46 protein-coding genes (2 of these 46 only partly in view) are annotated in these 57,671 nt (G+C 62.1%); 16 read left to right on the forward strand and 30 right to left on the reverse strand.

What is annotated here, in order from left to right; genetic code table 11:
* The 10 genes from G3N59_RS14685 to G3N59_RS14730 all read left to right on the forward strand — a co-directional run.
* Nucleotides 1–357, forward strand: the end of a protein-coding gene (locus tag G3N59_RS14685) for a PhoH family protein (protein WP_205983350.1). Its footprint begins 729 nt before the window's first position; the window shows 357 of its 1,086 coding nt (coding positions 730–1,086); its start codon lies off the left edge, out of view; it ends in the stop codon at nt 355–357.
* 25 nt (nt 358–382) lie between these two features.
* Nucleotides 383–844, forward strand: a complete 462-nt coding sequence (ybeY, locus tag G3N59_RS14690) for an rRNA maturation RNase YbeY (RefSeq protein WP_205983351.1) — start codon at nt 383–385, stop codon at nt 842–844.
* 107 nt (nt 845–951) lie between these two features.
* Nucleotides 952–1,605 (forward strand): gamma-glutamylcyclotransferase, encoded by a 654-nt coding sequence (locus G3N59_RS14695; RefSeq protein ID WP_241023459.1) that lies wholly within the window; start codon nt 952–954, stop codon nt 1,603–1,605.
* Nucleotides 1,606–1,801: 196 nt separating this feature from the next.
* On the forward strand, nt 1,802–2,695 hold the full coding sequence (locus G3N59_RS14700; RefSeq protein ID WP_205983353.1) for an HlyC/CorC family transporter: 894 nt from the start codon (nt 1,802–1,804) through the stop codon (nt 2,693–2,695).
* A gap of 217 nt (nt 2,696–2,912) precedes the next feature.
* Complete coding sequence (gene lnt, locus G3N59_RS14705; RefSeq protein ID WP_205983354.1) at nt 2,913–4,553, forward strand: apolipoprotein N-acyltransferase; 1,641 nt, start codon at nt 2,913–2,915, stop codon at nt 4,551–4,553.
* Between the two features lie 254 nt (nt 4,554–4,807).
* Entirely contained in the window at nt 4,808–5,815 is a 1,008-nt protein-coding gene (gene glyQ / locus G3N59_RS14710; RefSeq protein WP_167064970.1) for a glycine--tRNA ligase subunit alpha, read from the forward strand.
* A 17-nt stretch (nt 5,816–5,832) separates the two neighbouring features.
* Nucleotides 5,833–7,932, forward strand: coding sequence for a glycine--tRNA ligase subunit beta (glyS, locus tag G3N59_RS14715; protein ID WP_205983355.1), 2,100 nt, complete (start codon nt 5,833–5,835; stop codon nt 7,930–7,932).
* A gap of 35 nt (nt 7,933–7,967) precedes the next feature.
* Nucleotides 7,968–8,531 (forward strand): D-glycero-beta-D-manno-heptose 1,7-bisphosphate 7-phosphatase, encoded by a 564-nt coding sequence (gene gmhB, locus G3N59_RS14720; protein WP_205983356.1) that lies wholly within the window; start codon nt 7,968–7,970, stop codon nt 8,529–8,531.
* Between the two features lie 59 nt (nt 8,532–8,590).
* Entirely contained in the window at nt 8,591–9,352 is a 762-nt protein-coding gene (locus G3N59_RS14725) for a lysophospholipid acyltransferase family protein (RefSeq protein WP_205983357.1), read from the forward strand.
* A 118-nt stretch (nt 9,353–9,470) separates the two neighbouring features.
* On the forward strand, nt 9,471–10,400 hold the full coding sequence (locus G3N59_RS14730; RefSeq protein WP_205983358.1) for a SprT family zinc-dependent metalloprotease: 930 nt from the start codon (nt 9,471–9,473) through the stop codon (nt 10,398–10,400).
* A 294-nt stretch (nt 10,401–10,694) separates the two neighbouring features.
* Here the strand turns inward: G3N59_RS14730 and G3N59_RS14735 are convergent, their stop codons facing one another.
* From G3N59_RS14735 to gloA, 11 genes are all read right to left on the reverse strand, one after another.
* Nucleotides 10,695–11,669: a beta-xylosidase gene (locus tag G3N59_RS14735; RefSeq protein WP_205983359.1), complete on the reverse strand. Its 975-nt coding sequence runs from the start codon at nt 11,667–11,669 to the stop codon at nt 10,695–10,697.
* A 14-nt stretch (nt 11,670–11,683) separates the two neighbouring features.
* On the reverse strand, nt 11,684–12,724 hold the full coding sequence (locus tag G3N59_RS14740) for an acyltransferase (protein ID WP_205983360.1): 1,041 nt from the start codon (nt 12,722–12,724) through the stop codon (nt 11,684–11,686).
* A gap of 40 nt (nt 12,725–12,764) precedes the next feature.
* Complete coding sequence (locus G3N59_RS14745; RefSeq protein ID WP_205983361.1) at nt 12,765–13,865, reverse strand: hypothetical protein; 1,101 nt, start codon at nt 13,863–13,865, stop codon at nt 12,765–12,767.
* Nucleotides 13,855–15,147 (reverse strand): polysaccharide biosynthesis protein, encoded by a 1,293-nt coding sequence (locus G3N59_RS14750; RefSeq protein WP_205983362.1) that lies wholly within the window; start codon nt 15,145–15,147, stop codon nt 13,855–13,857. Before G3N59_RS14750 ends, G3N59_RS14745 begins: the two co-directional genes overlap by 11 nt.
* Nucleotides 15,138–16,307, reverse strand: a complete 1,170-nt coding sequence (locus G3N59_RS14755; RefSeq protein WP_205983363.1) for a polysaccharide pyruvyl transferase family protein — start codon at nt 16,305–16,307, stop codon at nt 15,138–15,140. The genes G3N59_RS14750 and G3N59_RS14755 overlap by 10 nt, the downstream gene beginning before the upstream one ends.
* The gene (locus tag G3N59_RS14760) at nt 16,307–17,542 is read right to left on the reverse strand and encodes a glycosyltransferase (RefSeq protein WP_205983364.1); all 1,236 of its coding nucleotides are present in this window, start codon (nt 17,540–17,542) and stop codon (nt 16,307–16,309) included. Before G3N59_RS14760 ends, G3N59_RS14755 begins: the two co-directional genes overlap by 1 nt.
* Nucleotides 17,542–19,800 carry a polysaccharide biosynthesis tyrosine autokinase gene (locus G3N59_RS14765; RefSeq protein WP_205983365.1) on the reverse strand — a complete coding sequence of 753 codons (2,259 nt, stop codon included), beginning with the start codon at nt 19,798–19,800 and terminating at the stop codon, nt 17,542–17,544. Before G3N59_RS14765 ends, G3N59_RS14760 begins: the two co-directional genes overlap by 1 nt.
* Before the next feature lie 87 nt (nt 19,801–19,887).
* Nucleotides 19,888–20,361 (reverse strand): low molecular weight phosphotyrosine protein phosphatase, encoded by a 474-nt coding sequence (locus G3N59_RS14770; RefSeq protein WP_241023449.1) that lies wholly within the window; start codon nt 20,359–20,361, stop codon nt 19,888–19,890.
* Nucleotides 20,358–21,569 carry a polysaccharide biosynthesis/export family protein gene (locus tag G3N59_RS14775; protein ID WP_346777885.1) on the reverse strand — a complete coding sequence of 404 codons (1,212 nt, stop codon included), beginning with the start codon at nt 21,567–21,569 and terminating at the stop codon, nt 20,358–20,360. Before G3N59_RS14775 ends, G3N59_RS14770 begins: the two co-directional genes overlap by 4 nt.
* Nucleotides 21,570–21,579: 10 nt before the next feature.
* On the reverse strand, nt 21,580–22,989 hold the full coding sequence (locus tag G3N59_RS14780) for an undecaprenyl-phosphate glucose phosphotransferase (protein WP_205983466.1): 1,410 nt from the start codon (nt 22,987–22,989) through the stop codon (nt 21,580–21,582).
* A gap of 720 nt (nt 22,990–23,709) precedes the next feature.
* Entirely contained in the window at nt 23,710–24,093 is a 384-nt protein-coding gene (gene gloA, locus G3N59_RS14785; protein WP_103707888.1) for a lactoylglutathione lyase, read from the reverse strand.
* Nucleotides 24,094–24,309: 216 nt separating this feature from the next.
* On the opposite strand from gloA, the gene panE reads away from it, so the two are divergent.
* Nucleotides 24,310–25,254 carry a 2-dehydropantoate 2-reductase gene (gene panE, locus G3N59_RS14790; RefSeq protein ID WP_205983366.1) on the forward strand — a complete coding sequence of 315 codons (945 nt, stop codon included), beginning with the start codon at nt 24,310–24,312 and terminating at the stop codon, nt 25,252–25,254.
* Nucleotides 25,255–25,276: 22 nt separating this feature from the next.
* Here panE and rsmA read toward each other — a convergent pair whose 3' ends face one another.
* From rsmA to G3N59_RS14810, 4 genes are all read right to left on the reverse strand, one after another.
* A complete protein-coding gene (gene rsmA, locus G3N59_RS14795) occupies nt 25,277–26,113 on the reverse strand; it encodes a 16S rRNA (adenine(1518)-N(6)/adenine(1519)-N(6))-dimethyltransferase RsmA (RefSeq protein ID WP_205983367.1) in 837 nt (278 codons plus the stop codon).
* 14 nt (nt 26,114–26,127) lie between these two features.
* A complete protein-coding gene (gene pdxA / locus G3N59_RS14800; RefSeq protein WP_205983368.1) occupies nt 26,128–27,150 on the reverse strand; it encodes a 4-hydroxythreonine-4-phosphate dehydrogenase PdxA in 1,023 nt (340 codons plus the stop codon).
* Between the two features lie 22 nt (nt 27,151–27,172).
* Nucleotides 27,173–28,543 (reverse strand): peptidylprolyl isomerase, encoded by a 1,371-nt coding sequence (locus G3N59_RS14805; protein WP_321816223.1) that lies wholly within the window; start codon nt 28,541–28,543, stop codon nt 27,173–27,175.
* 110 nt (nt 28,544–28,653) lie between these two features.
* Nucleotides 28,654–31,041, reverse strand: coding sequence for an LPS-assembly protein LptD (locus G3N59_RS14810; RefSeq protein WP_205983370.1), 2,388 nt, complete (start codon nt 31,039–31,041; stop codon nt 28,654–28,656).
* 259 nt (nt 31,042–31,300) lie between these two features.
* On the opposite strand from G3N59_RS14810, the gene G3N59_RS14815 reads away from it, so the two are divergent.
* The 3 genes from G3N59_RS14815 to G3N59_RS14825 all read left to right on the forward strand — a co-directional run bounded on the left by G3N59_RS14815 (nt 31,301) and on the right by G3N59_RS14825 (nt 34,362).
* Nucleotides 31,301–32,350, forward strand: coding sequence for a phosphotransferase (locus G3N59_RS14815; RefSeq protein ID WP_205983371.1), 1,050 nt, complete (start codon nt 31,301–31,303; stop codon nt 32,348–32,350).
* Between the two features lie 30 nt (nt 32,351–32,380).
* Entirely contained in the window at nt 32,381–33,130 is a 750-nt protein-coding gene (murU, locus tag G3N59_RS14820; protein WP_205983372.1) for an N-acetylmuramate alpha-1-phosphate uridylyltransferase MurU, read from the forward strand.
* 74 nt (nt 33,131–33,204) lie between these two features.
* Entirely contained in the window at nt 33,205–34,362 is a 1,158-nt protein-coding gene (locus G3N59_RS14825) for an AAA family ATPase (protein ID WP_205983373.1), read from the forward strand.
* A gap of 654 nt (nt 34,363–35,016) precedes the next feature.
* Here the strand turns inward: G3N59_RS14825 and G3N59_RS14835 are convergent.
* Nucleotides 35,017–36,888 carry an ABC transporter ATP-binding protein/permease gene (locus G3N59_RS14835; protein ID WP_205983375.1) on the reverse strand — a complete coding sequence of 624 codons (1,872 nt, stop codon included), beginning with the start codon at nt 36,886–36,888 and terminating at the stop codon, nt 35,017–35,019.
* A 259-nt stretch (nt 36,889–37,147) separates the two neighbouring features.
* On the opposite strand from G3N59_RS14835, the gene G3N59_RS14840 reads away from it, so the two are divergent.
* Nucleotides 37,148–37,543 (forward strand): acyl-CoA thioesterase, encoded by a 396-nt coding sequence (locus G3N59_RS14840; protein WP_205983376.1) that lies wholly within the window; start codon nt 37,148–37,150, stop codon nt 37,541–37,543.
* A 45-nt stretch (nt 37,544–37,588) separates the two neighbouring features.
* Here the strand turns inward: G3N59_RS14840 and G3N59_RS14845 are convergent, their stop codons facing one another.
* A complete protein-coding gene (locus G3N59_RS14845) occupies nt 37,589–41,287 on the reverse strand; it encodes an EAL domain-containing protein (protein ID WP_241023450.1) in 3,699 nt (1,232 codons plus the stop codon).
* A 244-nt stretch (nt 41,288–41,531) separates the two neighbouring features.
* A complete protein-coding gene (locus G3N59_RS14850; RefSeq protein WP_205983377.1) occupies nt 41,532–42,014 on the reverse strand; it encodes a nitrate reductase associated protein in 483 nt (160 codons plus the stop codon).
* A 175-nt stretch (nt 42,015–42,189) separates the two neighbouring features.
* On the opposite strand from G3N59_RS14850, the gene fdhD reads away from it, so the two are divergent.
* On the forward strand, nt 42,190–43,017 hold the full coding sequence (fdhD, locus tag G3N59_RS14855) for a formate dehydrogenase accessory sulfurtransferase FdhD (protein ID WP_241023460.1): 828 nt from the start codon (nt 42,190–42,192) through the stop codon (nt 43,015–43,017).
* Nucleotides 43,018–43,023: 6 nt separating this feature from the next.
* On the opposite strand, the gene G3N59_RS14860 is transcribed toward fdhD, so the two are convergent.
* From G3N59_RS14860 to ubiB, 12 genes are all read right to left on the reverse strand, one after another.
* Nucleotides 43,024–43,794, reverse strand: a complete 771-nt coding sequence (locus G3N59_RS14860; protein WP_205983379.1) for an enoyl-CoA hydratase — start codon at nt 43,792–43,794, stop codon at nt 43,024–43,026.
* A 114-nt stretch (nt 43,795–43,908) separates the two neighbouring features.
* Complete coding sequence (locus G3N59_RS14865) at nt 43,909–45,108, reverse strand: acetyl-CoA C-acyltransferase (protein WP_205983380.1); 1,200 nt, start codon at nt 45,106–45,108, stop codon at nt 43,909–43,911.
* Nucleotides 45,109–45,142: 34 nt separating this feature from the next.
* Nucleotides 45,143–47,584, reverse strand: a complete 2,442-nt coding sequence (locus tag G3N59_RS14870) for a 3-hydroxyacyl-CoA dehydrogenase/enoyl-CoA hydratase family protein (protein ID WP_205983381.1) — start codon at nt 47,582–47,584, stop codon at nt 45,143–45,145.
* 160 nt (nt 47,585–47,744) lie between these two features.
* Nucleotides 47,745–49,532 carry an acyl-CoA dehydrogenase C-terminal domain-containing protein gene (locus G3N59_RS14875; RefSeq protein ID WP_205983382.1) on the reverse strand — a complete coding sequence of 596 codons (1,788 nt, stop codon included), beginning with the start codon at nt 49,530–49,532 and terminating at the stop codon, nt 47,745–47,747.
* A 72-nt stretch (nt 49,533–49,604) separates the two neighbouring features.
* Complete coding sequence (locus G3N59_RS14880; RefSeq protein ID WP_205983383.1) at nt 49,605–50,204, reverse strand: TetR/AcrR family transcriptional regulator; 600 nt, start codon at nt 50,202–50,204, stop codon at nt 49,605–49,607.
* A 259-nt stretch (nt 50,205–50,463) separates the two neighbouring features.
* Nucleotides 50,464–51,831: a phospholipase D-like domain-containing protein gene (locus G3N59_RS14885; RefSeq protein ID WP_205983468.1), complete on the reverse strand. Its 1,368-nt coding sequence runs from the start codon at nt 51,829–51,831 to the stop codon at nt 50,464–50,466.
* 47 nt (nt 51,832–51,878) lie between these two features.
* On the reverse strand, nt 51,879–52,379 hold the full coding sequence (nudB, locus tag G3N59_RS14890; RefSeq protein ID WP_205983384.1) for a dihydroneopterin triphosphate diphosphatase: 501 nt from the start codon (nt 52,377–52,379) through the stop codon (nt 51,879–51,881).
* A 150-nt stretch (nt 52,380–52,529) separates the two neighbouring features.
* The gene (gene aspS, locus G3N59_RS14895; protein WP_205983385.1) at nt 52,530–54,335 is read right to left on the reverse strand and encodes an aspartate--tRNA ligase; all 1,806 of its coding nucleotides are present in this window, start codon (nt 54,333–54,335) and stop codon (nt 52,530–52,532) included.
* 77 nt (nt 54,336–54,412) lie between these two features.
* Nucleotides 54,413–55,042: a DUF502 domain-containing protein gene (locus G3N59_RS14900; RefSeq protein WP_205983386.1), complete on the reverse strand. Its 630-nt coding sequence runs from the start codon at nt 55,040–55,042 to the stop codon at nt 54,413–54,415.
* 80 nt (nt 55,043–55,122) lie between these two features.
* Nucleotides 55,123–55,488 (reverse strand): FmdB family zinc ribbon protein, encoded by a 366-nt coding sequence (locus G3N59_RS14905; RefSeq protein ID WP_205983387.1) that lies wholly within the window; start codon nt 55,486–55,488, stop codon nt 55,123–55,125.
* Between the two features lie 201 nt (nt 55,489–55,689).
* The gene (locus G3N59_RS14910) at nt 55,690–56,322 is read right to left on the reverse strand and encodes a methyltransferase domain-containing protein (protein WP_205983388.1); all 633 of its coding nucleotides are present in this window, start codon (nt 56,320–56,322) and stop codon (nt 55,690–55,692) included.
* A 66-nt stretch (nt 56,323–56,388) separates the two neighbouring features.
* On the reverse strand, nt 56,389–57,671 hold the 3' portion of the coding sequence (ubiB, locus tag G3N59_RS14915) for a ubiquinone biosynthesis regulatory protein kinase UbiB (RefSeq protein ID WP_205983389.1). Its footprint extends 301 nt past the window's final position; the window shows 1,283 of its 1,584 coding nt (coding positions 302–1,584); the start codon falls outside the window, past its right edge; it ends in the stop codon at nt 56,389–56,391.

The raw sequence follows: 57,671 nt of genomic DNA on the forward strand, positions 1-57,671 counted from the left end.
GAGCGCCAGATGATCGAAATCGCGCCGCTCGCCTACATGCGCGGGCGCACGCTCAATCACGCGTTCATCATTCTCGACGAGGCGCAGAACACCACGCCCGAGCAGATGAAGATGTTCCTCACGCGTATCGGCTTCGGTTCGAAGGCGGTCGTGACCGGCGACACCACGCAGATCGACCTGCCGCGCGGCCACAAGAGCGGCCTGATCGAGGCGCAACACGTGCTGAATAACGTGCGCGGCATCGCCGTCACGCATTTCACCAGCGCGGATGTGGTGCGTCACCCGCTGGTCGCGCGTATCGTCGAAGCCTACGACGCGCACGCGAAAAAGGACGAGAGCAACAGCGACGCGCGCTAAGGCGAACGTCAACGACACCACCACCATGGCACGCGCACCGAAACTCAAACTGAACGTGCAGTTCCCCGCCGCGAAGGCGTTCCCCGAGCACAAGGCCGCGCTGCCCCGCGCAACCGTGGCTGCGTGGATCAAGGCATCGCTGTTCGCGGACGCGGAACTGACCGTGCGCTTCGTCGACGCCGAAGAAGGCCGCACGCTCAACCGCACCTATCGCGGCAAGGACTACGCGACCAACGTGCTCACCTTCGCCTACGCGGAAAGCGAGGACGATCCCGTCACCGGCGATCTGATCCTCTGCTGTCCGGTGGTGGCGAAGGAAGCCGCCGAGCAGGGCAAGCCGCTGTCGGCGCACTACGCGCATCTGCTCGTGCACGGCACGCTGCACGCGCAGGGTTACGACCACGAAGACGATGCCGAAGCGGAAGAGATGGAAGGCATCGAAACCGAAGTGCTCGCCTCGCTCGGCTTTCCCGATCCGTATAAATAAGGCTCTCCACCCAGCCTCCCTCTGCTCTGCCCGATATGAACGACAAGCGCGCGAACGTTTCTGGTGAAGTGAACGACTCCGACAAGCAGACGCAGAAGGATGCGCGGTTGATCGCCGCTTCGACGGGCGACACGCCCTGCCCCGGCTATCCGCCGTCGCTGGGCGAATCGCGCCTGCTCACCGAAGACGAACTGCGCGTGTCGCTCGACTGCACGCTCCAGCAATGGGACGGCAAGAGCGATATCTGGCTGTTCGGCTATGGCTCGCTGATCTGGAACCCCGGCTTGCCGACCGTCGAAAGCGTGCGCTCGCGCGTGCACGGCTACCATCGCGGGCTGTATCTGTGGTCGCGCGTGAACCGCGGCACGCCCGAGCAGCCGGGCCTCGTGCTCGCGCTCGATCGCGGCGGCTCGTGCGCGGGCGTGGCATTTCGCCTCGCCGCCGAAGGCGTCATGCCGCATATGGAAGCGCTCTGGCGCCGCGAAATGCCGATGGGCTCGTACCGGCCCGCGTGGCTGCCCTGCGTGCTCGCCGACGGCCGGCGCGTCGCCGCGCTCGCCTTCGTCATGCGCCGCGAGGCCTCCACCTACACCGGCAAACTCGCCGAAGACACCGTGCGCACCGTATTCGGCTGCGCGAGCGGCCGCTACGGCACGACGCTCGACTACGTGCGCCGCACCGTGGAAGCGCTGCGCGAAAGCGGCATGCCGGACCGCGCGCTGGAGCGGCTGCTGGCCCGCTGCGCGGGCGAATCGCGCTGAATGACCGTCCGCCAGCGCCCGCCCGAGGCGATCCCGCCCCAGACCGCGCAATTTTGATCCGCGACGCGACCCGCACCCATCTGCGATAGGATTGATCTCATGTGACGTGACATACATGGCCGCGCCACACGCATGATGTATCCTTTCCCTTCCGCAACAGCGCGCCAGGCCACGAAGAGGCCAAGGGCGCACCACCATGAACGACTCCTATCCCAGTCGACGACAGACCGACAAACCGCAGGAAAAGCGCTCCCTTCTCGAGCGGCTGACCGACTTCATCTCGCCCGAGCCCGACTCGCGTAGCGAGCTTCTCGAAATCCTCCAGGACGCCCACGCGCGCAATCTGATCGACGCGGATTCGCTGTCGATGATCGAAGGCGTGTTCCAGGTCTCCGAGCTGTGCGCGCGCGACATCATGGTGCCGCGCGCCCAGATGGATGCGATCAACATCGCCGAGAATCCCGACGATTTCATCCCCTTCGTGCTGGAAAAGGCGCACTCGCGCTATCCGGTCTACGAGGGCAATCGCGACAACGTGATCGGCGTGCTGCTCGCGAAAGACCTGCTGCGTTATTACGCCGAAGAGGAATTCGACGTGCGCGGCATGCTGCGCCCCGCCGTTTTCATCCCCGAATCGAAGCGTCTGAACGTGCTGCTGCACGACTTCCGCCAGAACCGCAATCACATCGCCATCGTCGTGGACGAATACGGCGGCGTGGCGGGCCTGATCACGATCGAGGACGTGCTGGAGCAGATCGTCGGCGATATCGAAGACGAATACGACTTCGACGAGGAAAGCGGCAATATCATCGCTTCGCCGGATGGGCGCTTCCGCGTGCGCGCGCTCACCGAGCTCGAACAGTTTAACGAGGCGTTCGGCACCCATTATCCCGATGAGGAAGTCGATACGATCGGCGGCTTCGTGACGAATCATTTCGGGCACGTGCCGCATCGCGGCGAGAAAGTGCGTATCGACGATCTGATCTTCGAAGTGCTGCGCGCCGATGCCCGCCAGGTGCATATGCTGCTGGTGCGCCGCGATCCGTTGGCCGGTCAGCGCGAGGCCGTGCTGGCGCCGCCGGGCACCTGAGGCTTTCGAGCTTGACATGCTCGACCTGAAGAAACGCCGGCTTTCGCGCCGGCGTTTTTTATTCCAGCGATCGATCCCCACGACGATTCACCCGACGCAGCCCGTCGCCACGAATTCCTGTCGCGCGAAAATGCTATCGTTGCGCTCGCTGCGTGCATGGCTCGCGGCGACGAAGCACTGACCTCGCACTCACGAATCACTCCGCAATCCGCGCTCCATGGCCGAACCGATCGATTCCCGCACGCGCGATGGCGCGCGCGCCGCACTCCCCGCCAGCCGCAGCGTGCCGGCGTGGCATTACCTCGCCGCGCTCGCGCTGGGCGCGCTCAACACGCTCGCGTTCGCGCCCACGCCGCATGGCGGCTGGCTCGAAATCGCCATTTTCGCGGGATTTTATTTCTGGCTCACGCGCACCACGGGCTGGAAAAGCGCGCTCTTCACGGGCTGGGCGTTCGGCTTCGGCAATTTCGTCACGGGCGTCTGGTGGCTGTATGTGAGCATGCACTTCTATGGCGGCATGCCCGCGCCGCTCGCGGGCGCGGCGCTCGGGCTCTTCTCGCTTTATCTCGGCATCTACCCGGCGCTGGCCGCGCTGGTCTGGTCGTTCTGCGCCGGTCACGCGCGCAATAGCCGCCTGGGCGCCGATGCGCGGCCCTTCGCGCCCACCTGGCACGGCGCTTTCGCGTTCGCCAGCGCGTGGGCGCTCGGCGAATGGGCGCGCGGCTATATCTTCACCGGCTTTCCGTGGCTCTCGAGCGGCTACGCGCAGGTGGACGGGCCGCTCGCCGGCTTCGCGCCGATCGTCGGCGTGTATGGCGTGGGCTGGGTGCTGGCGCTGGTCGCGGCGCTGCTCGTGCAGACCATCATCAGCGTGCGGCTTGCGCGCGGTGGAGCGATCACCGCGGCCATCATCGCGCTGGGCACGATCGGCGCGGGCCTGCTGCTGCCGCGCGTGAACTGGACCCACCCGGAAAACGCCACGCTCAACGTGCGCCTGCTGCAAGGCAACGTGAAGCAGGACATGAAATTCTCCGAGTCCGGCACGCAGGACGCGCTCAACGAGTTCCAGAAGCTCATCACCGAAAAGCCCGCCGATCTCGTCGTCACGCCGGAAACCGCCGTGCCGGTGCTGGTGCAGCAGATCCCGGAGAAGTTCGGCCGCGATATCCGCGATTTCGCCGACACCACGCACACCGCCATCCTGTTCGGCGCGGTGGGCGGCACGATCACGCCGGAAGGCCGCGTCGTCGATTACACCAACAGCCTGTTTGGCGTGACGCCGGGGCAAAACGGCCTGTATCGCTACGACAAGCACCATCTCGTGCCCTTCGGCGAGTTCGTGCCCTGGGGCTTCCGCTGGTTCGTGAACCTGATGAACATTCCGCTCGGCGATTTCGCGCGCGGCGCGCCGGTGCAGCCGCCGTTCCTCGTGCACAACCAGCCGGTGGCCGTCGATATCTGCTACGAGGACATCTTCGGCGAGGAAATCGCCCGCACGGTGCGCGAGAACCCGGTTTCGCCGGGCATTCTGGTGAATTCGACCAATCTGGCCTGGTTCGGCGACACCATCGCGCTCGACCAGCATCTGCAGATCGCGCGCATGCGCTCGCTCGAAACCGGCCGGCCGATGCTGCGCGCGACCAACACGGGCGCCACCGCCGCCATCGACGCGCACGGCAACGTGATCGCGCGCCTGCCCACGTTCACGGCGGGCTCGCTCGACGTGCAGATCGCCGGTACGCAAGGCTTTACGCCCTACGTGACGAGCGGCAACAACACGGTAATCGCCATTTCCCTGCTGCTGCTCGCGGTGGGTTTTGCGTTCGGTCCGGGCCGCATCGGGCGCAAGAAAGCCTGATACATCAAGACGTTTCGACGATGGCGCGCAGCGGCTGATCGTGCGCGGCATCGTCGCCAGAAAGACGTCACCAAGTCCGCCACAAAGCGCCTGACGCGACGCGCCCAACCCGCCGCGGTCTCAAGGCCGCGCCAATCCGGTAAAATTCAGCGTTTTAGCACCTGGCCGCCACGCACCGGTCGCCGCGCGGGCCGCGCCTGCCGCCGCAACCCGCGTCTCCCGCCCCAAAGACACCGCAGACACTGCAGGCACACATGCTCACGTTTCAGCAAATCATCCTGACGCTCCAGTCCTACTGGGACAAGCAGGGCTGCGCGCTGCTCCAGCCGATCGACATGGAAGTCGGCGCGGGCACTTCGCACGTCCACACCTTCCTGCGCGCAATCGGCCCGGAGCCGTGGCGCGCCGCCTACGTCCAGCCGTCGCGCCGCCCGAAAGACGGCCGCTACGGCGAAAACCCGAACCGCCTCCAGCACTACTACCAGTACCAGGTCGTGCTCAAGCCGGCGCCGGAAAACATCCTCGATCTGTACCTCGGCTCGCTCGAAGCGCTCGGCTTCGACCTGAAGCAGAACGACGTGCGCTTCGTGGAAGACGACTGGGAAAACCCGACGCTCGGCGCGTGGGGTCTCGGCTGGGAAGTGTGGCTCAACGGCATGGAAGTGACGCAGTTCACCTACTTCCAGCAAGTGGGCGGCATCGACTGCAAGCCGGTGCTCGGCGAAATCACCTACGGTCTCGAACGTCTCGCGATGTATCTGCAGAAGGTCGAGAACGTCTATGACCTCGTCTGGACCGAGTGGGAAGAGCAAGGCCCGAACGGCCCCGAGATCCGCCGCCTGACTTACGGCGACGTCTACCACCAGAACGAAGTCGAGCAATCGACCTACAACTTCGAGCACGCGAACGTCGACCTGCTGTTCACGTTCTTCAACGCGTACGAAAGCGAAGCGAAGCGCATGATGGAGCAACAGCTCGCGCTGCCCGCCTACGAACTCGTGCTCAAGGCCGGCCACACCTTCAACCTGCTCGACGCACGCGGCGCGATCTCCGTGACGGAGCGCGCAGCCTACATCGGCCGCATCCGTACCCTCTCGCGCAGCGTGGCGCAGTCGTACTACGAATCGCGCGAGAAGCTCGGCTTCCCGATGCTCGGCAACCCGGTGCATGGCGTGCCGGGCCTGACCACCGACGAACAGGACGCCGCGATGCCCGCCTGGGCGCCGCCGCTGAAGGTCGAACGCAAGTTCGGCGAGGAATGACCGGATCTCCGACAACAATGACCCAAGCTCATCAAGCCACTCTCCTCGTCGAACTGCTGACCGAGGAACTGCCGCCGAAGGCCCTCGCGCGCCTGGGCGACGCTTTCGCCGAAGGCATTGCGCAGCGCCTCGCCGCGCGCGACCTGATCGAAGGCGATCTGTCGTTCGAACGCTTCGCCACGCCGCGCCGCCTGGCGGTGACGATCAAGAACGTGCGCAACGTCGCGCCTGAAAAGCAGGTGCGCGAAAAAGTGCTGCCGGTTTCGGTCGCGCTCGACGCCAACGGCCAGCCCACCGCCCCGCTCGCGAAGAAGCTCGCGGCGCTCGGCTTCCCCGACTTTCCGGTGGCCGATCTCGAACGCGCCGTGGACGGCAAGAACGAAGCGTTCTTCCTGCGCTACTCGGCGCCGGGCGCGACGCTCGCCGACGGACTGCAGGCCGTGCTCGACGAAGCGCTCGCCAAGCTGCCTATCCCCAAGGTCATGAAGTACCAGCGCCCGGACGGCAGCGACGTGCAGTTCGTGCGCCCGGTGCATCGCCTGACGGTGCTGCACGGCGAACAGATCGTGCCGGTGAGCGCATTCGGCGTCGATGCCGGCGACACCACGCGCGGCCATCGCTTCCTCTCGGAAGGCCTGATCGCCATCCAGCACGCCGATGACTACGCGCACACGCTGCAGCACAAGGGCCGCGTGATCGCGAGCTATAGCGAACGCCGCGACGCCATCCAGGCACAGCTGACCGAACAGGCGGGCGACGACAAGGTCGTGATGCCCGAATCGCTGCTCGACGAAGTGAATTCGCTGGTCGAATGGCCGGTCGTCTACGCCTGCAAGTTCGAGGACGAATTCCTGCAAGTGCCGCAGGAATGCCTGATCCTCACGATGCAGACGAACCAGAAGTACTTCGCGCTGACCGACGATCAAGGCCGCCTGCGCTCGCGCTTCCTGATCGTCTCGAACATCGAAACGGCGACGCCGGTCGAGATCGTCGAAGGCAACGAGCGCGTCGTGCGCCCGCGTCTGGCCGACGCCAAGTTCTTCTTCGAGCAGGACAAGAAGAAGACGCTGGCCGACCGCGTGCCGCTGCTCGCGAACGTCGTCTATCACAACAAGCTCGGCTCGACGCTGCAACGCGTGGAACGCCTCGAAGCGCTGGCCGGCGCGATCGCCGCCATGTGCGGCGCGGACGTCACGCTCGCGAAGCGCGGCGCCCGTCTGGCGAAGGCCGATCTGTTGACCGACATGGTCGGCGAATTCCCCGAGCTGCAAGGCACGATGGGCACCTACTACGCGCGCCACGACGGCGAAGCGGAAGAAGTGGCGATCGCCTGCTCCGAGCACTATCAGCCGCGCTTCTCCGGCGACGAACTGCCGGGCACGCCCACGGGCACCATCGTCGCGCTCGCGGACAAGCTCGAAACGCTGGTCGGCATCTGGGGCATCGGCCTTGCGCCCACCGGCGAGAAAGACCCGTTCGCGCTGCGCCGCCATTCGCTGGGCGTGCTGCGTATCCTCGTCGAAAAGCAGTTGCCGCTCGACCTCGTCGAACTGCTGCGCACGACCTACGCGCAATTCGCAGGCAACGCGGCCGTGGCCGAATCGACGCAGGCGATCTACGAATTCTGTATGGACCGTCTGCGCGGCCAGCTGCGCGAACGCGGCTACGCAGCGCAGGAAGTGGACGCCGTGCTGGCGCTGAACCCCACGCGCTTCGACGACGTGATCGCGCGTCTGGACGCCGTGCGCGAATTCGCGGCGCTCAACGAAGCGGCGGCGCTCGCTGCGGCCAACAAGCGTATTTCGAACATCCTCAAGAAGTCCGAGGGTACGGAAGACGCCGGCGTGCAGATCGCGCTGCTCGTGGAAAACGCCGAAAAGGCGCTCTACGCACAGCTCGAACAGGTCGCCCCGCGCGTGGAATCGCAACTGGCGGCGCGCGAGTACACGGGCGCGCTGACGGCGCTCGCGGCACTGCGCGAAACCGTCGACACGTTCTTCAACGACGTGATGGTCAATGCCGAAGATCCGGCGCTGCGGGCCAACCGCCTCGCGCTGCTCAAGGCACTGCATCGCCAGATGAACAGCGTGGCCGACATTTCGCGACTCGCGGCGTAACGGCCGTCGTGACACTCCAACACTGACGCGACACCATGCCGACCAGCTCCAGCCGCAAAATCGTGATCCTCGACCGCGACGGCGTGATCAACGTCGATTCCGACGCCTTCATCAAGTCGCCGGACGAATGGGTCGCGCTGCCGGGCAGCCTCGAAGCGATCGCCCGCCTGAACCAGGCGGGTTATCGCGTCGCCATCGCGACGAACCAGTCCGGCATCGGCCGTGGCCTGTTCGATACGACGGCGCTCAATGAGATGCACGCGAAGATGCACCGCCAGGCTGCGGCCGTGGGCGCGCGCATCGACGCGGTGTTTTTCTGCCCGCACACCTCGCAGGATCACTGCGACTGCCGCAAGCCCAAGCCCGGCATGCTGAAGATGATCGCCGACCGCTTCGAGATCGAGCCCGCCGACACGCCCGTGGTGGGCGATTCGCTGCGCGATCTGGAAGCGGGCGCCGCGCTCGGCTTCCGCACGCATCTGGTACTGACCGGCAAGGGCCAGAAAACGCTCGCCGCGGGCGGCCTGCCCGAAGGCACGCAGATCCACGACGACCTGCGCGCCTTCGCGCTGGACTTCCTCTCCAACGAACCGGCCTGAAGCGCGCTGTAGCGCGCTTTCGCTGCCCTGCTTTCCCGAACGGTCCACCGGTCTACCCAATGCGCTTCATCCGCTCCCTGCTGCTGTTCATTTACCTGATCGTCTACACGATGCCGTACGCCACGGCGTGCTTCATCGCGTTCCCGTTCTTGAACGCCACGCGGCGCTACTGGATGGCGGTGGGCTGGTGCCGCTCGACACTGTTCGTGTCGCGCTGGCTGGTGGGCATCAAGTACCGCATCGAGGGCATGGAGAACCTGCCCAACGGCCCGGCCGTACTGCTGTCCAAGCACCAGTCGGCATGGGAAACGCTGGCGTTTCCCGCGCTGATGCCGCGCCCGCTGTGCTACGTCTTCAAGCGCGAACTGATGTTCGTGCCGTTCTTCGGCTGGGCGCTGGGCATGCTGAAGATGGTTCACATCAACCGCAAGGAAGGCAAGAACGCGTTCGCTTCGGTGATCCGCCAGGGCAAGCTGCGCATGGCCGAAGGCGCATGGGTGATCATGTTCCCGGAAGGCACGCGCATTCCGGTGGGCAAGACGGGCAAGTACAAGACCGGCGGTCCGCGCTTCGCCATCGAAACGGGCGCGCCCGTGGTGCCGATCGCCCACAATGCGGGCCACGTCTGGCCCCGTAACTCGTTTATGAAATATGCGGGTATAGTCACGGTGTCGATTGGCAAGCCCATCGATACCAAGGGGCTTACGCCCGACGAAGTGAATACGCGCGTGGAAAACTGGATCGAGACCGAAATGCGCCGTATCGATCCGGACGCGTACCGCAAAACGGATGGCACGTCGGCCAATACCGCGAAAATCTGACGACTGCCGGGCTCGATGAGCTGGCTTTAACGGCGGGTTTTGCCGCCGGTCTGGTCGCCGGACTGGTCATTCATCCGCCGCGCGGGCCGCACACGCCCACCCCGCTCCAGGCCTGACGATGCAGAAGTCCCCCACGCCGCGCCATGCCGCGGCGCTCGATCATCAGCAACTCGATTTGCCGCTCTTTGCTGAGCCGGCTAGCGCCACTCCCGCTCCTTTGTCGGTTTCTTCCGGTTCGCCGGGTTCCGCGCCTGTCGTGCCCCCTGCTGGGTCTCCTGTTGCTCCGCTATCGCCGGGAAAAACCGGCAGGTCGCCGCTTGCGCCTGACGGCTCGCGGCTGCGTACGCTCGAACTCGGCGCGCGGACGCTGCAGTATCGGCTTAAGCGGTCGTCGCGCAAGTCGATTGGGTTCGCGATCGATTCGACTGGGCTCACGATTACAGCGCCACGCTGGGTAACGATTGCGGATATCGAGAACGCTATCGCCGAGAAGCAAAGGTGGATTTTTTCCAAGCTGATCGAGTGGCAAACGCGAGTCGAGCAACGTGCGCTGCCGAAGGTGGAATGGCGCGATGGCGCGGAACTGCCTTATCTCGGCAAGCCGATGCGGGTGACGCTGGGGGCGGGCTCGCTGGTTTTTGATGAGGCGACGCGGGTGCTTTCGTTGCCGCTGCCACCGCATGCGGACGCGCAGCAGATCAAGGATCGGGTTACCGGATGGTTGCAGGGTGAAGCGACGCGGATCTTCGGCGAACGGCTGAAGGTTTATGCTGCGCGGCTTGGGGTGACGTTTCGGTCGTATGCGCTTTCTTCGGCTATGACGCGGTGGGGAAGCTGTTCAAGCGAAGGACGGATTCGGTTGAACTGGCGGCTGATCCATTTTCCACTTTCGATTGTGGATTATGTGGTCGCGCATGAGCTTGCCCATCTGCGGGAGATGAATCACAGCCCGCGGTTCTGGCAGACCGTGGAGTCGATCTTTCCGGAATTCCGCGAGGCCAGGAAGCAGTTGAAGCAGCATCCGCCGGAGATGGTGCCGGGGATTTGAGGGATTGCGCGAGAAACACGGCAGTCGGCCGTCTTGATTTCGCGATTCTGGAATCGAGCGCCGTCTCTGGCGACGCTGAGCGGCCCAGCGCCAGGCACACTTGTCAGCCGTGGAATAGGCCCCGTCCATTACGAATGGTATACACCGTGAACGGACTAATCAGGCACATAAAGCGTCGTGCAGCGAATGGCCTCGCCCTGATGGTGGGCGAACTACTCGTCGGTTTGATGATCGTGTTCGCGCTCACCTGCACCCTGACCACCATACTTAATAAGCGAAAGCGATAAGCGCGCGTCACTTAGTAGCGCCAAATATGCGCCTTACAACCTCCAAAGCGGGCTTTTGTTCCCCCCGTGCGTCAACCAATCCAAATTGACGCTCCTTCTCGTTCTGCGCGGTAGCCGTGTCTTGCCATTCGTAAATCGAAATGAGCGGTGCCCCAAATGCGCTGCGTTTCGCCATAAATAAGCGGAAGGCCGAAGCCTGGCCCGATCCGCCGCCAGGCGTGCCCGCTGACGCCCCCCATTCCGTAATAACGGTCGGCAGACCGTATTGTGCGCGGACATATTCCGACGCTTGCCGTATCTCCGACACGCTCTTACCGTAGACGTGCCACGAGACCGCGTCCAGGCAATGAGGTACGGCGGCCTCGACACTCCTCAGCAAACGATCGGAAGTTGAGCCCGCGAGTGGCGCCGTTGCAAAACCGAAACCGATCAGGTTGATCGAAGAGCGAATAGGTGCGAGTTCTTTGCAAAGCGCGCTCATGTAAACCGGAAATGTAGAGTCGACATCGCCAGTTGGCCAGTACTTCTGCCATTCCGGCTCGTTCCACAGTTCTACTGCCAGAACATCATTCCCGTACGCGCCGACCAGCTTTTTCACGACCTGCGCCAACTCTACTCCGGCCATATGAAGTTGGCGGACTTGTGTATCGTGATCCGCAGCAAACTGCACAAGCGGAACTGTCGATCTCGTCGTCACGATGACGGGAAGACCTGCTGCATGCGCGGCTTCGAACGCTCTCGCTACTCGCTCTCGATATGCGACATTTTGCATAGCGTTGGACCAAACCCCCAAGCGCACAAAGGCAAACCCGGCCAACTTGATGCGCCTCGCGTCCTCTGAGGTGAAACGTTCAATTTTGACCTGCACCCCAATACGCGGATGTTCTCCGTTGCCATGAATCCAATCGCGAAACAACTGTGACTGAACAGCAAGAGGAAACATACAGCACAAGGTGAGCAAGGCTTTCAGGACTCTCGCCATCCCGAGTCGCCCGCTCATTCGGCCGCCACCCGTTGGCCGCGACCGGCAAAGTGGATGCGGTTCAATATCTTCAATAGCGGACGCTCAACAAATCGATGACAAATATCTCCGACAGCGCACACGAGAATCATCACTGCGAATACACCAACGATGCCGCTCCACGAATGCAAATCAGCGTGACTCGACAATGACTTCTTGAAAACACCGACAACGTAAGGATGAAGCAGGTAGATTGCATAGCTCGCCGCGCCGAGTCGGGCCACTAGACGACCGCGAGTCGCCCAACCCGCCTGCTCGACAGCAATCAGCGACGTGATGAATAAGAACGATGGCACGCCATAGGCGAGAGTGCGCACAAATTTATCTGGTGCCCCATATGAGTAGAAGAACATTGGCATGGCCAGAAGAGAAAGCGCCGCAATCGCGAGCCAAACGTTACGCGGAATACAAGTAACGATCCTGGATTGCACAATAAAATACGCGAGCACTCCGAGGCAAAATTCGAGCAGGAAAGGCTGGCCCAGGTAACGTATGACCAGATTCGACGGTTCAGCCAACGCAACCGTCACGCAGTACGCCACCAGTCCCAACGCCGCAGCAGTGGTCGCCCAACGCGGCCGGAATACGCACAATGCCCAACTGATTACCAAATAGAAGAACATCTCGTACTCAAGCGTCCAGCCGTTGAGGTTAAGCGGCCCCCAGTGGCCGTCCTGCTTCGTATAGGGAATGAAGAGCAACGATTTTGCAAGATATCCAAGGCCCGCAGTCGTGCTATTCAACCAATGCGGCTTGAGTATGGCGATGATGTATATGCCAATCGTCGATATCCAGTAAAGCGGAAGCACCCTCAACAGCCGCCTTGCGAAGAAACGCGATCCTTCACTTGGTGCGACGTAGGACATGATAAATCCACTAATTACAAAAAAAACATCCACACCACATTGCCCAAAAGGTAGCGCACCAAGGTGATATGCGACAACGGCAAGCGCCGCAATTGCTCGTGCTCCTTGGATATTGTGGAGAATCTCTCGTCTATCGGAATTTACTGTCATAGGTACCGAATCGCAATTGAATGAATTGATTTTTTATTCCCTACGCACTCTGGTTACGCGCAGCCTGCTTTATGGCGACCGCTCCAGCGCCATGGAAAGTGGGCTGCCGCACTCGCTCTGGGAACAATGTACTCAAGCGCCAAGCAGCAAACACCACTACGCTGGTCAGATGTCGTGTGTAACTCCCTAAATCAGGCTCAAACAGCATGGAAACCGCCATATGACCAATGACGAGACATGCAAGAATCTCTATCGTGCCCGCCTTGTCCGATGATGACCCAGGCGTTCGTCGGAAAATTGCGACAAGGATGATTCCCATCAAACAGGTCATCACCAGCTCCTTCGGCCCCGGGAAGAAAAGCACCGGCACATGCAGTTTCATAACTGCGTATAAGTAATCAGCGCAAAATGAAGCAAAGGATTCAGGCGGTAACAAATTATAAAACCCGGTTCGCGCACCAAAAGGCGATCCCGCAACAAGATAATCAACTGCCATGTCACGGGGATGCAGGAGCGCGTAGTACGCCTGACTAGGCAATGCAAACAGACCGATAAGTAAAATCAATGCAATAATCATTCTCCCTCGCAATGAGGCCGCTCTAAATAGCCAAGCTGCAACAGCAACCGCGAGAATGAGCAGAAAATACGTCCGAACGGTAGTTGCATATCCGACATAGAGAATGGCCGCCACCATCGCCACTTTCCACGCACTCCAACGTTGCGCGGCGGCTACGAGCAGCAACGCGATTAGCACGACCAGTGTGTCCTTGCTCGCAACAAAAAGGTTGAAGAAAACGCACGGTGCAAGAAGGAACATATTGACCATCAGCGCGCCAAGCCGTTTCGAGTAACCCACCATCGTAAAGATCAAGACTGCACCAATGAGAACGACAAATATCGTCGTTCCAGTCTGTCCCAGTGATGAATAGAACTTTGCGACTGCGTCGAAAGAGGTATTTTGATAGGTACTCGATCCCCCAATCTGTGACTGGATCTTGTCTGAATCGCGAAAAACAAATTCCGGAAGAAAACTACCCGCTTTCAGATAGAGCAATGCATAGAGGATTGAACTGATGGTTGCAATCGAACGCAGCAAACCTTTGCTCAGGAGTGGTCCACCAAGAAAAATCTTACGAAGCATGGTAGTTCTCCGTCACTCTCTTAACCGCATCGCACGATGCATTGCTTGAACAACCAACCAGCCATAGCAACAATGCGACGACGCCGATGCTAGCAAACAGATGTGCGATTGCAGCGCCCACAATACCTACGTAATTCACAAGTAGCCATCCTGCGGGCACCGCGAATAGGGCTACAAGCAAAATCAGTGCGGCTACCTGTTTTCCCAGACGCAACGCGATCGCTCCGCTCCAATAGATATCGGCAATTGAGCGAAACACGAATGACACCAGCAATACGCCCAAGACGATAAATTCCTCCATGCCTGCCGGCTGGTGCGCAACGCGGAAGATAAAGTCCGACGCAATCAGCAACGATGCGGCTCCGACCGCAGACAGTCCCAGGCTCGCGAGCACCGAACGCCGCAAGACGAGGTGGAATCTATCCCGGGAAACATCTAGTGCCTTTACAAGACGCGGACCCGTTGTTACGGCGAGGGTTGCATAGCCGATCGTCTGAATCGCATTAGAAATGGACCAACAAAACACGTATTTACCAAGTACAGAAGGAGGTACAACCATGCCGGCAATAAACCGCTCAGAATACTGAAGCCCGGAAAGAAACGTGGTCGCAACGAAAAACGGCAAGCCGCCAAGCCACAGGGGAAGCATGACGCCGGAGCTATCCAGCCGCTCGCGCTTCGTCCGCTGCTCAAGTCGCCGTTTTTTAGCGACAAGGTCGAAGATCACAACCGCAATTACCAGCCCATTCGCCCCACCCCAGAGTACGAATATTTGCACTGTCGACTGTATCGCCCCTGAAACCAGACCGCCGATGGCTAGCGCAGCCCACGCTCCGGTGCGAACGAATAGCAATAGCGCGCCGAATCGGGATCTGTGCATCGAAAAGATCCACAAATTTGTCTCCAGCCCCGCGTGCTCAGAGAACGCCACGAGCGTGACACTCCAAATGATCGCAGGCCGAATCGATCCAACCACGCGGAATGCACCACTGAACTGCAGTAGCCCAACGACCGCAGTTATAAGCAGATATGTCGCACCAAAAATGAACATCAGACGACAAGCATCTGCGACAACTCCGTTCGAATTGGGCAAACTCAAGCGACGGTTAATTTCAGTGCTGAACCCTAAACCAAGAAGCTTCGACGCAACGACAGAAACCGCGAGGGCGAGACCATAGTCTGCGACCGCAGCAAACCCCAACGTTCGTGCGATCACGACAGTCAGTACGAACTTGAGTACGAGCGCGGTGACACGCAAGCCCAGGCGAATAATCAGGTGCATGATCGCCCTGTGTCGCGCGCCGCTTTCAATGCATGTATGACCTTTTGACGGCCGACGCGAATGTGCTCGAACCCGGTCGACGCGCTAGCCCAGAAGTTACGAATCGCTTCGGGTGCGAAGATTTTTGCCGCTACGGATTCCGCATAAAAATCGGCGGCATTTGCAACCCAATCATCTACCCCGAGATCCGCGTACGCACCGAATCCCTTGCGCTCATAGCTCAGGTGATACGCCGGCACACCGTGCAAAATCGACTCAAGTGCGCCATGCAAGCGAACCGATACGACGACGTCAGGCGTGTCTTGCACAAGTAACTCTTTGAGGGAGACCAGATCTCCGGCAATTCCGATGCTTCGGTAATATGCGAGATCATCGTTTCCTCTCCCGGTACTCTGAACCGCGATACTCACGCGGCAGGATTCGCCCACAAGCTTTAGCAGTGCGCGTGTCGACGACTCGTATTTTTCCCGTTGCTGGACACTCCAGGTTGGCGCTCGCCGCAGCACAAAAGCGACATGCGCAACCTTGGACCCGGCAGTCGCTGCCTGCTCTAATATGACGCGCCCGCGCCGTTCGAAATCGAGCACCGCCAGGTCCGGCGCTCGTAGTGTGTTGGCGTTACCGGAAAGCAGTGTGGCAGAACGATCGTCGCGTACAAATACACCGGAAAACCTGCTGAGCATACCGGCGAGATGCTTGAACAGCGGTTGGGCCGGCATCGTTGGCCCAATGCTTTGCGGCAAATAAACCGTCGGCTTACCCGAGCGTACTGCAGCACGCATCTGGAGGAGGTGGCCTGCTTCGAGTTTCAGTACCTCAGCGCAACTGCGTGCACGCAGGTATCCGCCGCCAACGCCCGCAATCAAATCGACGCTATCCAGAATTCTCCTCAAATCCCGCGTCCGGTTGTTGATGGCGACTGGCATGGCAAATGTCGCGGCGCCACTCAAGCGCCGGATACCTGAGTCCGCAAGCACCGGAGCAGGATAAACGTTCGAATACTGCGGGAATGAACTCGGATCGGCTGCAACTATCGATACCCGCGTTGTCTCCCCTAGCGCCTCCTTCAGCAGCGCAACGGATAGATCAACAAGGAGGCCATCCCCCGAGTTTCTCGAACTATATGCGTGAAGCAATGCAACATGCGAAGTTTCAGACATCACTTCGATTCCTTCAGAAGATGCGTATAGAGCTCGACTATTCGGTCGATCATCGTAGATATGGAGAACCGCTCGATCGCATGCTGACAGTTGGCTCGCATGCGCGCGCGCATGGTTGGATCTACCACTATCGCTTCGACCGCATCGCTCAACAGCGTGACGTCATCTTCGTTAGGGACAACGAATCCGATCTCCTCTGCTTCCACCAACTCACCCGCACCCGACACCATCGTTGCGACAATGGGCACGTGAGCCGCCATGGCTTCCAGCACAACATAGGGAAAACCTTCGTAGCGGCTTGGAAGCAGGAAAAGATCGAACGCGGAGAAATAACGCCGCGCATTCTCAAGCCGTCCCGTCACGATCAAATTTGTTGGCATAGGGGAATGACCGATGTCAGCAGCAGAAGCGAAATCTCCCGGGCCAATGGCGACAAACACGACGTTTTGCAGGCCGCGCTCCCGGAATACTCGCGCTACGCCGACCAGTCGATCGACGCCCTTCTGGAAATCGAAGCGCCCGACAAACCCGACCACGATCGCGTCCGACGGGATTCCGAGAGCGGTGCGCGCCTCTCTCACCGACAGCAGATCGTGTCGTGACACACCGTTGAAGATGGTCACGATACGTTCGGCAGGAATTCGCAATTCGCGTTGCAGGTGATGCGCCTCATCGACCGAGACGGCGATGATGCTGTCGCTGCGCAACCGCCCAAGTAAACCTTCAACTATTCCGTAGAAGCGGCGTTGTTGTGCTGGCAGGTACGGATTCAGCGTGTAGACCGCATGAGGCGTATACACCTGCTTCCATTTGCCAAAACACAAGCGTGCAAGCGCTCCAGCCTTTGAGCTGTGGCTATGGACAATGTCTGGGTCAATCCTGCTCAGACATTTGAACAACTGCGCGAAGGCACGCAGGTCATGTGCGCCGACGGAGCGCTCCATGTCGACTTGGTACGTGAAATCGCACAAGGACACGACTCGCTCATCAAGTATCTGCTTGTCGAAGCGAGTACCAGCGGGCACCACGAGATGAATTTCAATACCACCGCGCGCATGTAGTCCGCGTATCAAATCTGCGATGTGTACAGCGACGCCACCACCTGCTGCTTCGACTACTAGTGCCACGCGTATGCGGCGACCTCGCTCCGGCGTCGGCGAGCTTCTGCGCTCTCGCGTTGCCGACGTCGCATTTCGATCCACGGCGTCGACAAATTCAACCAATTCCGCCTGCATCAGCCTCTCCAACGCAAACCGTTAGTCAGCCTGGCGAAAATGGACTTCCGAGCGGATGACTTTGCATTTGTATAGTCATATCTAACGTAGCGATATGTTCCGTATTTGTTGCCATACGAAAGACGCGCTGAACGTGCATCGACACCATTGAACAGCACACCAGTCACTCGTGACCCACCGTGCTCCAGTCTCCTTCCGCACTCGGACAGCTCCGCCACGCGCGTCAAACCGGCCCGCGCGACGAGCATCACATTCGCACAATGCCTGGCGAGAATGACCGCATCTGTGACAGTCAGCACTGGTGCGGAATCGATGATCACTACGTCATATATCGACGAGCATTCCTTGAGTAATTTTTGCACCTGCTCCTGAGCGAGCAGTTCCGATGGATCTGGTGTTGCACTGCCCGCCGAAAGAAAATCCAGATTCGGCATGACAGAACGTTTGACCAGTTCACTCCATGGCGCTATGCCTGCAATCGCATCTGAAAATCCGCGTGCAGACTCAACGCCAAAATATTTGCGCAGGTATCCACGGCGAAGATCACCATCGATCAGCAATACACGCTTCCCGCTTCTTGCAAGTAATGCGCTGAAATTGGAACTGATGAAAGACTTTCCGATACCGGGCGCCGGCCCCGTCAAAAGGACGATATTATTGGCGGAATTGAATAGCACGAATTGAAGCGCGGTACGCAGGCTGCGCAAGCTCTCCATCGCCGGTTCATCAGGATGAGCTTGGGCGAGTAAGGGCAGCTTCTCGTCCTTGCTGGTGCCTTCCACAGTATATTGCGGCTGCGAGTCCGACTTAGGAATGGTCGCGTATACGCTAAAACCGGTGTGCGACTCGATTTCTTCGGCACTTGAAATCCCGGCAAAGAGGTAACTATGCGCGAACGCGTAGCCGATACCAATTAGCAAACCTAGCATTGCGCCAATCGCAATCGTTACGGGCCGATTTGGAAATACGACGACCTCCGGTACGACAGGCACATCCACTACACGTACGGTTCCGGTCTTTCCTGCTTTGATCAGTTCAAGTTGCTGAATATTGCTCAATAAGGTCGTATACAACTCCGTATCGATCTTTACCTCGAGCATAAGGCGCGCTGCGTCCTGCTCGCTGACCGGCATTCGCTTGATCTGTTGATCGAACGCGCGTTGCTGTCCACTCAACGTTCTAATTTGTGCATCCAGAGCAACGACATCTGGGTGCTCACTGGTCAGGCGGGACACCAGCTGATCGCGCTTTTGCTTCAACTCCAGCATGCGCGTAGTCGCATCGGCAGACTGCTGCAACGCAATCTTCGCCTCTTCACTCAGATCGATCGACCCCTGCTTTTCTCGCAGTTGCGTATAGCGCCGGTTTGCGTCTTCGAGCCGCTGCCGAAGAACCGGCACTTGAGTCTCGAGAAATGCAAGCGATTGCGCGGCTTCTGATGCCTTCCGATCGACGTTTTGCTTAATATAGTAGTGGCCGACGGCCATTAATCGGTCACGCACCGCCAACGGATCCGCTCCTTTGAGCGTAGCAACCAGTACCCCAGACGACTTTATTTGCTCTTCAATTTTCAGAGCACTCTGCAGGTCCGTAATCGCGTTCAGCCGAGAATTGCGCACGAGCTTGAACGACGTGCCCGGCAGCGCATTAAACCCCTTCACGAAAATTTCGATTGGACCATATCCTGTCGAAATTGACTGCACTTGCCCGACGCGCCCGATCACGGCGGCGTCAAGATCCCAACCCGAGAGCCGATACTTGCCATCAGGCAACATCGTCAGAGTGAAGGAGTCCCCCTCCAAGCTTTTTGGGACATCGAACCGATTGACTTCTGCGCGCTCGCTTCCCCACGCCCAGCCACCGATCCCGAACACCCCAGGTCGCACAGGCTCGTCGTTCATTCGCGAAATCAGATTTCCGACGATTGGAAACCGCTCCGGATGAACTTCGATATCCATGCGCAGCTCGTCAACCACGCTCGCTACGACGAGCCTCGACGCCATGATCTGTTGCTCGGCAGAAGCGGGCGAGTTAATGTCGAATATCGACGAAACGCCCCCCAAAAGACTTTGTGCAGCCGCAGCTCCCGCGCTGTCCTCGAGCTGCACGGAAATATCTGCCTGGTAGCGCGGCGGGTACAGGTAGGCAAATGCCATCGCGAGCAAAGCACACGACACGATCATTTTGAGAATGGTTGCTCGATACCTGACGAATATGTCAAGAACCCCGACAATATCGAGCTCGTCTTCTTCTCCCATTTATTCCTCTACGTATTCGATGATTTCAGCGTTGACTCAGTGCATTGATATTCGCATCGAGCGCAACAATTTTCCGTTCACTGGATTTCAGCAGGCAGCCCGCACCATGCTCACGATCTGTCGCCCCCACGACGCAACACCATCGTCGATGTACTTCAACGTCTCGACAAAAGCTTCGCGACCGCGACGGTAGGGATCTGGCACGTTGAATCCACCAAGGGGAAGCGACGCGCGCTGCATGGCATCACCGAGGCGATAAACCCGGCCAACTAGTGAAGGAAAGCGCCGCTCGATGAATCGCTGCTGATCGCGCTCCATCACTAGTACTAGATCGGCTTTCGTTGCCATCCACTCTTCAAGTTGTGTGGCTCGATGAGCGCGAATGTCGATTCCGCGGTCTGCCATGAGATCCACCGCAATGGGGTCCGCACCGTGGCCAATCAGTGCATTCGTTCCGGCGGAGTGGACGACAATGGGATCAATCGCACGTGCGAGCAGCGCCGCAGCCATTGGACTACGGCAGATGTTGCCTTCGCACAAAACCAGAACGCGTTCCATCATTTCGCCACCAAACCCGCAGTCAGGCCGGCGTTGATCGCCGGAATCAGCAGCGTCAGCACACGATTGAAGCGAACAAGCCCGTTGCCGTCGACGTACACGACGTCCTTCGGCTGCAGGTCGAATTCCTTGGCGACAAGCATCGCCACCGGCGATCGCCCATCTAAATGGAAGACTTCTGGTTTGCCGTTCAGCGCACCGCGAACAACAAACATCTGCGCCGCATCAGCCGTTGAGGAATTCACACTGCCCGCCTGTGCGATGGCATCGGCTAGCGTGATTCGCCCAGTTCGACGTGGAATAGCGGAGACTGGCTTGTTGACTTCGCCCATCACGTAGACGTCGTTTTCATCGCGCGCCACGACACGTAGCACATCACCAGGACGCAGATACAGGCGCGACGGGCTGACACCACGTGTCAGCATTTGCGTCAAATTGATGCGCTGAGTCGCGCCTTGGCGGACAAGCAAGAGATCGCTCTGGTCTGCCGTATCGGCAAACCCACCCGCTCTCGAGATCGCTTCGTAAAGCGACATCGGCACATCGTTGACCGCCACGACACCGGGCGTGCGCACTTCGCCGTCGACATAAACCTCATGCGCACGGTACGAGGCCATACGCACAGTCACTTGCGGTTTGATGAAATATTTCGCTAGTGCAGACGTCAGGCGAGACTGCACTTCTTCGGTACGAAGTCCCGTGACATGCAGAGTTCCGGCGTAGGGGAAATTCAGATTGCCAGCCTGGTCTACAACGAAGCCCGAGAATGGATCGCCGGGGCGCGTGGACGCCTGCGCCTGAGACCCACCCAACGCCGCCGCAATCTCTGGGTGATCCCAAACAACGATCTGAAGCACGTCGCCAACGCCAACGGTGTATGCCTGCGGCACCGTGGAAAGTAACTTCACCTGTGTCTGTTGCTCCTTGACCTGATCGTCCTGCATGCGGCGCACGAGCGCCATATTCAGTTCCGTGATGGGCACTTCAGGTGATGCATCGGTCGCGTTGACCACACGCGGAGCATCAGGTGCGTCCGTGGCGTTCGCTGCAGGAGATGTCGACATGCGCATGCCCGGCGCAACCGCGCACGCTCCCAACATCGAACTCAGCACGACTGCGCCGCTCAATCGGCAAATCTGGAGCACGCCAGAGCAGCGCGTGCCGCGTTTCAACTGAGAAAACAACCTTTTCATTCGCTTCACCACTTCCACATTTCAGCAATCAATAAGCATTGCGATGTATCAGACCTTTGAAGATCGTCGCTAGAACAATGCGCATATCAAGCCAGAACGACCAGTTACTGAGGTAATACAGATCGTGCGCAACACGCCCTTGCATCTTCTCGATGCGATCGGTCTCACCACGAAAGCCATTCACCTGCGCCCAGCCGGTAATGCCAGGCTTGATGCGATAACGATGGATATACCCATCGACGATGTCCTGATACAGCTTGTCGTGCTCGATGGCATGCGGCCGCGGCCCGACCACCGACATCTCGCCACGCAGCACATTCAGAAACTGCGGCAGTTCATCCAGGCTCGTGCGGCGCAAGAATGCCCCCACGCGTGTCACGCGTGGGTCATTGCGCGTTGCCTGTTTGACGACGCCGGCGGCCTCGGCATGCACGCGCATGCTCCGAAATTTGTAGATATGAAAAATCTTCCCGTTCGCGCCTTTACGCCGCTGCTTGAAGAACACCGGACCGCGCGAAGTCAGCTTCACAACCAGCGCAATCAGCATCAAAACAGGAGAAAGCGCACACACCGCACACAGCGCAAAAAACCGGTCAAATATTTCCTTGCCCAGCAAGGAATGCGCGGCGATAGGCGACGCCACCAGATTGATCGCCGATGTCCCGTCGAGATCCGCCATGCCGGAATCAAATGGCACCAGCGCACTGACGTCTGGAATGAAGCGGATATTGATCAAGTCGTTGCGAAACAGCTCGATGAAATCGAGCATCGTTTGTTCTTCGGAAAGCGGCAGCGCCAACCAAAGCTCGGCGATATGAAGATTGCGGATATACGAAGCAAATGCGATGCGGTCGCGAAACGTCGGCACGCCGATGCCCGGCGCTTCGGCCTCAGGCCCCGTATCGAAAACAGCCGACACTCTGTAGACCGATTCCGACGTCGCATCGACCTTGCGAATCAGACCTTTACAATAATCTGCAGTCCCAACCATAGCGACAGCACGCGTTTCCGCATCCAGACCCGCAATGCGCAGGCAGAACGCATGCGCCGCGAGCCTGCCCCCGACTACACCCGCAGCAGACAGGCACGCCCACTCGCCAATCCACTCCCAGTCGAGCTGATACGAACGGTGAAGCACGACGACCAGTGCGCAAGCCCCAGCCAGCACAGACAGCCATACCAGTATCGGCAGACACACGCAGCGCCAGAAGAGTTGGCGGCGATTGATTTCGTACATGCCCAGCGAAGGGCAGATCATGAGTGCCAGCAACATCGCGAACGCAACCAGCGCGCTGTCGTATCCGGCGCCACCGTCGAAACTGTGCGTATGCGTCGCAATGAATGCGCCGCCCGCAATCGCCATGACGTCCGACAGGCGCGCAAGCATGCCGCCGTTCCGGAGGAAAACCGAAGCATTACTGGGGGTTGCCAAATGCATACGCTTTTTTCGCTGAGAGATAATGTCGCGGCATATCCATCGATATCGCGCATCCCCGGCACGAGCGATCATGCAGGCCGATTCTGGACGTGCATAACCTCAAGCTCCAGCGCCATGCTTCTCATGGTGCGTGGACATATAACCGGCCAGGAAAGGCGAAGTCTCTGTTCTTGGCGTCCGACCGCAAATGCGGCGAACGCGGATCAGACGACAGCTCATAAAGGCGCGCAGTAGGCGCCCGTTATCAGCACGACGGCAGAAGCTGCGATGGCATCCCTTTGATGCCTCGCCACTCACATGCTGAGCGACGAATTCTGATCGAGCGTCTATTTAGCGTATATAGGACGACTCCGAATTGTCGCTTGAATGCCCATTAGGATTTCGCCATTTCTATCTCGATTTATGCGGCGAGGCATATCCAGCGTCAACAGTTACCCACTTCATCGTCCAAAAAATAAGGATGACGAATTGTTTTTGCGAAGATGGAAAAATTGCCGCGCAGAATCAGGAAAAGATCGCCCTGAATTCACGCATCAATCGCAATATAAGTAACGAGATATACAAATCGAAATTTAAACTTCTTAATGCAAGCATTAAATTTCGATAAAACGCGCCGATATTCTTATTCTATTGACGGGCGATCTACGTTCATTCGTCGTCTCGATGACGATTCTTGCGAGCGACACAGGAATCCTCCCATGTCGCCCGCACAAAACCCGCTTACTTCTTCTGAATAAACTCGATCTTGTACCCGTCCGGGTCGGTCACAAACGCGATCACGGTCGTGCCGTGCTTCATCGGGCCGGCTTCGCGCACCACCGTGCCGCCCTGCTCCTTGATCTTCGCGCAGGCCGCGTAGGCGTCGGCCACTTCAACCGCCAGGTGACCGAAGCCCGTGCCGAGGTCGTACGACGGCGTATCCCAGTTGTGCGTGAGTTCGATCACGGTGCCATCGCGCTCGTCGGTGTAGCCGACGAAGGCCAGCGTGAACTTGCCGTCGGGATAGTCTTCGCGGCGCAGCAGTTTCATGCCGAGCAATTCGGTGTAGAACTTGATCGAGCGGTCCAGGTCGCCGACCCGGATCATCGTGTGCAGCAGGCGCATCGTGTACTCCGTTTTGCCATCGTCAAAACCGGGACTCTACCAAAATCCCGCCCGCCCTGCCGACGGCGGGATGCGTCCCCGTCTGAGCCTCACCCGGCAAACCATCTCGATTTGCACTAGGATGATCGCCATCCTGAAATGACCGTCCGTGCGTAAAAGCCAAAGCAGCGCGGGCGGCCGGTTTTGCGAGCAACAACAGACAAGCGAGGAGCAGACATGCGGATTCTGGTAGTGGGTGCAGGCGCGACGGGCGGCTATTTCGGTGGACGGCTCGCCGCCGCCGGGCGCGATGTGACGTTTCTGGTGCGCGAAGCGCGTGCGGCGCAATTGCGTGCGGATGGACTCGTGATCCGCAGTCCGCATGGCGGCGATCTGACGCTGCGCGATCCGCAGACGGTCACGCGCGAAGCGCTGACGGCGCCCGGCGCCAGGCCCTACGATCTCGTGCTGCTGAGCTGCAAGGCCTACGATCTGGACGACGCGATCGACTCGTTCGCGGGCGCCGTCGGCCCCGAAACGGTGATCCTGCCGCTGCTCAACGGTATGCGCCATCTCGAAGTGCTGCAGGCGCGCTTCGGCACCCAGGCGGTGCTCGGCGGCGTGTGCCTGATCGCTTCCACGCTCAATGAGCAGCGCGAGATCGTCCATCTGAACGACGCCCATGCGATCACCTTCGGCGAACTCGGCGGTGGCGCGTCGGCGCGTGTGGACGCCATCGCGGCGGCGTTCAGCAATGCCGGATTCAACCTGAAGGCGAGCGAGCGCATCCTGCAGGAAATGTGGGAAAAGTGGGTGTTTCTTGCGTCGCTCGCAGGCAGCACGTGCCTGTTCCGCGCGCCGGTGGGCGTGATCGTCGCGACGCCGGATGGCGCGGCGACCGTCGAGCGTCTGTTCGCGGAATGCCGCGCCGTGGCCGCGGAACACGGCCATGCGGTGCGCGACAGTTTCCTCGAACGTTCGCGCTCGATGCTGTTCGCGACGGGTTCGTCCCTCACCGCGTCGATGCTGCGCGATGTGCAGAACGGCTCGCGTATCGAAGCCGATCACATCCTCGGCGATCTGATCCGCCGTGGCGGCGCCGCGCAGCGCGCGTCGAGCGAGTTGTCAGTGCTGCGCATCGTCTACAGCCAGCTCAAGGCCTACGAGGCGCAGCGCGCCTGAGCCGGCTTCGGGGCAGCGGCGCTTATTGCGGCGCCGCTTCGCCCAGCGCCTGCGCCACGCGCACGTACTCTTCCACGGGCACGTCTTCCGCGCGGCGCTGCAGATCGAAGCCGAGCGCTTCGAAATCCACGCGCTCGCGGTAATCGGCCAGCGTATTGCGCAGCATCTTGCGACGCTGCGAGAACGCCGCCGTCACCAGTTCGCCCATCAGCTTCGCGTCGACCTTTGGCAGTTCGTGCGGCGCATACGGAATCATCCGCACGATCGCCGAATCCACCTTGGGCGGCGGCTGGAACGACTCCGGCGGCACGTCCAGCACCTTATCCATCACGTAGCGGTACTGCAGCATCACGGTCAGGCGGCTGAACGCCTTGGTGCCCGGCTCGGCCACCATGCGCTCGACCACTTCGTTCTGCAGCATGAAGTGCTGATCGATCACCTGATGCGCGAAATCCGCGAGATGGAACAGCAGCGGGCTCGAAATGTTGTACGGAAGGTTGCCGATGATACGCAGCGACGGCTTCTCACCCGGCACGGCCAGCGTGCCGAAGTCGAACGCCAGCGCGTCGCCTGCGTGCAGTTCGAGCAGCGCCCCGAACTTCTTGTTGAGGCGGCCGATCAGGTCGCGGTCGAGTTCGACCGCGTGCAGCGGCGCTTCGGGCGTCGCGAGGCGCTCGATCACCGGCCCGGTGAGCGCGCCGAGGCCCGGCCCGATTTCGACCATGCGTTCGCCGCGCTGCGGACGAATGATGTCGACGATCGAGTCGATCACGCCCGTATCGACGAGGAAGTTCTGGCCGAAGCGCTTGCGCGCGAGGTGGCCCTGGTGCTTGTTGTTGCTGCTGCTGCTCTTGGACATCTTGGTCAGTTCTGTCAGACGACGCGCCGATGGCGCGCCATCGAAACGGCGGTATCGATGGCGGCGATCAGGCTGCCCGCTTCCGCGCGGCCAGTGCCGGCGAGGTCGAGCGCGGTGCCATGATCGACCGAGGTGCGCACGATCGGCAGGCCCAACGTCACGTTGATGCCCGCGCCGAACGTCGCGTATTTCAGGACCGGCAGGCCCTGATCGTGGAACATTGCCAGCACGCAGTCGGCCTCGTTGAGATAACGCGGCTGGAACAGCGTGTCGGCGGGATACGGGCCGCGCGCGTCGATGCCTTCGGCAGCCGCTTGCGCGAGCGCCGGTGAAATCGTGTCGATCTCCTCGCGGCCCAGATAGCCGTTCTCACCCGCATGCGGGTTCAGGCCGGTCACGAGGATGCGCGGCGTGGGCACGCCGAAGTGGCGGCGCAGGTCATGATTGACGATGCGCAGCGTCTCCAGCAGGCCTTCGATGGTCAGTGCCGCCGGCACGTCCTTGAGCGGCAGATGCGTGGTCGCCAGCGCCACGCGCAAAGGCCGCGCGCCGGTGCCCGCGAGCATCATCACCACGCGCGGCGTGTGAGTGCGTTCGGCAAGGTATTCGGTGTGGCCGGTGAACGGCACGCCGGCGTCGTTGATCGTGCTCTTTTGCAGCGGCGCGGTGACGATGGCGTCGAATTCCTGCGCAACCGCGCCGTCGATCGCACGATCGAGCAGCGCAAGCACGTACGGGCCGTTGGCGGCGTCCAGCTTGCCGGCTTTGGCGGGCGTGGCGAGCGGGATGTGCTCGACGCTCACCTTCTGCCCCGCCAGCATCGCGGTCCAGTCGACGCTGGTGGCTGCCGCCCGCGCTTCGAGCAGCGCCTGGTCGCCGAGTACGACGAATTCGGCATCCGGCCAGTGCGCCGAGGCGCCCGCGAGCGCCGCCGCCGTCAGCTCGGGGCCGACACCGGCCGGCTCGCCGGTGGTGATGGCGATGCGGATCGGCCGCGGCCCCCGCGGCGCTGAAGACGAAGAAGCGGGGACGTTCACGGCGCGATTCCTTTCAGGCAGATTAGTGCTGCGGCGGCGTCATGCCGCTGATCTTGTAGTCGACGTAGGCCGTGTCGCGCAACTGGCGCAGCCAGTCGGCGTATGCCTGTTCGGCCTTGCGCTGGCCGATCGCCTGACGCGCGAGATCCATCTGCTGCGCAACCGAGCCTTCGGCTTCGCGGCGGCCCAGCACCTGGATCAGGTGGTAGCCGTATTCGGTACGCACCGGCTCGCTCAGCTGGCCGTCCTGCAGCGTGTTCATCGCACGCTCGAATTCCGGCACCGTTTCACCCGGGCTGATCCAGCCGAGATCGCCGCCCTGCGACGCCGAACCGTCCTGCGAGTAGGTGCGTGCGAACTTGGCGAAATCGCCGCCCGCCGCCACTTCACGGCGGATTTCCAGCAGCTTCTGGCGCGCCTGCGGTTCCGACATGCCGTCGCCCACGCGCAGCAGGATGTGGCGCACGTGCGTCTGCACCAGTTGCGGTGCGGCCGCGCTCGTGCCCTGGCCCTGACGGCGCTCGACCAGACGGACGATTTCAAAACCGTCGTTGGTGCGGATCACCGAAGGATTCACTTCGCCCGGACGCATCGTGGACGCCGCCGTCACCCATTCGGGCGGCAGCTTCGACGGTGCGAGGAAGCCCATGTCGCCGCCCTTGCTGGCATCGGCGGCCTGCGAGTTCGACTTCGCGAGGCTCGAGAACTTGCTGCCCGACTGCGCTTCCTTGAGCAGCGCATTGGCCTTCTTCTGCGCGGCTTCGATGTCGGTTTCCGACGCGTTCAGCGGCGCCTTGATGAAGATGTGCTCGAAGTGCAGATCGCTTTGCTGGCCGGCGTTCGGGCCGCGCTGGCTGGCGATGTAGTTCGCGACTTCGGCGTCCGTCACCGAAATCTTGCTGTCGACTTCCTTCTCGCGCAGCTTCGAAAGCGTGAGTTCCGTGCGCGCGTCCTTCGTGAAGGTCGCCCAGGGCACGCCAGCCGCTTCGATGCGCGAGCGGTACGTGGCCAGATCCATGCCGTTTGCCTGCGCGAGGCGCTCGAGCGTACGGTTCACCGATGCGTCGTCGACGGCAATGCCGTCTTCCTTGGCCTTCTGCAGCTGGATGCGTTCGAGCACCATCTGGTTGAGCACCTGGGCGCGCAGCTGGTCCGTCGGCGGGATCGGCGCGTTCTGCTGGGTCAGGCGGCGCGAAATGAGCGTGACGCGGTCGTCGAGCTCGCGCTGCGTGATCACGCCGTCATTGACGACCGCGGCGATCAGATCGACCGTCTTGCCGCTGCCGCCGGGCGAAAGCTGCTGCGCATAGGCCGGGGCTGCCGGCATCAGGCCTGCGACGGCGAAGAGGCTCGCAGCGTACGCTGCCAGGCGAAGCTTTTTCATGATTCCCACAGATACTCCAAAGTTGGCGGGCAGCGTCGCCCGTCTCTAAGCACCGACCCGCGCTGCACCGGAGCACGGCCAATCGAAACGCTCGAAGGCCGCGCCTGCCGGATCACGCGTTATTGATAATCCGTGAATCGCGACGGCACCGGCGGCTGGCCGGGCAGTTGCGTGTAACCCGGTACGCCGGCACGGAACGCCGCCACCAGGCCGTTATCCACGTTCGACAGACCCTTGAGGGTGAGCTGAGCGAGGAAACGCGTGGACGAATTGTTGCCGCCCGTCGAAGTGATCCCGTTTGCGTAACGCTGGATACCGATCCCGAGCGCCCAGCAGTCGGCGTCGTACTGCATGCCGAGCAGACCGTCGACGATCCGGTGGCCGTTCAGATCGTAATTGAAACGACCCACGGCGAACACCCGATGCGAGAACGGCCATTGCGCCGACAGCAGGATCTGGTTGATCGGCTGGTTGTCGAGCGTGCTGCTGTTCTCGCGCGTGTAACGGTACGCGATGTTCAGCACCTTGCTCGTTCCCGGGCTGTACCCGAAACCCACGCTCGCCTTCTCCAGACGATTCTCGTCCGAATTATATTGGAACGCAGTTTCCGACGCGAAACCGCGCCCGAGCTTCAGCGACATGCCGGCGATCAGGTCCGAATGCGCGGCGCCTGTGGTCGACGGATCGCCCGTCAGCGTGACGCGCTGATCGGTGAAGTAGTACTGCTGCGCCAGCACGAAACGCGCGCGCTCTTCGCCGGAAGCGGCGTCGATAAAGCGCGTGGTCAGCGCCGCCGTCAGGCGGTTCGCATCGGCGATGCGGTCGTCGCCCACGAAGGTGTTCGGCGTGAAGATCTCCGCGAGCCCGAAGTCCGATTCCGCGGTGTCGAACAGCGGCACATCCGTCTGGTTGCGATACGGCGTGTACACGTAGTACAGGCGCGGCTCCAGCGTCTGGATGTAATCCGTACCGAAGATATGGACCGAGCGGTCGAACACGAGGCCCGTGTCGAAGCTGAAGGTCGGAATCGACTCGGTGAAATTCTTCGGCGTGCCGACCGGCGACCCGAAGGTCGTGCCAGGCGTGCCGAGATTGCTCAGGTTGTACGACGCGAAGTGCCACTGCACCTTCGGCGTGACGAAGTAACCCGGCCCCGTAACCGAATACGACAGGTACGGGTTGAAGACGACGCGGTCGCCTTCGGTGGCGTCGGACGTCGTGATACGGAAGCGCGAGTAATCGGCTTCCGCGCCGTAGTCGAAGCCATCGACGTTGTACTTCGCGTACTTGACGTTGAGCTCGGGCTCGCGGCCATACGGCGCAACCGACGGCGCCAGCGTCTGCCAGTGCTGCCAGCGGCCGAGCACGGACCACGGACCGTTGTTGTACGTCACGCCCGCTTCCTGCTGATACAGCATCTGCGTGCCGTTCAGGAACTGGTTCGCGGGCGAAGCAAGGTCTTCCGGATAGGTGTTATCCGAAACCTTGTTGTAGTAGATGTAACCGCCGAACCCGTTGCCGAAGTTCTGGTTGTGCTGGATGAACAGCGCGTAGCGGTTGGTCTTCGTGATCGCGTCGTCGGGCAGGAACGTGCCGGTGATCGAACCCGAGTAATTCGTCGAGAGATACCGGTAGGTGCCCTGCAGGAACACGCCACGCTTCGAGATCAGCTCGGGCGTGAACGTGAAGTCGCGGTTCGGCGCGATGTTGAAGTAATACGGCAGCGAGATTTCGTAACCGTTGGTCGAGCTGATCGAGAACGTCGGCGGCAACAGGCCGCTGCGGCGATCGCCCGAAAGCGGGAACGAGATCCACGGGCTGGCGAAGATCGGCATGCCCTGGAAGAACAGCACGCTGTTGTGCGCGACGCCTTCGTCGGCGCCCGTGTCGAAATCGAACTCGGTGCCCTTGATATACCAGGCCGGATCGGTCGAACACTGGCAGGCCGTATAGGTGCCATTCGTGAGCACGGAACGCTCGTTGTCGAGCAGGTCCGCGCGCTCGGCGCTGCCCGAGCCGCCTGTGACCGAAAAGTGATACTTCGGCGTGGTCATGAAGCCTTCGTTGGCTTCGACCTTCAGGTGCGCTTCGGGACCGGTGAACGAACTGCCGTTCTGGACGACGACGACATTGCCGTATGCGTCGGCCATGTCGGTGTCTTCGTCATAGTGCAGCGCGTCGCCCTTGACGATGTTGTTGCCCTGGCGAAGTTCGGCTGCGCCTTTGACGGCGGCGTCGGTGCCCGAGGTGCCGGTGGTCGAATCGCCGAGCACGAAGGTGGCCGGACGCTGGCCCGGCGTGGACGCAATGTCCTCGAGCTGCGGCGCGAGGCGCAGGCTCCACGCGTCGTCCAGCCGCTCGGCCTGTGCGGCCGTGCCCGCGAGCTGGGCGTGCGCGAACGCGGGCACGAAGCCCGGCACGGCCATGAGTGCCGCGATGAGCCGCCGCTTGCCCGGCACGCCGTCGTCACTGTTGGAGATCGTCTGGAAAAACTGTCTGGGCGGCATGTATGGTTTTGGCGTATCGGCCCGGCCAGCTGCACATTGCGGCCGCCTTGCCGGTGCGTCGGACGGGTCCGGGCGAGAAACCGGACCCGTCGTCGATCAAGGCAAGGTTGCGCGCAATTCTTTACAATTCATCGGACGATGGACTGAAGATCAGTGCGGCAGGCGAACCGTCATGCAGGCTTTGGCGCGAGTCGCGTCAAAAAAGTCGTGGGGTATTATATGGCAAGACGTTGATCCACTGATTTTGCCTCCGGTTTACATGACCTTCTCCGCGCCGTCCTCCCCTGCCGATACCCGCCGCGACCTGCTCGCCAACTGGCTTGCCGGCCACGCCGCCACCTACGCGCTCGACCTTGCCACGCTCGCCCCGGCCTCGGCCGACGCGAGCTTTCGCCGCTACTTCCGCCTTGCCAGCGCGGGCGGACATGGCGCGACGCTGATCGCCGTCGATGCGCCGCCGCCGGAAAAATGCCGCGAATTCGTCGAAGTCGCCGGGCTGCTCGAAGCCGCCGGCGTGCATGTGCCGCGCATCCTCGAAGTCGATCTGGACGCCGGTTTCATGCTGGTGACCGACCTGGGCACGGCGCCCTACCTCCAGACGCTGGTCGAAGCCGGCCCCGGCCCGCGCTCGCGCGCGCTGATGCTCGACGCCATCGACGCTCTGATCCGCTTCCAGGCAAGCTCGCGCGAAGGCGTGCTGCCCTCGTTCGACGAAGCCTTCCTGCGCCGCGAAATGGAACTGATGCCCGAGTGGTATCTGGAGCGCCATCTGGGCCGCAAGATCGACGATGCCACGCGCGCCATGCTCGACCGCACCTTTGCGCTGCTGATCGCGAGCGCGCGCTCGCAGCCGCAGGTGTTCATGCTGCGCGATTACATGCCGCGCAACCTGATGATCGCGACGCCCAATCCAGGCGTGCTCGACTTCCAGGACGCCGTGTATGGGCCGATCACCTACGACATCGCCTCGCTGCTGCGCGACGCCTTCCTGAGCTGGGACGAAGAGTTCGAACTCGACTGCTTCGTGAGCTACTGGGAGCGGGCGAAGAAGGCGGGCCTGCCGGTCGATGCGGATTTCGGCGAGTTCTATCGCCAGCTCGAATGGATGGGTCTGCAGCGCCATATCAAGGTGCTGGGCCTGTTCTGCCGCATCAACTATCGCGATAACAAGCCGCATTACATGGCCGATCTGCCGCGCTTTCTCGATTACGCGGGCAAGGTCGCGCGCCGCTATCGGCCGCTGGCGCCGTTCGCGCGCTTTATCGACGATCTGCAGGGCACGCAGACCGAGACCGGCTATACCTTCTGATCGTTTTCAACTCATGACAAGGTCGACATCATGACGCACGCCCGTACGGCGATGATCTTCGCCGCCGGGCGCGGCGAGCGTATGCGCCCGCTCACCGATACGTGCCCCAAGCCCTTGCTCGAAGCGGGCGGCAAGCCGCTGATCGTCTGGCAGATCGAGCGCCTCGCTGCGGCGGGCTATACGCGGATCGTCATCAATCATGCGTGGCTGGGGGAGTTGATCGAAGCTCGGCTCGGTGATGGGTCGCGGTTTGGGGTGAGGCTGTTTTATTCGGCTGAGCACGATGCGCTGGAAACCGCTGGGGGGATTGCTCAGGCGTTGCCCTTGCTTGAGCAGAATGGCGAGGCTTGTGTGTTTCTCGCTGTCGCTGGCGATGTGTTTAGCGATTTTGATTTTGCGCGGCTGGAGCGGGCAGCGGATGCGCTCGCTGGGCGCGATGAGCCGGGGATGCATCTTGTGATGGTGCCGAATCCTGCGTTTCATCCGAATGGGGATTTCGTGCTGGGCGATGATGGTGTGCTGAGTGCGGATGGTGCGCCGCGCTACACGTTCGGCAGTATCGGGTTGTATGACTCGCGGATGTTTCGTGAGCTTGCGCCTGGGACCAGGCGGGCGCTTACGCCTTACTACAAGGCGGCTATTGCTGGGCGGTGTGCTACCGGGGAGCTCTTCAGCGGCCGTTGGGAAAACGTCGGCACTGTCGTGCAGCTTGCCTCGCTTGATAAACAGCTGCGCGTCAGCAACGCACCGAACCCGTTGCCCCCCTCGGAATCAATATAGAATTCTGAAAACTATCAGGCTCAGCTTACTCGAGCAACTAAATAGATGACCTGTAACCACTGGCTACCTTGACCATGCTCATCACTCATCTTAAATTGAAAAACTGGCGCAATTTCCGTGAAGTCGATGTGCCGCTACGCGACCGCACGTATATTCTGGGAGCTAATGCGTCTGGAAAATCAAATCTTCTGGATTTATTTCGCTTTCTTCGCGATGTGAGCAAACCTCAAGGTGGGGGGCTACAGAAAGCGATTCATGACCGGGACGGAATTCAAAAGCTGCGATGCCTGCACGCGCGCAGGGATCCTGAAGTTCGCATCGAAGTACATTTGAAAGAAGCTGTTGATGACGAGGCGCCCCTTTGGAGATACATTCTGGGATTCAAGCCAGAGGGCAAAGGTGCTCAGCGCTCACTGATATCATCAGAGCAAGTCTGGAAAGGCGATGAGTGCGTCTTGAATCGCCCTGACGAAAACGATAAAAAGGACATTATTCGCCTAACGCAAACGGCGTTGGAGCAAATACAGGTCAATGCAGATTTCCGGGATCTCGCAACTTTTTTCGGAGAAACAACGTATCTGCATCTTGTTCCTCAACTATTGAAGTACAGCGACAAGATTGGCGGCCAACGCCTCGATGAAGATCCGTTTGGGCAAGGATTTCTTGAAAAGATTGCGAAGACTCCTGAGAAAGCTCGTGACGCACGGTTAAAGAGAATCGAAACAGCTCTAGCTCTCGCGGTACCTCAATTCAAGGAACTTCGATTTGCGCCGGACAAAGCAAATGGGCGTCCCCATCTAGAAGCAATGTATTCGCACTATCGGCCCAACGCCGGGTGGCAGCGTGAAGAGCAATTCTCCGACGGTACCCTTCGGCTGCTTGCATTGCTTTGGATATTGCTCGATGGTGAGTCACTACTCCTTCTTGAGGAACCAGAACTTTCACTGAACGATGCGATCGTAAGAGAGATTCCGCGATTGCTGCAGCGCGTACAAAAGGACCGAAAACGCCGGTCGCGGCAAATGTTAATCAGCACTCATAGTGAAGCATTGTTGAGCAACCCCGGCATTGACGGACGAAGCATTCTTCTGCTCGAGCCGGCTCTGGAAGGCACCAAGATTCGGTCAATCAATGACCAGGAAGAATTCGCTCTAAAGCATGGTTTGTCGGTAGCAGAGGTCGTGTTACCTAAAACGCATCCTAAAGCGGCAGAACAACTGGGGTTGTGGTAATGAAATATGCCGTACTCGCAACTGAAGACCAATTGAGTGAAGAGGTAGGATTTCGCCTGCTAAAGGAAGTCGGCTTCGAAGCCAGTGTCTGCCTCCGAAAAAATGGCAACGGCTATTTGCAAAAACGAATTCCAAACCTTTGCGAAATGGCAATACAACAGCCAGTTTTACTGCTAACAGATCTGGACCGCCTGGCGTGCCCCACCCAACTCATTGCAAACTGGATAGGCGCGAGGGCCAAGCCGAGCGAACTCATCTTTCGTGTAGTCGTTCGAACCATAGAGTCATGGCTTTTGGCTGATCATGAGGGCATGCGCAGACTACTGGGTCCACGAACACCCAAACTGCCTAGCACTCCAGATGAACTACAGGAGCCTAAACAAACACTACTAGGCTTAGCCAATCGGGGCACGCGCGCAATGCGCGAAGACCTGGTTGCTAACAACGGTGCGATCGCTTCGCAGGGTATTGGCTATAACGCTGTACTTTCGACATGGATACGTGACGATTGGGCTCCTGCCAGAGCAGCTACACGCTCCCCGAGCTTGGAGCGTGCGAGGCTTCGCTTAGGTGAACTCGCCGCAAAGTATTAGCTCAAATAGTAGAGATATTATCCCGGCGGGCGCCGAATTCGGAGATACCTTCCAAGCGCCCCTACACCAGATTAGTCGGGCGCTGGCCCGCTTCGTTGACACGTTGCTGCAAATCCCACATCTGCGAATAAAGCCCCTGCGCCAGCAGCAACTCGCTGTGCGTCCCACGCTCCACAATCCGCCCGCGATCCATCACGATAATCTGCTGCGCATGCACCACCGTAGACAGCCGATGCGCAATCACCAACGTAGTACGCTCGCGAGCAATCAGATCGAGTTCCTGCTGAATAGCCCGTTCAGACCGTGAATCCAGCGCCGAAGTCGCTTCATCGAACAACAAGACAGGCGGATTTTTCAGCAAGGTCCGCGCAATCGCCACCCGCTGCTTCTCCCCACCCGACAGCTTCAAGCCACGCTCGCCAACCGCCGTCTCATACCCCTTCGGCAAACTCTCGATAAACGCATGAATATGCGCCGCGCGCGCCGCCGCGATCACTTCCTCGCGACTCGCCGCAGGCCGCCCATAAGCAATGTTGTAATAGATCGAATCGTTGAACAGCACCGTATCCTGCGGCACGATGCCGATCGAAGCCCGCAGCGAATCCTGCGTCACATCGCGAATATCCTGCCCGTCGATGGTGATCGCCCCGCCCGAAGTCTTATCGAGATCGTAAAAGCGGAACAGCAGCCGCGCGAGCGTCGACTTGCCCGATCCGCTATGCCCGACTACCGCCGTCGTCGTGCCCGCCGCAATCGTGAAGCTCACGTCATGCAGAATCTGCCGCGCCGGGTCATACGCAAAGTTCACGTTCGTAAAGCGCACCTCGCCGCCGCGCACTTCGAGCAATGGCGCATTCGGCGCATCGGGCACTTCGCGCGCCACCGTCAGCAGCGTGAACATGCGGTCCATATCGGTGAGGCTTTGCTTGAGTTCGCGATACACCACGCCCAGAAAATTCAGCGGGATATAAAGCTGCAACATGAAGGTGTTGATCAGCACCAGATCGCCGAGCGTGAGCTTGCCCGCCATCACGCCTTGCGTCGCGCGCCAGAGGATGAACACCAGCCCCGTGCCGATAATCGCCTGCTGCCCGAAATTCAGCGCCGACAGCGAATGCTGCGACTTGATCGCCGCCGCCCGATAGCGATGCAGATTCTCGTCGTAGCGTCGCGTTTCCCACTCTTCGTTGCCGAAGTACTTCACCGTCTCGTAGTTGAGCAGCGAATCGATCGCCCGCGAGTTGGCGCGCGAATCCAGTTCGTTCATCGTGCGGCGGAAATGCGTGCGCCACTCGGTCACTTTCACCGTGAAAACGATGTACGCAACCAGCGCACAAAGCGTGACGATCGCGTAATACGCCTCGTATTTCACCGTGAAAAAGCCCAGCACGAGGCCCACTTCCACGAGCGTCGGCAAGATGCTGTAAAGCGAGTACGAGATCAGTTGCGTGATGCCACGCGTACCGCGCTCGATGTCGCGCGTCATGCCGCCCGTCTGCCGGTCGAGGTGAAAGCGCAGCGACAGCGCATGCAGATGCCGGAACACCTTCAACGCAAGCTGGCGCACCGCGCTTTCCGTCACCTTCGAAAAGAGGATTTCGCGCAGTTCGGTGAACAGCGATGTCGATAGCCGCACCGCCGCGTAGGCCACCACCAGCAACCCCACGCCGCCGATCAGCACGATGCCCGGCGCGTTCTCGGCGCGTCCGAGCGCAGTCAGATGGCGCACGGGCGCAAGACCATCGACGATATGCTTCATCACGATCGGCACGCCCAGATTGGCGACCTTCGCGCCGATCAGGCAGGTCAGCGCAAACGCAACGCGCCATTTGTATGCAGTGAGATACGGCAGCAGCGAGACGATGGTCTGCCAGTCGTTGCGCGGCCCGGTGGCGGGCTGCGCGGGTTCGTTGGAAGCGGAAAAGCGGCGCATGGGCGATGAAGGTGCCGCGTCGTCCGATGATGGGCGGCGCGGGGCACGACGAGAAAGTTGGGGACGCTAACGACAGATCGGGACGGCTTGGGGACCACCTGGGCGCGAGCTTCTACTCCAGCGGAACCGCCGTCTGGCCGACCCGCCGCGCATGGCGCTTTCCCGTACAATTCCTGATCGCTCTATTGTCGCAGAAGGCGGCAAGCGCCGCTGAGGGCGCCGGTTCGCGGCCCTCTCCCGCCCTTTTCATGGATTTCCGATGAACGACTCTTATCCGCTTCCCCAGAAGTCGCCCGCGCTGCGTGTCGTGCCGCAGCCCTCGGACGCCAATGTCCACGGCGATGTGTTCGGCGGCTGGATCATGTCGCAGGTCGACATCGCCGGCTCGATCCCCGCCAGCCGCCGCGCCAATGGCCGCGTCGCGACCGTCGCGGTGAACTCGTTCCTGTTCAAGCAGCCGGTGTTCGTCGGCGATCTGCTGAGCTTTTACGCCGATATCGTCAAAACCGGCACGACCTCGGTGACCGTGCAGGTCGAGGTGTACGCGCAACGCATGCGTCTGCAGGACGAAGTCGTCAAGGTGACCGAAGCCACGCTCACCTATGTGGCGACCGGCAACGACCGCCGCCCGCGCGCCCTGCCCGCCGCGGAATAAGCGGCGCGCCCGGCAACCAGCGCAGCGGCCAACCCGGCCGCATCCTCAGTTGCTCCAGGCGAGCCCCGCGCCCTCTTCGTAGGCCGCGCTCGCCGACAGCAGCGCGGCAATCTCCGGCCCCGGCAACGGCGGCGCGAAGAAGTAGCCCTGCAACTCGTCGCACGCGCGCTCGCGCAAGAACGCGAACTGCTGCGACGTCTCCACGCCTTCCGCGATCACCTGCAGACGCAGTTCGTGCGCCAGCGCGATGATGGCCGCCGTGATGGTTTCGTCGTCGGTGCTAGTGCCGATATCGGCCACGAACGAGCGGTCGATCTTGAGCCGGTCCACCGGCAGGCGCTTCAGATAGCTCAGGCTCGAATAGCCCGTGCCGAAGTCGTCGATGGCAATGCCCACGCCCTGTTCGTGCAGCGCATTGAGCATCGACACCGCTTCCTCCGTGTTGCGCATCAGCGTGCTTTCGGTGAGTTCGACTTCGAGCCAGCACGGCTCCAGCCCCGTCTCCTGCAGCACGTCGCTGACCTGCTGCGAAATATCGCGCTGGTGGAAAGTCTTGGCCGACAAATTCACCGACACCCGCACCGGCGGCAGCCCCGCGTCCTGCCACGCGCGATTCTGGCGGCAGGCCTCGCGCAGCACCCAGTCGGACAGCGGCCCGATCAGCCCGCTTTCCTCGGCGACCGGAATGAACTGCGCCGGCGACACGAGGCCTACTTCCGGGTCGTGCCAGCGCACCAGCGCCTCCATACCGACGATCCGTCCGCTCTCGATCTCCACCTGCGGCTGATAGTGCAGCAGGAATTCGCTGTCGCGCAGCGCACGGCGCAAACGCCGCTCCAGATTCATGCGCGCGCCCGCGGCGGCGTTCATCTCCGGCTGATAGAACTGGAAGGTGTTGCGGCCGAGTTCCTTGGCGCGATACATCGCCACGTCGGCTTTCTTGAGCAGCGTTTCGGCGTCGTTGCCGTCCTGCGGATACACGCTCGCGCCCAGACTGCAACCCACGTAAAGCTCGGTGCCGTCGAGCATCACCGGCTCCGAAATCATCTGGCGCGCGCGCTCCATCCAGCCGATCAGCGATTTTTCGTCGATGGTGTCGGTCAGCACGATCACGAATTCGTCGCCGCCGTGGCGCGCGACCGTGTCGCTCGTGCGCGTGCAGCGCGTCAGACGCTCGGCGACCACGCCCAGCAGGCGGTCGCCCACGCTATGGCCGAGACTGTCGTTGACGTTCTTGAAGCCGTCGAGGTCGATGAACACCACGGCCACGCCGCGCTCGTGGCGCTGCGCCGCGACCAGCGCCTGCTGCAGACGGTCGCGCAGCAGATTGCGGTTGGGTAGCAGCGTGAGGCTGTCGTAGTTCGCCTGATACTCGAGCTGCTCCTGATAGCGGATCAGCTCGGTCACGTCGTTGATGATGCCGATGTGATGCGTGATGCGCCCGTCGAGATCGGGTACCGGCGCGATCAGCAACTGGTTCCAGAACAGCGCGCCGTCCTTGCGATAGTTGCGCAGCACGGCGCTCACCTCGCGGTTGCCGATCAGCGCCTGGCGAATCGCCACCAGCCCGTCCTGATCGCGGTCGTCGCGTTGCAGCAGGCGGCAATCGAGGCCGATCACATCGGCGGGATCGTAGCCCGTGATGCGGCGGAACGCCGGATTCGCGTACTCGATCAGGTTGCTGCCGCCCGGTCCCGGCCCGGTAATCAGAATCGCGTTCACGCAGGCGTCGAGCGCGCGACTTTGCAGGCGCAGCGCGAGATCGGCGCGCTTGCTTTCGGTGGTATCGGAATAGGTGCCGAGCACGCCCATCACGCGGCCATCGCCGTCGAGCAGCGGCAGTTTGCTCGTGATGGTCGTACGGTGCAGCCCGTCGACCGACATGTCTTCTTCGAAGTTCAGGCGCGGCAGGCCGCTCTGGATCACTTCGCGGTCCTGCTCGCGCATGGTGTTCGCGTAGGCGCGCCACGGCAGATCGTCGTCGGTGCGGCCGACGATCTGCTCGGGATACGCCAGACCCGCGTCGCGCGCGAAGGTCATGTTGCAGCCCAGATAACGCGACTGCGCATCCTTCCAGAAAATGCGCTGCGGAATGTTGTCGATCACCGTTTCGAGCATCTGGTTCGAGCGCTGCGCCTCGACTTCGGCCTGAATCTGCTCGGTGACGTCGTCGGCGAGCACGAACACGGCGGCGCGGCCCATGAAGGTGAGCGCGTGGTGCGAGATATCGGCGCTGAGGACCGTGCCGTCGCGGCGCGTGTGATGCCAGATGCCGGCCATCGTGCGCACGTTCTGCGTGAGCGTGTCCGAGCGCGCGAGATGCTGTTCGAGCCGCGAAACGTCCTCGCCCGGACGGATCTCGCGGATCGTCATGTCGAGGAACTCTTCCTCGCTGTAGCCGTATTGCTGGATCGCCGCCGCGTTGACGGCGAGAAAGCGCAGCGTGTCGCGATCGAACACGTACATCGGCACCGGATGGGCGTCGAACAGGCCCTGGAAGCGCTCGTTGCGCGTGCGCATGCCGGCGAGCGCGCGCAGCTTTTCGCGTGCGGCATTCTCGCGCGCGCCGAAGGTGTAGATCAGCAGCGTCGCGCCTGCGAGCATCGTCACGATCAGCAGGATCGAGGCGCGGCTGCCCGCACGCGTCGATTCGGCCAGCGCGCCGGCCAGCGCGAGATCCTGTTCGCCTTGCAGCGCGGAAATCCGGGCATCGACGCGATCGACGCGCGTGTCCAGGCGGATGTATTGCTGGGCGATCCAGGCGGAGGTGCCGGCGATCGCGCCGTTGGCCGGTTGCGGGGTCGAGGCGTTGGGCGTCGATGCGTTTGGCGATGCGCCAGGAGCCGCGGCGGCGAGCGTCGGCGCGGCTGCGTAGGGCTCGGCGAGCGAGCCCGCCGCCGCAGTCACGGTCTTCGAAGGATCGGCGTAAGGGGCGGCCAGGTTCGGCGCGCCCGCGCCCAGCCCTTGCGAGTACGGCTGCGCGAGGCTATTCGCGGCGACTTGCGGCGCTGCAACGGCGCTGGCGCTCGCATACGGCTCGGCGAGACTTCTGGGCGTCTGTTGCGCCCCCGAAGCCGCCGAAGCCACCGAATACGGCGCCGACAAATCGTGCGGATGCGTCCTGGCCGTCGTGTGCGCGTGCGTCTTGCTCGCGCCCAGATGCGCGGCGATTCTGGTGAATTTGCCAAGCTGCGAATCGCGCGCGGGCGCGCCATGCGCCGCGACAGGCTGCGATGCCCCCGCGGGCGCAGAAGCCGCCGCAACCGCCGGGGCGCTCGCCTGAGCCGCAGCCTCGGCCGCTGCAGCAGCCGAAGCTGCCGCACTCGCCTGCACCTTCGCATCGGCGGCGCGCTGCTGGGCGCGCTCGAGCGTCTCGTCGATCTCGCCTGCGAGCAGCATGGCCTCGGTCGCCACGGTGTCGAAGCGGCGCGTCATCGCCGGGTCGCCCGACAGCTCGGCGTGGACGGCCTGCACAGTATCGTCAAGTTCGGCGGCGCGGGCATCGCGCTCGTCGATCGACTCGACGGTGCCATCGGCGCTGAAGCGGCCCAAGGCCGCCAGCCCCGCGCCGAGAACGTCACGGAAGTGGTCCAGATCGTGGCGCACGCGCGCGGCCTGCGAGGCGCGCTGGTCGAGTTCGCGTTGGCTGCCGATCTGGGTCCATGCCACGAAAGCGTTTGCGCCGACGGCAGCCACCACCACCGCGAGGTTGATGAGGTGCCGCTTCGAAAAATGAAGGTTCATGAATGCCGGAACGTCGTTCGTCGCCGTACGGCGGGCATAGGATGACTGCTAACGACCTGCGCGCAAGAGCGCTGGCGCGCGTTGCGCCCTACCGGATAACGGCATTCCTCGGCAAGGCTTGAGGGCTGATCGGCGGATTTTCGTGCGCACACCGCAGATTTAGGGTGCGCGCTCTAATGTACGGCTGGCGTACGACCGCGCCACGACCGGGTCACAACGCGATGCACCACGCGCGCGGCGCGATTCAGCGCGGAACCGCCAGCCCGAATTCGCGCATCGCCGGAATGAAATCGTGATTGGCCTCGGGCTTGCGCGAGAGCTTGGCCAGCACATAGCGCTGGAACGGCGCGAGCTGCGCCCAGTCCTCGATGTCCGGCGCCTGCAGATTCGCGAGCGTCGCCTGATTGCCGATACCGTTCGGCACGGTGCCGATGTCGCGCCAGGCGGGCGCTTCATCGGGCGAGAACCATTCGGGCTCGACGTTGGCGTGGGTGCGCAGCATCTCGAAGAGCGCGTGATCGAAATTCGGCTCGATTTCGGCGTCTTCATCGACGGGAAAGCGCGCCAGCAGACGCCGATCCTCGTATGGCAGCAACTGCCACTGCGCGAGCGAAATGCGCAGCCCGAAGCGATCCAGATTGAAGCGCACGCACATGGGAATGAAGGTGAGGTCCTCGGACGAGACAACCTCGTACTGGAACAGCAGCGGAGCTTCGGCTAATGCCATGGCGTTGATCCTCGCGAAGCGGGCCGGGTTGAGCGAAAGAGGCCCGCTTGAGGTATTTTAGAACCTTCCGCGCCGGGGACTGCGCCCCGCGCACAGTACAAGCATCGATGGAGTACCCCGCTTGAATTCCCCGCATTCCCAGCATTCCCCCTCGGCTCCCGCCCTCCACAACCCGCTGGAAAGCGAAGGCCAGCCCGGCGCCGTCGAGTTGCGCGTGCACCGGCATCGCGGCGACCAGATCGATACGCGCGGCGATCACGTCGGCCAGGAATGGCCCGTCGCGCTGGTTTTCAACGGCATCTCGCACGCGGTGATGATGTGCACGCCGCGCGATCTGGAAGCGTTCGCGGTGGGTTTCGCGATCTCGGAAGGCATCGTCGGGCGTAACGCCGACATCCAGGATATCGAAGTGTTCTGGCACGCCGAAGCGGAAATCCCGCACGCCGAAGTGCATCTCACGGTCGTGCAGCAGGCTTTCGTCGAACTGAAGGAAAAACGCCGGGCGCTGGCCGGACGCAGCGGCTGCGGTGTGTGCGGGATCGAGAGCATCGATCTGCTCGATCTCGAACCCGAAATCGTGCCCGACACCGGCTTTCTCGCGCGTCTCGCACCCGACGCCATCGCCCGCGCCGCGCGCGAACTGCCGCAGCATCAGGCGCTCACGAAACTCACCGGCGGCCTGCACGCCGCCGCCTGGTGCGATGCCGATGGCCAGATCCTGCGCGCCTTCGAGGACGTGGGCCGCCACAACGCGCTCGACAAACTCATCGGCCAGCTGGTGATCGAGCGCGCCGACACGCAGCAGGGCTTCGTCTTCCTCTCCAGCCGCGCGAGCTACGAGCTGGTGCGCAAGGCCGCGCGCGTGGGCATGCCGATGGTCGCGACGATCTCGGCGCCCTCCTCGCTTGCCGTCACCATCGCGAAACGCGCCGGACTGCGGCTGGTGAGCTTCTGCCGCGAGTCCGGTTTTGTCGATTACGACACGGCTAACAGCGCCGCCTGATCGCGGTTAATTGAACTGCCGGAAATCCGGCTTGCGCTTCTGCAGGAAGGCCGTGAACGCCTCGCGCGCTTCGGGCGAGAGCAGCATCTTGCCGAAGTGCACGGATTCCTCGCTCATCTGCGTCTTGATCTCGTGCTCGCTTGCGCGCTTCATCAGCGACTTGGTCGCGCGCAGCGACGACGCCGGCAGCGCCACCAGCTTCGCCAGTTGCGCGGCGACGAACGTCTCCAGTTCGGCAGCGGCCACCACGCGGTTCACGAAGCCCATGCGGTGCGCTTCCGCTGCATCGAAGGTCTCGCCGAGCAGCAGCTTTTCCGCCGCGCCCTGATAACCCGCGATACGCGGCAGCAGCAGCGACGAAGCCGCTTCCGGGCATAGGCCCAGTTGCGCGAACGGCATCGCGAAACGCGCCGTGTCGGCGGCATAGACCAGATCGCAGTGCAGCAGCATCGTCGTGCCCACGCCGACGGCCGCGCCCACCACCGCCGCGACCAGCGGCTTCTCGAACGTGGCGATGTTGTGCAGGAACTGCATCACGGGCGAATCCGCGCCGGTGGGCGGGTTCTTCAGGAAGTCTTCGATGTCGTTGCCGGCCGTGAAAATCTCGGGGTGACCGCGCAGCAGCACGGCGCGCACGCTGCCGTCTTCCTGCGCCGAGGCAAGCGCATCGGACATCGCCTGATACATCGCGGGCGTGAGCGCGTTCTTGCGCTCGGGACGGTTGATGGTGATCGTCAGCACGCCGTTTTCGCGTGCGCTCAGGATTTCGTTACTCATCAGCGAGTCTCCTCGTCTCGACGGTCAAGTTTCCGCCGAATATAAAAAACGGCTCGCAGACCGTGAAGCCTGCGAACCGTGTCGATCGTGCCATGCGTTAGCGGGCGGAACGCGTTACAGCCGCTCGATAATGCCCGCCGCGCCCATGCCGGTGCCGACGCACATCGTCACCATGCCGTACTTGTAGTTGCGGCGGCGCAGGCCGTGCACGACCGTCGACGCACGAATCGCGCCCGTCGCGCCCAGCGGGTGACCCAGCGCGATCGCGCCGCCCAGCGGGTTGATCTTCGACGGATCGAGGCCCAGATCCTGGATCACCGCCAGCGACTGCGCGGCAAACGCCTCGTTCAGTTCTATCCAGTCGAGGTCGTCCTGTTTCAGACCCGCCGCCTTCAACGCAGCCGGAATCGCTTCCTTCGGACCGATGCCCATGATTTCCGGCGGCACGCCGCGCACCGCGAAGCTCACGAAACGCGCGAGCGGCGTGAGGTTGAACTGCTTGAGCATCTTTTCCGAAACGACGATCAGCGCGCCCGCGCCATCCGAGGTCTGCGAGCTGTTACCGGCCGTGACCGAACCCTTGTTGGCGAACACGGCGCGCAGCTTCGCGAGGCCTTCGAGCGTGGTATCCGCACGCGGGCCTTCGTCCAGCTCGATCAGACGCTCCTTCACCTTCACTTCGCCGGTGGCGAGATCGGGGAAACGCTCGACGAGCGTGTACGGCGAGATTTCGTCCTTGAACTCGCCGGCCTGCTGCGCAGCGAGCGCGCGGCGGTGCGATTCCACCGAAAACGCGTCCTGCGCTTCGCGGCTGATCTTCCAGCGCTCCGCCACTTTCTCGGCGGTCAGGCCCATGCCGTAAGCGATGCCCACGTCTTCGCTGCGATCGAAGATATGCGGCGAGAGCGACGGCTTGTTGCCCATCATCGGCACCATGCTCATCGATTCGCAGCCGGCGGCGATCATCGCGTCCGACTCGCCCACGCGGATGCGGTCGGCGGCCATGGCCAGCGCCGACAAACCCGAGGCGCAGAAGCGGTTGACGGTCACGCCGCCCACGCTCTGCGGCAGACCCGCGAGCAGCGCGCCGATACGCGCCACGTTCAGGCCCTGCTCCGCTTCGGGAATCGCGCAACCGACGATCGCGTCTTCGATCACGCTCGTGTCGAGGCCGGGCACCTGCGCCACGGCCGACTTGATCGCGTGAACCAGCAGTTCGTCCGGGCGGGTGTTCTTGAACACGCCACGCGGCGCCTTGCCGATGGGCGTGCGGCTCGCGGCGACGATGTATGCGTCCTGCAACTGTTTGCTCATCTTTGACTCCAGTATCTGGTATGCGTCGTGCCGCTTAGTTGCGCACCGGCTTGCCGGTTTGCAGCATGCCCATGATGCGTTCCTGCGTCTTTTGCGTGCCGAGCAGATCGACGAAAGCGCGGCGCTCCAGCGTGAGCAGCCATTCTTCGTCGACCAGGCTGCCCGCTTCGACGTCGCCGCCGCACACCGCTTCCGCGATGCGGCCCGCGATCAGGTAATCGTGGTCGCTGATAAAGCGGCCGTCGCGCATGTTGACGAGCGACGCCTTGATGGTCGAGATCGCCGAGCGGCCCGCGACCGGAATCTGCTTCGCACGCAGCGGCGCGCGATAGCCGGCAGCGGAAAGTGCACGCGCTTCCTTCTTCGCCGTGTCGAGCAGTTCGAACACGTTGAAGACGATCGTGTCCGACGGCTTCAGATAACCCATCGTGCGCGCTTCGATCGCCGAACCGGAGACCTTGGCCATCGCCGCGTTTTCGAACGACTTCTGCAGGAAACGCAGCAGGTCGCTGGGCACGGCGCCGATCTGCGCGGCCGCGTCGGCGGCACGCAGCGCGGCTTCCTTCAGACCGCCGCCCGCCGGCACGAGGCCCACGCCCACTTCCACCAGACCGACATAGCTTTCGATGTGCGCGACGCGCTTCGCGCTGTGCAGCATGATTTCGCAACCGCCGCCGAGCGCGATGCCCGACACGGCCGCCACGACCGGCACGTTCGCGTACTTCACGCGCATCATCGTGTCCTGGAACTTCTTCACGAACGGCTCGATGCCCTTGGCGCCGCCCATCATGAACGCCGGCATGGCTTCTTCGAGGTTCGCGCCCGCCGAGAACGGACCGCCCGGCGCGCCGAGCTTCAGCGACGTCGGTTGCCAGATCACCACGCCCTTGTAGCCGTCTTCGGCGATGTCGATCGCCTTCGACAGGGAATCGAGCACGCCCGGGCCCATCGTGTTCATCTTGCTCTTGTACGAGACGATGACGACATCGTCCTCGCCCGCACGGTCGTCGACCCACGCGCGCAGATGCTCGTTCTCGAACAGCGTCTTGCCGAAGGTCTTCGGATCGCGCGCGCCCGATTCGCCGAACAGCGCCGCGCGGAACACCTGACGCTCGTAGACCGCCAGATTCGAGCGCGGCACGAAGCGCGCTTCAGCCGGCGACCACGAACCTTCGGCGCCATGCACGCCGCCATTCGCAGCGACCGGGCCTTCGAACACCCATGCGGGCAGCGGTGCGCCCGACAGCGTCTTGCCCGCGTCGATGTCTTCCTTGACCCACTCGGCGACCTGCTTCCAGCCAGCCGCCTGCCAGCCTTCGAACGGACCTTCGTTCCAGCCGAAGCCCCAGCGGATTGCCAGATCGACATCGCGCGCGTTATCGGCGATCGATTGCAGATGCACGCCGATGTAATGGAACACGTCGCGGAAAATCGACCACAGGAACTGCGCTTGCGGATGCTGCGATTCGCGCAGCAGCTTCAGACGTTCTGCGGGCGGGCGCTTGAGAATGCGGCCTACCAGTTCGTCGGCCTTCGCGCCGCCGTCCACGTACTCGCCGGTGTTGCCGTCGAGCACCTTGATCGCCTTACCTTCCTTGCGATAGAAACCGCCGCCGGTCTTCTGGCCGAGCGCGCCCTTCGCGACCAGCCCCGCCAGCACGGCCGGCGTCTCGTAGACCGGGAAGAACGGATCGTCCTTCAGGTTGTCCTGCATCGTCTTGATGACGTGCGCCATCGTGTCCAGACCGACAACGTCAGCAGTGCGGAACGTTGCCGACTTCGCGCGGCCCAGACGGCTGCCCGTGAGATCGTCGACTTCGTCGAAACGCAGACCGAACTTCTTCGCTTCGGTCATGACCGCGAGGATCGAGAAAATGCCGACGCGATTAGCGATGAAGTTCGGCGTATCCTTCGCGCGCACCACGCCCTTGCCGACCACGCTCGTCAGGAACGATTCGAGCTGGTCGAGGATTTCGGGCTGCGTGTGCGTGGTCGGGATCAGCTCGACCAGGTGCATGTAGCGCGGCGGATTGAAGAAGTGCACGCCGCAAAAGCGTGCCTTGAGGTTGTCGTCGAAACCTTGCGACAGTTCCGTGATCGACAGACCCGAGGTATTGGAAGCGAAAATCGCCTTCGGACCGATATGCGGCGCGACCTTCTTGTAGAGGTCGTGCTTCCAGTCCATGCGCTCGGCGATCGCTTCGATCACCACGTCGCATTCCGCCAGCTTCGCGATATCGTCTTCGTAGTTCGCGGGCGTGATGTACTGCGCATCGTCCTTCACGCCGAACGGCGCGGGCGAGAGCTTCTTCAGCGTTTCGATCGCCTTGAGCGCGATGGCGTTTTTCGGGCCTTCCTTCGCGGGCAGATCGAACAGGAGCACGGGCACGCGGGCGTTGATCAGGTGCGCGGCGATTTGCGCGCCCATCACGCCGGCGCCGAGCACGGCGACCTTGCGAATATTGAGATTGCTCACGTTGTTCCTCCAGCGGATATGCAATGTCGAGCGAAAACGGGATTGGGTCGCGGCGCGTTTCCGGCGTGTCGTTTTTCTGACCGGGGCGCCGCTTGAGAGATTCGGTGCTGCGATATTGAGCGGTGCGCGCGCCCGCAGGCGCAGCGCACCACCGAAGCGCTTAGAACAGCGCTTCGTCGACTTCCATCAGCGTCTTCGAACCCGCGCGTGCCTGGCGGATCGAGGTCGCCGTTTCCGGCAGCAGCTTGGCGAAGTAGAAGCGCGCCGTGGCCAGCTTCGACTTGTAGAACGGATCGCCCGAGCTTTCCTTGTCGAGCGCGATGCGCGCCATGCGCGCCCAGAAGTAGGCGAACACGAGATGCCCTGCCGTGCGCAGGTACGGCACGGCGGCCGCGCCCACTTCGTCCGGGTTCTGCATCGCCTTCATGCCGATTTCCATCGTCAGCTTCTGCATCTTGTCGCCGATATCGGCGAGCGGATTCACGAACTCCTGCATCTCCGTCTTGATGCCTTCGGCTTCGACGAAATCCGTCACCAGCTTGCCGAACTTCTTGAGCTTCGCGCCCATGTCGCCCAGCACCTTGCGGCCCAGCAGGTCGAGCGACTGGATCGTGTTGGTGCCTTCGTAGATCTGGTTGATACGCGCGTCGCGCACGTACTGCTCCATGCCCCACTCGGAGATGAAACCGTGGCCGCCGTAGATCTGCATGCCGAGGTTGGTGCTGTCGAAGGCGTTATCGGTCAGGAACGCCTTGATGATCGGCGTGAGCAGCGCGACCAGATCGGCGGCTTCCTTACGCTCGGCTTCGTCGCCGTGCGACAGTTCCTTGTCGATCTGCAGCGCCGCCCAGTACGTGAAAGCGCGCGCGCCTTCGGCCCAGGCCTTCTGCGTGAGCAGCATGCGGCGCACGTCCGGATGCACGATGATCGGATCGGCCGCCTTTTCGGGCGCCTTCGGGCCGGTCAGCGCGCGCATCTGCAGACGCTCTTTCGCGTAGGTCAGCGAGTTCTGGTAAGCGATTTCGGTCAGACCGAGACCTTGCATGCCCACGCCCAGGCGCGCCGCATTCATCATCACGAACATGGCGTTCAAGCCCTTGTTCGGCTCGCCGACGAGCCAGCCCTTCGCGCTGTCGAGATTCATCACGCAGGTCGAATTGCCGTGGATGCCCATCTTGTGCTCGATCGAGCCGCACTTGATGCCGTTGCGCTCGCCGGGTGCGCCCGCATCCGTGGGGATGAACTTCGGCACGACGAACAGCGAGATGCCCTTGGTGCCTTGCGGCGCGTCCGGCAGACGTGCGAGCACGAGGTGGATGATGTTCTCCGCCATGTCGTGCTCACCGCTCGAGATGAAGATCTTCGTGCCGGAGATCGCGTAGGAGCCGTCGCTATTCGGCTCGGCCTTGGTGCGCAGGATGCCGAGGTCGGTGCCGCAATGCGGCTCGGTCAGGCACATCGTGCCCGTCCACACGCCTTCGACGAGTTTCGGGAGATAGGTCTGCTGCAGCTGCGGCGTGCCGTGTGCGTGCAGACATTCGTAGGCGCCGTGCGACAGACCCGGGTACATGGTCCACGCCTGGTTCGCCGAATTGAGCATTTCGTAGAGCGCGTTGTTCACGAATGCGGGCAGGCCCTGGCCGCCGTATTCGGGATCGCAGCCCAGTGCCGGCCAGCCGGCTTCGACGTACTGCTTGTAGGCCTGCTTGAAGCCCGTCGGCGTGGTGACGACGCCGTCACCGGCGTACGTGCAGCCTTCGCGGTCACCGACCTGGTTCAGCGGAAACAGCACTTCCGAGCAGAACTTGCCAGCTTCTTCCAGCACCTGGTTGATGGTGTCGGCGTCGAGGTCGGCGTGCTTCGGCATCTGCTTGATTTCACCTTCCACGTTCAGCAGCTCGTGCAGCACGAATTGCATGTCGCGCAGCGGCGCGGTGTACTGTCCCATGTTTTATCTCCCTTGGTAGAGCTTGGAGTTTCGGACCTTCGCGTACCGCCGCGACGCTGTGCGCGGCGTTGGCTACTGGCTGACGCTCTGATACGAAACAATCAGTTTTTCAAACGCGGCCCACGTATGCTCGACAGCGTCCGGCAGATGCAGGAAGCGGCCGTCATGATGCAGACCGAGTGTCACGCTATACAGTTCGAACAGCATCAGCGCGGGATCGGTGTCACGTCGCAGATGCCCTTCTTCAATCGCCTGCGCAATGGCTCTGAGCAGCGCCGCACGCCACATCGTCACGCTCGCGACCAGCTTCTCGCGGACCTGGCTGTCGGCGCGGTCGTCGTACTCCACCGCACCGCTGATGTAGATACAGCCGGTCGTGACTTCGTGGATGCGCTTTTCGAACCACCGCGACAGCATCGCACGCAGACGAGGCAAACCGCGTGGCTCGCGCAAGCTCGGAAAGAAGACTTCTTCCTCGAATCTGCGGTGGTACTCGCCCACGACCTCGACCTGCAGGTCTTCGCGCGAACCGAAGTGCGCGAAGACACCGCTCTTGCTCATCTGCATGCGCTCGGCCAGCAGGCCTATGGTCAGACCTTCCAGTCCGTCCCGGCTCGCGAGGTCGAGTGCTGCATCCAGAATGGCGGCTCGTGTCTGTTCGCCTTTACGCATAGCTTTATTTACCGTGACGATGTGGCCGCGATGTTGGCTTGATCTGCTCGCATCTCGGCCTGAATTAAATCGAACGGCCGTACTATTGTTGAGGACAGCCGCCCGCGAAACAAGGACTTTATTAGAAACCGATTTCTAACCGGTACTCTAATTTTCGGGCTTCGCGCGGCGCGCACAAGCGAGCATTTCTCGATTGCACGCCAGGCGTAAGGTATGGCAGGCGCATATTTTGCGGACCCGCTTAAAAGGCCGCCGGACGCTAGTCGTAGCCGCCCACCGTGAGCAGCTTCATGACCGCGCGATACGACGTCCACGCGAGCCAGTTGACCGCCCGCACATGCCACGGACGCGCCTCGTAGCGCGCGCGGTCGATCTTCGGCGATTCGTCGAAAGCACTGAGAATTTCGTCGCGTAGCTGCTGGATCTGCGGATGCAGCACGAGCAGCACATTGGCCTCGTTGTTGAGCACGAGACTGAGCGCATCCAGATTCGACGATCCGACCGTGCCCCACGCGCAATCCACCACGGCCACCTTGCCGTGCAGCATGGTCTTTTCGTATTCGGCGATCTGCACGCCCGCGCTCAGCAACTGGTGATAGAGAAACGGCGTGCCGTAATCGAGCACCGCAAACTCCTTGCGGCCGATCAGCAGCTTGACGGTCACGCCGCGCGACGCCGCTTCGACGAGCGCGCGGCGCAGCCGCCGCCCCGGCATGAAGTACGGATTGGCGAGCAGCACTTCCTTGCGCGCCTCGCCGATGGCGTCCAGATAAGCCTTCTCGATCGCGCGGCGGTTCACCACGTTATCGCGCGCGACGAACGCCACGCAGGGCACATGCGCCGTGCGCGGATCGGGCACGCCCGCGCGCAGACGGTCACGCAGCCGCGCGATGATGCGCTGCGCGCGCCCGGTGCGCACGACGGGCGCGAGTTCGCGCAGCACTTCGTTGACGGCCTTGGCGGGCTGCCTGACCGTGTGGCCCGTGGGATGCGGCGCGAGAAAGCCGGAGCTTGCGGGCACGCCCGGCGACAGCACGGGCGCGCCATCGGGCGACACCGCGCCCGCGAGCGGCGGACGGTGCCCAAGCCGAATGCGCCGCCACTGCATCTCGATCGCCTCGCGCACGTCCACCACTACCGGCCCGGCCAGCTCCAGCGCGAAATCCCAGCGCGGGAACGGCAGCGGCTTGCCGTCGTTCTCCATATCGTCGACCACGTTGATGCCGCCGCAATATGCGTACTGATCGTCGATCACGGCGAGCTTGCGGTGCGTGCGCGAAAAGCCGAAGCGCCCGAAGATATGCGGGTTGTAGATGCGATGCTCGATGCCGGCCGCCGACCAGCTATCGAACAGATCGAGACGCGCCGTGCCGACGCCATCGGTGATCACGCGCACGCGCACGCCGCGGCGGGCGGCGCGCATCAGCGCCTCGGAGACGGCCTGCCCCGTGCCGTCGCTGCAGAAAATGTACGTTTCGAGCGCAACGTCGCTGCGGGCGGCTTCGATGCGCGCGATCATCGACGCAAAGAGACTCTCGCCCGAATGGAACAGACGCACGTCGTTGCCGCTCGTAAATCGGTAACGCGAGCGATAGCGCCGCCCCAGCAGCGCCTCGCGCAGCCGCATGACGCGGCGCGGTTCGAGGTCCGCTTCGGGATCGGCGCGGGTATCGCTCACAGAGGCTCTCCAGGACGAAGCGCCTGGCCACGCGTGGCAAGACGCGCGGGCAGTTGCAGGATCGCCTCGCGATTGGACGACGAAAAACACTTCGCCGCCGCTTCCTCATAAGGCAGCCACAGATACGCGGTGTGCTCGCGCGGCGCGAGCGTGACAGGCGTACCGGCGGGCACCTCGAGACTAAACCAGTGCTCGGTATTGCGTGTGACACCTTCGGCGTAGCGATGGCGCCAGACCGGATAGATCTCGTAGTCGATCTCGTGCCGCCAGTCGCGCAGCGCGGCATCCGGCACGCCCGGCGAGCCGACGACGATGCCCGTCTCCTCCGCCACCTCGCGCACGGCGGTCTCCGCGAAAGGCTCGTCGACGCGGTCCTTCGAGCCCGTGACCGACTGCCAGAAGCCGGCGCGGTCGGCGCGCTCGATGATCAATACCTCGAGCTGCGCCGTATGGATAACGACGAGTACGGACTCCGGAATCTTCGGCGGCTTCTGCATGGCGATGGAACGTGTGGGGACGCGCCGCGATGTTTGCGACGGTTCTGTCAGGAATTTAACGCAAAAAACGAAAAAGGCGCACGATGCGCCTTTTTCGTTGTTGCGATGCAGGATGACACGCTGGGGCGCGTCATCTGCGTAGCTTGCGACTTACTGCGCCGTCTTCGGCTCAGGCTGACGCAGACGGATGTGCAGTTCCTTCAGCTGACGCTCGTCAACTTCGCTCGGCGCCTGCGTGAGCAGACACTGTGCGCGTTGCGTCTTCGGGAACGCGATCACGTCGCGGATCGAATCGGCGCCGGCCATCATCGTGACGATGCGGTCCAGACCGAATGCGATACCGCCGTGCGGCGGCGCGCCGTATTGCAGCGCGTCCAGCAGGAAGCCGAACTTCGCACGGGCTTCTTCCGGACCGATCTTCAGCGCGCGGAACACCTTGCTCTGCACTTCTTCCTGATAGATACGGACCGAACCGCCGCCGATTTCCCAGCCGTTCAGCACCATGTCGTACGCCTTCGCGAGGCAGCGGCCCGGGTCCGTTTCCAGATATTCCAGGTGCTCGTCCTTCGGGCTCGTGAACGGGTGGTGCGCGGCCACGTAGCGGTTTTCTTCCTCGTCGTATTCGAACATCGGGAAGTCGATCACCCACAGCGGCTTCCAGCCCTTCTCGACCAGACCGTTGGCCTTGCCGAATTCCGAATGGCCGATCTTCAGACGCAGGGCGCCCAGGCTGTCGTTCACGACCTTCGCGCGATCTGCCGCGAAGAAGATGATGTCGCCGTCTTGCGCGCCGGTGCGCTCGAGAATGGCGGCGATCGACGCGTCGTGCAGGTTCTTGACGATCGGGCTTTGCAGACCGTCACGGCCCTTCGCGACTTCGTTGACCTTGATCCAGGCGAGGCCCTTCGCGCCGTAAATGCGCACGAATTCCGTGTAACCGTCGATGTCGCCACGCGAGAGTTCGGCGCCCTTCGGCACGCGCAGTGCGGCCACACGGCCGTCCTTGCTGTTGGCCGGCGTGCTGAACACCTTGAAGTCCACGTCCTTCATGGCGTCCGTCAGTTCCGTGAATTCGAGCTTCACGCGCAGGTCCGGCTTGTCCGAACCGAAACGGCTCATGGCTTCCGAGTACGGCATGATCGGGAACTTCGCATCGAGTTCGACGCCGATCGTTTCCTTGAACACGTGACGCGCCATGTCTTCGAACAGATCGCGGATTTCCTGCTCGCCGAGGAACGACGTTTCGCAGTCGATCTGCGTGAATTCCGGCTGACGGTCGGCACGCAGGTCTTCGTCGCGGAAGCACTTGACGATCTGGTAGTAGCGATCGAAGTTCGCCACCATCAGCAGCTGCTTGAAGAGCTGCGGCGACTGCGGCAGCGCGAAGAACTGGCCTGCGTTGGTACGCGACGGCACCAGGTAGTCACGCGCGCCTTCCGGCGTGCTCTTGGTGAGCATCGGCGTTTCGATGTCGATGAAGCCGAGCGAATCGAGATACTTGCGCGTTTCCATCGCCACGCGGTAACGCAGGCGCAGGTTGTGCTGCATCTGCGGACGGCGCAGGTCCAGCACGCGATGCGTGAGGCGCGTGGTTTCCGAGAGGTTGTCGTCGTCGAGCTGGAACGGCGGCGTGACCGACGCGTTCAGCACCACGAGTTCGTGGCACAGCACTTCGATCTTGCCGCTCTTCAGATTGGCGTTGACCGTGCCTTCCGGACGATTGCGAACGAGGCCCTTGATCTGCACGCAGAATTCGTTGCGCACGCCTTCGGCCACCTTGAACATCTCTGCGCGGTCCGGGTCGCACACGACCTGGACGAGGCCTTCGCGATCGCGCAGGTCGATGAAGATAACGCCGCCATGGTCACGGCGGCGCTGCACCCATCCGCACAGCGAAACGTTTTGGCCCAGCAGCTGTTCGGTCACCAGACCGCAGTATTCAGATCTCATCGACATGATGTTCGTCTTTCGTTATGCGTAAATTAAACAGGAAGGCCGCGTGCGCCTCTTGGAGCCGACGCAGCATCCGGTATTTAAAGCGGGGGATCGATGGGGCGTCGCGGAGTCGCGGCTGGCGCGACGACGCCCATCGAAACAATATACTTGAGCGCGGCATCGACCGTCATGTCGAGTTCGACGACTTCGCTCTTCGGCACCATCAGGAAAAAGCCCGAGGTGGGATTGGGCGTGGTCGGCACATACACGCTCACATGGTCTTCCTGCAGATGGTTCACCACGTCGCCGCCCGGAATGCCGGTGAGGAACGCGATGGTCCACGAGCCCTTGCGCGGGTACTCGATCAGGAGCGCCTTGCGAAAGGCATTGCCGTTGCTGGAAAGCAGTGTATCGGAAACCTGCTGGATGCTTCCATACAGCGGACCGATGATCGGGATGCGGCGCACCAGCGCATTCCACCACTCCACCAGCTTCTGGCCGATGAAATTGTGCGTGAGCAGGCCCACCACGAAGATGAACGCCAGCGTGAGCACCGCGCCCAGACCCGGCAGATGCACTGGCGGGCGCCACGACTCCGGCAGCAGCAACAGCGTCTGATCCATCGTGCTGATGACGAGATTCAGGACCCACAGCGTGAGGGCCAACGGCACCAGCACGAGCAGGCCGGTCAGGAATACCGATTTTAAAGTCGCTTTCTTGATCGTCATGTACACGCCATCCAGGCCGCGCGCGTGGCGCGGCGCTTACGCCGCCTGACCCCGGAAAACCGGAATCGGGCCGCAGGGTTTCAGGTCGAGCCTGCCGTGCTCGTGCTGCTTGCGCTGCTTGTGCCCGCAGCCGGCGCTGCCGGAGCGCTCGCCGTTGCCGGCGCGCTGTCGGCCGCAGCCGTTTTGGACTCGGACGACGACGCGCTGTCGGTCTTCGCGCCGGTCGCAGCCGCGCTCGCCCCGTTGCCGCCATTGCTGTTATTGCCGCCACGGAAATCCGTGACGTACCAGCCCGAGCCCTTCAGCTGAAAGCCAGCCGCAGTAACCTGCTTGCGAAATGCGTCCGCACCGCAGCTTGGGCACTGCGTCAGGGGCGCATCGCTGATCTTCTGCAGACAGTCCTTGTCGAAGCCGCACGACTCGCAGCGGTAAGCGTAGATCGGCATGATCTCTTTCCTGATGAAACGAGTGAAAGTCAGGCGCAAAAACCTGACAAATGCTTGCAAAGCCTTGAATTATAGCCGCAAACGCTCCCCTGGCCTGGGAATTGCCAGGACCAACGAACGCAGCGCGCTCCGGGCCAGATGGGGCCGGCTTGCGCAGGATCAAGAGCGTGGGCAGGTTTTGTGCCGCAGCGCGGCACAGGTTCAGCTTTTACGCCGCCAGGTAAGCCAGCGTTCGCGGCCCTGGAACACCGGCAGCGAGCCTTCCACCGGCTGATCGTCGATCAGCGTGAAATGCGGCGTGAGCAGCGCGTCGAGTTCATCGCGTGCGATGCCGAACGGCGGCCCCTTGGGCGTTTCGCCGATAAAGAAGTAGCCCGCCAGCAACGCGCCCGGCGCGAGCAGTTCGGCCATGCGGCGCGCGTAGTCGGCGCGCTGCACTTTCGGCAGCGCGCAGAGGAAGGCGCGCTCGAAAATCCACGCCGGCGTGAACGGCGGCGTGTAGGTGTAGAAGTCGGCTTGCTCGACCACGTTCGCGTAATCGCCCAGCGCTGCGCGCGCATGCGCAACCGCCGAAGGCGCGAAGTCGATGGCGCGCACCGTGCGGCCGCGCTCGGCCAGCCAGCGCGCTTCCCAGGCGTTGCCGCAACCGGGAATCAGCACGTTGGCGGCGGGATGCGCGGCGGCGAAGGCTTCGAAGGCCGGCAGCACGCCCGCCTGATCCCACGGCGTGAAACCGCGCTCGAAGCGCTCGTCCCAGAACGCGGGCGCGGCCGGATCGCGCGAATCGAATTCGGGCGCCTGCCCTGCCTGACCGGGTTGCGTGGTGTCGCTCATCGTCTCGCTCCTTGTCTTTTTCGGCTGCTTTGCGGCTTCGGCAGGCTGCGTGCCCTGCGTACGCGATCAGCCGCCGTAACCGTAAGCCAGCGCCAGCCACACGCGCGCCGCCACCATGCCCACGCCCACCGCCACGCCGAACACCACGAGGCCCTGCAGCATGCGGTTGGTGCGGCGCTGCTCGGCGAGAATCTGGCGGATCGTCTCGTCGTTGGCGAGATGCGTCGGGTCCTGACGATGCAGCAGCGCGTTATGGATAAGGCGCGGCAATTGCGGCAGCGTCTTGCTCCACTGCGGCGCCTCGATCTTGAAGCGCTCGTACCAGCCGCGCAGACCGATCTGCTCGGTCATCCAGCGCTCCAGATACGGCTTGGCCGTCTTCCAGAGATCGAGTTCGGGGTCGAGCGAGCGGCCCAGCCCTTCCACGTTCAGCATGGTCTTTTGCAGCAGCACGAGCTGCGGCTGGATTTCCACGTTGAAGCGGCGCGAGGTCTGGAACAGGCGCAACAGCACCTGGCCGAGCGAAATATCCTTGAGCGCGCGATCGAAATACGGCTCGCAGACGGCGCGAATCGCGCTTTCCAGTTCTTCGACGCGCGTCGTGGGCGGAACCCAGCCCGACTCGATATGCAGCGTCGCCACGCGATGATAGTCGCGCTTGAAGAAGGCGAGGAAGTTCTGCGCGAGGTAGTTCTTGTCGAAGTCCGACAGCGCGCCGACGATGCCGAAATCCAGCGCGATATAACGCCCGAAATGCGCCGGATCGAGGCTCACCTGGATGTTGCCGGGGTGCATATCGGCGTGGAAAAAGCCGTCGCGGAACACCTGCGTGAAGAAGATTTCCACGCCTTCGCGCGCGAGCTTGGGGATATCGACGCCCGCCGCGCGCAGCCGGTCCACCTGGCTGATCGGCACGCCCACCATGCGCTCCATCACCAGCACGTTGGCCGTGCTGAACTCCCAGTACATCTCGGGCACCATCAACAGATCGAGACCGGCGAAGTTGCGGCGCAGCTGGCTGCCGTTGGCGGCCTCGCGCATCAGGTCGAGTTCGTCGTGCAGATACTTGTCGAATTCCGCAACCACTTCGCGCGGCTTCAGGCGCTTGCCGTCGGCCCACAGGCGCTCGGCCCACACGGCGATATCGCGCAGTAGCAAGAGATCGGAATCGATCACCGGACGCATGTTCGGGCGCAGCACCTTCACCGCCACCGCCTTGCCCGCGTGCTGGCCGGACTTCACCTTGGCGAAGTGCACCTGCGCGATCGAGGCGCTCGCCACCGGCACGCGCTCGAAGTCGTCGAACAGCGTATCGACGGGCGCGCCCAGCGATTTTTCGATGATGTCGA

This window comes from Paraburkholderia sp. Ac-20340 (genome assembly GCF_017104965.1).
In the GTDB taxonomy this organism is placed as follows: domain Bacteria; phylum Pseudomonadota; class Gammaproteobacteria; order Burkholderiales; family Burkholderiaceae; genus Paraburkholderia.

Bases quoted from the DNA above. Each gene is read 5' to 3' on its own strand.
- G3N59_RS14900 (WP_205983386.1), bottom strand. From the start codon at position 55,042: ATGACGATCAAGAAAGCGACTTTAAAATCGGTATTCCTGACCGGCCTG.
- G3N59_RS14905 (WP_205983387.1), bottom strand. From the start codon at position 55,488: ATGCCGATCTACGCTTACCGCTGCGAGTCGTGCGGCTTCGACAAGGAC.
- G3N59_RS14755 (WP_205983363.1), bottom strand. From the start codon at position 16,307: ATGTCTGAAACTTCGCATGTTGCATTGCTTCACGCATATAGTTCGAGA.
- nudB (WP_205983384.1), bottom strand. From the start codon at position 52,379: ATGCAGAAGCCGCCGAAGATTCCGGAGTCCGTACTCGTCGTTATCCAT.
- G3N59_RS14770 (WP_241023449.1), bottom strand. From the start codon at position 20,361: ATGATGGAACGCGTTCTGGTTTTGTGCGAAGGCAACATCTGCCGTAGT.
- G3N59_RS14745 (WP_205983361.1), bottom strand. From the start codon at position 13,865: ATGCTTCGTAAGATTTTTCTTGGTGGACCACTCCTGAGCAAAGGTTTG.
- G3N59_RS14840 (WP_205983376.1), top strand. From the start codon at position 37,148: ATGAACGACTCTTATCCGCTTCCCCAGAAGTCGCCCGCGCTGCGTGTC.
- G3N59_RS14865 (WP_205983380.1), bottom strand. From the start codon at position 45,108: ATGAGCAAACAGTTGCAGGACGCATACATCGTCGCCGCGAGCCGCACG.
- gmhB (WP_205983356.1), top strand. From the start codon at position 7,968: ATGCCGACCAGCTCCAGCCGCAAAATCGTGATCCTCGACCGCGACGGC.
- G3N59_RS14825 (WP_205983373.1), top strand. From the start codon at position 33,205: ATGCTCATCACTCATCTTAAATTGAAAAACTGGCGCAATTTCCGTGAA.
- G3N59_RS14815 (WP_205983371.1), top strand. From the start codon at position 31,301: ATGACCTTCTCCGCGCCGTCCTCCCCTGCCGATACCCGCCGCGACCTG.
- G3N59_RS14845 (WP_241023450.1), bottom strand. From the start codon at position 41,287: ATGAACCTTCATTTTTCGAAGCGGCACCTCATCAACCTCGCGGTGGTG.
- G3N59_RS14725 (WP_205983357.1), top strand. From the start codon at position 8,591: ATGCGCTTCATCCGCTCCCTGCTGCTGTTCATTTACCTGATCGTCTAC.
- G3N59_RS14765 (WP_205983365.1), bottom strand. From the start codon at position 19,800: ATGGGAGAAGAAGACGAGCTCGATATTGTCGGGGTTCTTGACATATTC.
- G3N59_RS14850 (WP_205983377.1), bottom strand. From the start codon at position 42,014: ATGGCATTAGCCGAAGCTCCGCTGCTGTTCCAGTACGAGGTTGTCTCG.
- G3N59_RS14700 (WP_205983353.1), top strand. From the start codon at position 1,802: ATGAACGACTCCTATCCCAGTCGACGACAGACCGACAAACCGCAGGAA.
- rsmA (WP_205983367.1), bottom strand. From the start codon at position 26,113: ATGTCCAAGAGCAGCAGCAGCAACAACAAGCACCAGGGCCACCTCGCG.
- G3N59_RS14860 (WP_205983379.1), bottom strand. From the start codon at position 43,794: ATGAGTAACGAAATCCTGAGCGCACGCGAAAACGGCGTGCTGACGATC.
- G3N59_RS14835 (WP_205983375.1), bottom strand. From the start codon at position 36,888: ATGCGCCGCTTTTCCGCTTCCAACGAACCCGCGCAGCCCGCCACCGGG.
- G3N59_RS14875 (WP_205983382.1), bottom strand. From the start codon at position 49,532: ATGGGACAGTACACCGCGCCGCTGCGCGACATGCAATTCGTGCTGCAC.
- G3N59_RS14810 (WP_205983370.1), bottom strand. From the start codon at position 31,041: ATGCCGCCCAGACAGTTTTTCCAGACGATCTCCAACAGTGACGACGGC.
- lnt (WP_205983354.1), top strand. From the start codon at position 2,913: ATGGCCGAACCGATCGATTCCCGCACGCGCGATGGCGCGCGCGCCGCA.
- G3N59_RS14750 (WP_205983362.1), bottom strand. From the start codon at position 15,147: ATGCACCTGATTATTCGCCTGGGCTTGCGTGTCACCGCGCTCGTACTC.
- aspS (WP_205983385.1), bottom strand. From the start codon at position 54,335: ATGTCGATGAGATCTGAATACTGCGGTCTGGTGACCGAACAGCTGCTG.
- G3N59_RS14730 (WP_205983358.1), top strand. From the start codon at position 9,471: ATGCAGAAGTCCCCCACGCCGCGCCATGCCGCGGCGCTCGATCATCAG.
- G3N59_RS14760 (WP_205983364.1), bottom strand. From the start codon at position 17,542: ATGCAGGCGGAATTGGTTGAATTTGTCGACGCCGTGGATCGAAATGCG.
- gloA (WP_103707888.1), bottom strand. From the start codon at position 24,093: ATGCGCCTGCTGCACACGATGATCCGGGTCGGCGACCTGGACCGCTCG.
- G3N59_RS14910 (WP_205983388.1), bottom strand. From the start codon at position 56,322: ATGAGCGACACCACGCAACCCGGTCAGGCAGGGCAGGCGCCCGAATTC.
- G3N59_RS14780 (WP_205983466.1), bottom strand. From the start codon at position 22,989: ATGCATTTGGCAACCCCCAGTAATGCTTCGGTTTTCCTCCGGAACGGC.
- G3N59_RS14885 (WP_205983468.1), bottom strand. From the start codon at position 51,831: ATGCGGCTGCGCGAGGCGCTGCTGGGGCGGCGCTATCGCTCGCGTTAC.
- glyS (WP_205983355.1), top strand. From the start codon at position 5,833: ATGACCCAAGCTCATCAAGCCACTCTCCTCGTCGAACTGCTGACCGAG.
- G3N59_RS14735 (WP_205983359.1), bottom strand. From the start codon at position 11,669: ATGGCGAGAGTCCTGAAAGCCTTGCTCACCTTGTGCTGTATGTTTCCT.
- G3N59_RS14880 (WP_205983383.1), bottom strand. From the start codon at position 50,204: ATGCGTAAAGGCGAACAGACACGAGCCGCCATTCTGGATGCAGCACTC.
- G3N59_RS14740 (WP_205983360.1), bottom strand. From the start codon at position 12,724: ATGACAGTAAATTCCGATAGACGAGAGATTCTCCACAATATCCAAGGA.
- murU (WP_205983372.1), top strand. From the start codon at position 32,381: ATGACGCACGCCCGTACGGCGATGATCTTCGCCGCCGGGCGCGGCGAG.
- ybeY (WP_205983351.1), top strand. From the start codon at position 383: ATGGCACGCGCACCGAAACTCAAACTGAACGTGCAGTTCCCCGCCGCG.
- panE (WP_205983366.1), top strand. From the start codon at position 24,310: ATGCGGATTCTGGTAGTGGGTGCAGGCGCGACGGGCGGCTATTTCGGT.
- glyQ (WP_167064970.1), top strand. From the start codon at position 4,808: ATGCTCACGTTTCAGCAAATCATCCTGACGCTCCAGTCCTACTGGGAC.